Below are 53,210 nucleotides of genomic sequence, written 5' to 3' on the forward strand. Positions count from 1 at the left end.
CATCCCGTCGGTGGGGAGGGCGTCGGATCCAGCGCCCCGATGTCGGCGGGCTGTGGTCGAGCGATGAAGCCCGGGGGATGGATACTTCGGGGGTCCTTGCGGAGGTCGATGGATGGCCTGCGCCTGCTCGCCGCGCGCCGATGGAGCGGACTGCTGGCTAGGCCATGTCCCTCCCGCGTCCCGGGCAGCAATGTCCGCGACGGATGATCCGGTAAGGCCCGAAGCAAAGGCCGCCAGCCGGAGGGCGCGTGGAAAACGGCCGCGCGGGGCAGGTCAGGCTTCGTCGAAACGGTAACTCTACAACAGCACCGGGCGAGGCCCGGCCGCCCCGCACCCTCCCCGACCCGCCGCGAAAGCAGGCGGTGAAGAGTCATGCCCAATCGTTCTCCCTCCCCGAAGTGGGGAGGGAGAACACCCCGCCTTCACCCTCGCGCTCCGAAAGGCTATCCCCGCCCCATGACCCCCACCGACGACCTGACCCTCGACCAGAAGAAGTCCGAAGCCCGCGCCTGGTTCGAAACCCTGCGCGACCGCATCCACGCCGATTTCGAGGCGCTGGAGGACGCGGCCCCTGCCGACCTGTTCCCCGGCGAACCCGGCCGGTTCGTGCGCACGCCCTGGGCGCGGCCCGAGGGCGGCGGCGGGGTCATGGGGATGATGCACGGCCGGCTGTTCGAAAAGGTCGGGGTCCATGTCTCGACCGTCCACGGCACCTTCCCCGCCGACTATGCGAAGACCGTCCCGGGCGCCGCCGAGGACCCCCGCTTCTTCGCCACCGGCATCAGCCTGATCTGCCACCCGGTCAGCCCGCGCGTGCCGGCGGTCCATATGAACACCCGCTTCATCGCCACGACGAAGAGCTGGTTCGGCGGCGGTGGCGATCTGACCCCCGTGCTGGACGTCGACCGGCGGCAGGATCACCCTGACACCCTCGCCTTCCACGCCGCAATGAAGGCCGCCTGCGACGCCCACGACCCCGCCAAGGACGGAACCTGGCACGCCAAATTCAAGGCCTGGTGCGACGACTATTTCTTCCTGCCCCACCGCAATGAGCCGCGCGGCACGGGCGGTATCTTCTACGACCACCACGACAGCGGCGACTGGACCCGCGACTTCGCCTTCACCCGCGATGTCGGCACCCATTTCCTCGACGCCTATTCGGCCATCGTGCGCGGACGGATGGGCGAGCCCTGGACCGCAGAAGAACGCGAGGAACAGCTCGTCCGGCGCGGCCGCTATGTCGAGTTCAACCTTCTCTACGACCGCGGCACCATGTTCGGCCTCAAGACCGGCGGCAATGTCGAGTCCATCCTCAGCTCGATGCCGCCCGTGGTGAAGTGGCCCTAGGCCTTCCGCTTCAGGAATTTCAGGCCCGACCAATCGGCGCTGACCGCGCAGACCTTCACATCAACCCAGCCCGTCGGCAGCAGGATCTCGCGCAGGCCGTCCTCGGTCAGGTCGCGAAACAGGGGCGACGTCTTCTTGGGCCAGGACACCCACAGCATGCCGCCCGGCCTGACCGCCGCCAGCGCCTCTGCGGCACTGCGCTCCAGTCCGGCACGATTCGCGACGAACAGATGGACGAGGTCGGCCACGGCGGCGTCCGCATCGACCACCGCGCCCGCGGGCAGGGGCGCGATCCAGTCGGCGTAGCCGTCGGGTGCCCCGACCGGCTTGAGGACCTGGGTCTCCCTGAGACCCAGCTTCTGGATCAGCGGCTTGCCGGAATAACCGACGGGAGCGGGCATGGCGGGACTTCCTCAGGCGGTCAGGAATGCGCGGATCCATCCGCCGACGACGCCACGATCGTCCGCCGCCTTCAGACTGTCCACCGCCCGCGCCACCAGCGCCGGATCGATCCGGTCGTGCCGTCCCGCCGTCAGCTCGGTCGCGAAGGCCGGGGTGAACTCGGGATGGGGCTGCATCGAGATCGCGTCCTCGCCCCAGGCCAGTCCGGCGAACGGTGTGAAATCACTTCTCAGCAGGACCCGCGCATCCGACGGCTTCTCGACCACCTGATCCTGATGCGAGGCGGGGATGGCGACCGTCGCGGTCCCCGGTGTCATCCACGGCTCGGGCGAAAGCACCTCATACCGGTGCAGGCCGACCCCCCAGCCCCTGTCCGATTTCTCGACCCGCCCGCCCAGCGCCTGGGCCATGGCCTGGTGCCCGAAACAGACGCCGACCAGCTTCGTCCGCCCCTTCGCGGCGCGGATCCAGTCCAGCAGACCTGCGATCCAGCCCGCGCTCTCATAGACCCCTGCCGGAGAGCCGGTGATGATCGCGGCATCAAAGGCCGCAGGGTCGGGCAGCGCTCCCTCCTGAACGTCAAAGGTCTCGAAGACGAAGGCCTCGCCGAGCAGGTCCCGGAACATCGCCGGATAGTCACCGTGTGCCGCCTTCAGGGCAGGCGGCGGTGTGCCGGTCTCCAGAATCGCGATGCGGATCATTCAGGCCTCCTCGACCGGAACGGAATAGGCGTTCACGCAAGACGGCGGAAGGGCGATCGGCTATGGCCCCGCCATGACCGATACCGCCGCCGATCCCGTTGTCCTGATCAACGTCTACACCTGCAAACCCGAACAGCTGGACACGCTGATGGACCTGCTGGCCGTGATGGTCCGGACCCAGCGCGAAGCCGAGGGCTTCATCTCGGCCACCCTGCACCGCGGCCTGAACGGCAAGGGGGCGGCGGTCCATGCGGTCTGGCGCTCGGCAGCCGACTGGAAGGCCATGGCCCGCGGGTCGGCCGTCAATGCGGCGATGGAGCCGATCATGGCCATCGCCACCTTCGCCCCCCAACTCTACGAGGCCGGCGAGTTCATCGACTAACGGGTCAGCCCGTCATCCACACCTCGGACCGGGCTCCGTCGCCGCCCAGCCTGTCGGCCACCCAGCCACAGATCTCGATCGCAGCCGCCTCGGCCCCCGGCGGCGGATTCAGCACCACCACCGCGCAGCCGTTCATCTTCATCGGATCGATCAGCGGTCGGAGCCGCGCCTCGGCGACCAGCATCCGCTTGATGCCCGCCTGGTCCAGCCGACGCAGAAAGCCGTCGAAGGTCTCCATGTCTTTGAGGGGCGTCCAGATCGCCACCGTCGCGCGTGGATCGGCGCGGGCGATGGCGGCGGCCGTGTCGGCGGCGCGATGATAGTCGTCAGGCTGTTCGAACGGCGGATCGATCAGAACGAAAGGTCCGGTCGCCTCCGCTGCCCAGGTCCGCGCCTGGTCATAGCCGTCCCCGCCCTCGGCCATGGCTTGCGGAAAGCCCTCCAGCGCCCCGGCCAGCAGCTCCAGCACCGGCGGGTTGAGCTCGAAGCCGACATAGCGGTCGTCCTCGCCCAGCCGCTGCGCAATCAGCCGCGGCGAACCCGGATAGAAGGTCACGCGACCGTCGGGATTGAGCTGCGCCACCGCCGCGGCCAGCGCCTCGATCAGCGGCGGCCGGGCATCCGCAGCCATCAGCCTTGCGATTCCGGCCTCGGCCTCCCTGGACCGCGCCGCATCTCCGGTCAGATCGTACAGGCCGGCCCCGGCATGGGTGTCGATCACGCTGACCGCCCCCTGCGCCTGCCGCCGCTCCAGCAGCCAGAGCAGCAGGGCGTGTTTGACGATGTCCGCGAAATTCCCGGCGTGGAAGCTGTGGCGATAGTTCATGCCCCTGCCCTCGACCGGCCCGACGCCCGGGTCAAGTGGGGGGTGCCGCCCGATTCCTCAGGCGGTCGCCCAGTAACCCAGGCTGCGGGCGCTGATCGGAGCCCGCGTCTCCTGGACCCGTGCGAGGATCGCGTCGCGGAAGCAATCCGCCGCTTCGTCGCCCTGAAGCAGCCGCAGCGAGCGGATGATCCGGGTGATGCGGCGGTGATTGTGGTCGTTGGGCATCAACCAGTCATGGGTCGTCCGGTAAAAGGAGATCATGCGATCCCTCGCGCCGGCGAGGGCAATCGGCGCCAGTTCAGACGATCGAAGGGCCTGTATGTCGCCCGGTGTCAGGACCGGCGATTCCGGGACGGCCTTCGACGGCTCCGGCAGGGGAAACAGCCACTGGATGAAGTCGTGCGTCCGGTCCAGGGCGATGTCATCCATGGCCACGATCTCGAACACAGTCCGGCCGTGGGCATCCGTGCCCTCGCCCTCCAGAAACATCACTATGGGACTTGCTACCATCACGAGATCCTCAGGCTGCCTTGTCCCAGTCGAGCACAACCTTGCCCGACTGGCCCGAACGCATGGCCTCGAAGCCCTCCTGATACCGTTGGTAACTCATCTGGTGAGTGATCAGCGGGGTCAGGTCGAGGCCGGCCTTGAGCAGGCCCAGCATCTTGCGCCAGGTAGTGAACATCTCGCGGCCGTAGACGCCCTTGATGGTCAGGGCCTTGAGGATGATCGCGCCCCAGTCGGTTTCCATCGGCTTCGACGGAATGCCCAGCATGGCCAGGCCGCCGCCCATGATCAGGGTGTCAACACACTGTTTGAAGGCGATCGGCGACCCCGACATCTCGAGCGCGACGTCGAAGCCGACCTTGAGGCCGAGCTCGTGCATGACGTCCTTCAGGTCCTCACGGGTCGTATTCACCGTGCGGACGCCCGGCGCGACCTTCTGCGCCAGCTCAAGGCGGAAGTCGTTGATGTCGGTCAGGACCACGGTGCGGGCCCCGGCGTGACGCGCGACGGCGGCCGCCATCATGCCGATCGGCCCGGCGCCGGTAACCAGCACGTCCTCGCCCAGCAGATCGAACTGCTGCGCCGTGTGCACGGCATTGCCGAACGGATCGAGGATCGAGCCGATCTCATAGGGAACGTCGTCCGGCAGTTCGATGACGTTGAAGGCCGGGGCCACGACGAACTCGGCGAAGGCACCCTGGCGGTTCACGCCGATACCGCGGGTATCGGGGTCAAGATGGAAATGGCCGGCGCGGGCCGCTTCGGAATTCAGGTCGATCACATGCCCCTCGGCCGAGACGCGCTGGCCGATCCTGAGACGGCGATCGACGTCCTTGCCGATGGCGACGATCTCGCCGGCGAACTCGTGGCCGGTGATCATCGGGACCGGAACATTCTTCTGGCTCCACTCGTCCCAGTTCCAGATGTGGATATCGGTTCCGCAGACGGCGGTGCGCCTGACCCGAATCAGCACGTCCTCCGGTCCGGCGACCGGGATCGGCGCATCGATCAGCTCCAGACCCACCTCGGGCCGGGTCTTGGCCAGGGCCTTCATCGTGTCAGCCATCAGATAACTCCCAGTTCGCGGCCGGCCGTCGTGAACGCCGCGACCGCATGATCAATCTGTTCGAAGGTGTGCGCCGCCGACATCTGGGTGCGGATGCGGGCCTGGCCACGCGGCACGACGGGGAAGGAAAAGCCGATCACATAGACGCCGAGCTCAAGGGCCCGGGCGGCAAAATCCTGGGCCAGTTTCGCATCGCCCAGCATCACGGGGATGATCGGATGTTCACCGGGCAACAGGGTGAAACCGGCCTCGGTCATCGCACCGCGATAGCGGACGGCGTTGGCGAACAGCTGTTGACGCAGGACGTCGCCCTCGTCTCCGCCGGCGATGCGGATGGCCTCGAGGCTGGACCCACAAATGGCCGGGGCGAGGGCGTTGGAGAACAGATAGGGCCTGGCCCGCTGCTTCAGCAGGGCAACGACCTCAGACGTCGCGCAGATGAAGCCGCCCATGGCACCGCCCAGGGCCTTGCCGAAAGTGCCGGTCAGGAAATCGATCTCGACCCCGTGGTGGGCATATGAGCCTCGCCCCTGCGGGCCGAGGAAACCCGTGGCGTGGCAGTCGTCGACCATGATCAGGGCACCGTAGCGGTCGGCCAGCGCCCGGATATCCTTGAGCTTCGCGATGTAGCCATCCATCGAGAAAACGCCGTCCGTGGCGATCACGATCTCGCGCGCCCCGTCCGCCCGGGCCTGTTTCAGCTGGGTCTCAAGGTCGTCCATGTCCGAGTTGGCGAAGCGGTAACGCCCGGCCTTGCACAGCCGCACCCCGTCAATGATCGAGGCATGGTTCAGGCTGTCCGAGACGATGGCGTCCTCGGCGCCGAACAGTGGCTCGAAAATGCCGCCGTTGGCATCGAAAGCCGCGGCGAACAGGATGGTATCCTCAAAGCCAAGGTAGTCGGCGACGGCCCGCTCGAGCGCCTTGTGGATCTCCAGCGTCCCACAAATGAAACGAACCGAGGCTGTGCCTGCGCCCCATGTTTGCTGTGCCTCGATCCCTGCGCGGGTCACACGCTCGTCGCCCGCGAGGCCGAGATAGTTATTGGCGCAGAAATTCAGCACGTCCCGACCGCCGACCTGAATCACCGGTCCCTGCCGGGAGGTAATGACACGTTCGGGCTTGGTCAGGCCCTGGGCGCCGATATCGGCGAGTTCCGCGCGGATGCGTTCGTGAAAGCTGGCAGTCATGCTCGCTCAGCTACGCCGTTTCCCGCCGATATTGAACCCCCCGAAGCTGAGTTGTGGTCGCAGGAGAGGGCGGCGGAACCAGCTCGGCCAAGGGTCGTGAAGGGCTTGGCCTGCGCAGCTGGCCCCGGACGCCGCCCGGATGATGCACGCGCCACAGCTCTGTGGTTTTCCCGTCAGCAAGGCCGCGCTGAAAACGGATCGGCACAATGCCCGACCGGCCGCTCCCAAAGGCATGGCTCTCGCAAGCGATGCGGTTCAGGCGGTAAGGATACGGGGCAGTTTGAAGGTCACGGTTTCACGCTCGCCCGCGTCCTCGACCACCTCGGCGTCGAAACGCGCCCGCACCGCCTCGACGAGCTCTTCAATCAGCCGCTCCGGGGCCGAGGCACCCGCAGTGATCCCCAGGGTCGAGACCCCGTCCAGCCAGGACCAGTCGACCTGGCCGGCGTCATCCACCAACCGGGCGTCGCGGGCCCCGGCACGCATCGCCACCTCGACCAGCCGCACGGAGTTCGACGAGTTCTTCGACCCTACCACCAGCACCAGGTCACAGCCCTGGCCAAGCCGCTTGACCGCCTCCTGACGATTGGTTGTGGCGTAGCAGATGTCTTCCTTGTGCGGATCGGGCAGTTCGGGGAAGCGGCGCTTCAGGGTGGCAAGCACCTCGGCTGTGTCGTCGACCGAGAGCGTGGTCTGGGTGGCGTAGGCCAAAGGCGTATCGCCCGGCCGCTGGAAGGCTTCGGCATCCGCGACCGTCTCGATCAGGCTGATGGCCCCCGCAGACAACTGCCCCATGGTGCCGACGACTTCCGGATGACCGGCATGGCCGATCAGGATGATGTGGCGGCCGGCGGCATGGTGGCGCTCTGCCTCCACATGCACCTTGGAGACCAGCGGGCAGGTGGCGTCGAGAAACAACATCTCGCGCGCCCTTGCCGTCGCAGGCACCGACTTGGGCACCCCGTGGGCCGAAAAAACCACGGGTCGATCGTCGGGGCAGTCGTCCAGTTCCTTGACGAAGACAGCGCCCATGGCCTTCAGCCGTTCGACGACATGCCGGTTGTGGACGATCTCATGCCGCACATAGACGGGTGCGCCATATTTCTCGATGGCCCGCTCGACGATCTGGATCGCCCGGTCAACGCCGGCACAGAACCCCCGAGGGGTAGCGAGACGTACGGTCAGGGCGGGCTTTGCGGGCGGCCGGGAGGGCGCTTGAACGGTCATACTCCCAACCTAGTCGTAACGGGCCATCCTCGCCACCGGGCATTAACCGCGGACAGGTTTGCCGCGCCTCTGTTTAGCCGCTATCAGCAACCAGCGTGCGCCCCGCGTCGGGCTGTCGCCGCACCTCCTCGTTTCCGGAAGAACATTCGATGCGTCGCGTCCTCAAGGTTTCCCTGGCCTCGGCCCTTGCAGCCGCAGCCTTGACTGCCATGGTGCTGCCGACTGCCGCCAGCGCCCAGTATCCGCAGGGGCAGCAGAGCCGGCCGGGCCAGAGCCCCGGGCAACGGGAACAGGATGACGGCTCCACGTCGGACCGCCCGCGGGCACCTCGCATCGCGCCCCTGCGTCGCAGCGCCGCCGCCGGCCCGTGCCCCTATGTGAAGGTGCTGTACGACGCCGCGCGCTATGTCGAACTGGCCGGAGACCGGGTCTCCATGGCGAATGTCGGCTTCACCGGCGAGATCGACGGCCTTGTTTCGGACTGTGCCTACCAGTCAGACCAGCCGATCACGGTGCACACCCGGATCCAGTTCAACCTCGGCCGTGGACCACAGGCCCAGGGTGACGGGCGCACCTATCGCTACTGGATCGCCGTGACGGAACGGAACCGCGCCGTTCTCGCCAAGGAGTACTTCGACCTGCCCGTCAATTTCGACGGAGCCAGCACGGCGACCGTGACCCAGGATCAGACCATCGTGATACCGCGCGCCGAGGCGACCACCAGCGGCGACCATTTTGAAGTTCTGGTCGGCTTCGACGTCACGCCCGCGATGGCCGAGTTCAATCGCAACGGCAACCGTTTCCGCGCCAACGCCGGAACCGGCGCCGCCCAGCCGCCGGCGCAGTAAATGACCGATCTCAGGACTGTTCTGGGCGAAGCGGTCGGGGCCGCCTTCGCCACCGAAGGCGTGGACGCCGCGCTGGCCCGCGTCACGGCCTCCGACCGTCCCGACCTGGCGGACTTCCAGTCCAACGGGGCGCTGGCCGCCGCCAAGGCGCTGAAGGCCAATCCACGCGAGCTGGCGGCCCGTGTCGCTGAACGGCTGACGAACGATCCGCGTCTGGCTTCGGTCGAAGTCGCTGGCCCCGGCTTCATCAATCTGAAGCTGGCCGACAGCGCCCTGTCGATCCGCGCCGCCGAAGTCGCCGCGGACAGCGCCCACGCCGGGGCCTCGGTGGTCGACACCCCGCGCAAGGTGGTGATCGACTTCGCCGGCCCGAACGTGGCCAAGCCGATGCACGTCGGACACCTGCGCAGTTCGATCATCGGCGAGAGCCTGAAGCGCATTTTCCGTTTCCGGGGCGACACCGTCTGGGGCGACGCCCATTTCGGCGACTGGGGCTTCCAGATGGGCCTGCTGATCGTCGCCGTGGGTGACGAGGGCAAGGCTTCCGGCTTCCTGATCGAGGGCAACGGCCCTTTCCCGGCCGAGAGCCCGGTCTCGCTCGAAGACCTCGAGCGCCTCTATCCGGCCGCTGCGGCCATGGCCAAGGAGGACGCCGGCTTCCGGGACCGCGCCCGCAAGGCGACCGCTGAGCTGCAGGGCGGCCGTCCGGGCTACCGTGCCCTCTGGGCCCATTTTGTTGCGGTCAGCCGCACGGCACTGGAGCGCGAGTTCGGCGCGCTCGGCGTAACCTTCGACCTGTGGAACGGCGAGAGCGATGCCGACCCGGTGATGGCCGAGATGATCGCCCATCTGGAAGCGAAGGGCCTGCTGGTCGAGGATGACGGTGCCCGGGTGGTCCACGTCGCCCGCTCCGGCGAGACACGGAAGAAGAAGCTGGCCGATGGCTCGGTTATCGAGGCCCCCAGCCCGCCGCCGCTGCTGGTCATCTCGTCGGAAGGCTCGGCCATGTACGGCACGACCGACCTCGCCACGATCCTGGACCGCCGCAAGGCGATCGATCCCGACCTGATCCTATATGTCGTCGACGAGCGGCAGGCCGAGCATTTCGAACAGGTGTTCCGCGCGGCTTATCTGGCCGGCTACGCCGCCGAGGGCTCGCTGGACCACCTCGGCTTCGGCACCATGAACGGGCCGGACGGCAAGCCCTTCAAGACCCGCGCGGGTGGCGTCCTGAAGCTGCACGACCTGATCACCATGGCCGTCGACAAGGCCCGCGAGCGTCTGCATGAGGCGAAGCTCGGCGACGACCTGCCCGCGGCCGAGTTCGAGACCATCGCCCACAAGGTGGCGGTCGCCGCCCTGAAATTCGCAGATCTGTCGAACAGCCGGACCACCAGCTACGTCTTCGACCTCGACCGCTTCATGAGCTTCGAGGGCAAGACCGGGCCGTATCTGCTTTACCAGGCCGTCCGCATCAAATCCCTGCTGCGCAAGGGCGCGGACCAGGGCGTGACGGCGGGCCCGATCGTTATCGCCGAGCCGGCCGAACGCGATCTGGCCCTGACGCTGGACGCGTTCTCCCAGGCGGTGACCGAGGCCTATGAAAAGCGGATGCCGCACGTCATCGCCGAACACGCCTATCGACTGGCACAGGGCTTCTCGAAATTCTACGCCGCCTGCCCGGTGCTGATCGCCCCTGACGCGGCCACCCGTGACTCGAGACTGGCCCTGTCGAAAGCTGCGCTGGACCAGCTGGAAACCGCTCTGACCCTCCTCGGGATCGACACACCGGAGCGGATGTAGGCTAGATTGACGGCTCCAGGAGGGAGCCCGCCCATGTCGCTCGACGCCTATATCGCCGGCCTGCCGAAGGCGGAGCTTCACCTGCATATCGAGGGCAGTCTCGAGCCCGAACTGATGTTCGAACTGGCGCAGCGCAACGGCGTGGCCATTCCGTTCGACAGCGTCGAGGCCGTGCGCGCCGCCTATGATTTCTCCAACCTGCAGGACTTCCTCGACATCTATTACGCCGGGGCCAATGTGCTGCTGACGCGGCGGGACTTCGAGGATCTGGCCTTTGCCTATTTCCAGCGCGCCGCGGCCGACACTGTCCGGCACGCCGAGATCTTCTTCGACCCCCAGACCCATACGGACCGGGGCGTGCCCTTCGGCGTGGTGGTCGAAGGCCTTGTCGCGGGCATGGAACGGGCGAAGACCGAACTGGGCGTCACCTCTGGCCTGATCCTCAGCTTCCTGCGCCACCTCAGCGAGGCGGAGGCCTTCGCCACGCTGGAGGCCGCGAAGCCCTGGCTGCACCATTTTGTCGGGGTTGGTCTCGACTCGTCGGAGGTCGGCCACCCGCCGTCGAAATTCGAGCGCGTGTTCGCCGCCGCCGGCGCGCTGGGCCTCAAGCGCTGCGCCCATGCCGGCGAGGAAGGGCCGCCGGCCTATGTGCGCGAGGCGCTCGATCTGCTGCACATCGACCGCATGGACCATGGCAACCGGTCGATGGAGGACGAGGCGCTGATCCAGCGGCTGGCCGCGTCGCAGATGACGCTGACCGTCTGCCCGTTGTCGAACCTGAAGCTCTGTGTGGTGAAGGACCTCAAGGACCATCCCGTACCCGAGATGCTGCGTCGCGGCCTGCATGTGACTCTGAACTCGGACGACCCGGCCTATTTTGGCGGCTATGTGAACGAGAACTATCGCCAGCTGGCGCAGGCTGTCGGCCTGACCCGTGACCAACTCACCCTGCTGGCGCGCAACAGTTTCGAAGGGTCGTTCCTGGCAGAGACTGACAAGGCCGCGCGGATCGCCGAAGTCGAGGCGTGGGCCGCCCGTTCCGCTTGACTCGCGGCCAGAGTCGGGGCCTAGGTCCGTTTGCTCTCGCGGGAGAGATCGGAGCCCTTTAGGGGGGTCCGGAGCCGAAGGCGCAACCGCCCCGGAAACGCTCAGGCAAACGGACCGCGAGGACATACGGACGCTGGAAAGTCATCCTTCGGGATGCGCCGACGGAGCAAGCGGGCAACCGCGGAATCTCTCAGGCTTCAGGACAGCGGGGGCGCGAGGACGGCGGAGCTTTCCGCCCCGGTACGCGACTCTGAAGGCCGACATGACCGACGAATCTCTGAAGACCACGCCCCTCAACGCCGCGCATCGCGCCCTGGGTGCCCGCATGGTGGGTTTTGGCGGCTATGACATGCCGGTGCAGTACGAAGGCGTTCTGGCTGAACACCGCTGGACACGCGAACACGCCGGCCTGTTCGATGTCTCGCACATGGGCCAGTGCAAGATCACCGGCGAGGACGCCACGGCCCAGTTCGAGCGCTTCGTCCCCGGCGACTATGCGATCCTCAAGGCAGGCCGGCAGAAATACAGCCTGCTCCTGAACACCGAGGGCGGCATCATGGACGACCTGATGGCCGGTCGTCCCGATCATGACGGCCTCCATGTCGTCGTGAATGCGGGCAACAAGGACGCCGACTTCGCCTTCCTGGAGGCCAATCTGTCCGGCGACGCGAGACTGACGGTGCTTGCCGACCGCGCCCTGATCGCCATCCAGGGTCCCGAGGCCGCCGAGGTGATGGCCGCGCATGAGCCCGTCCTGGCCGAAATGGGCTTCATGGACTGCGCCCGCCTGATGCTGTTCGGCTGCGACTGCTTCATCTCCCGTTCCGGCTACACCGGTGAGGACGGCTACGAGATTTCCGTGCCGGCCGACCAGGCAGAGCGCATCTGGACCACGATCCTGAAAGATGCCCGCGTCAAGCCGATCGGCCTCGGTGCACGCGACAGCCTGCGCCTTGAGGCCGGCCTGCCCCTGCACGGCCACGACATCGACCCCTCGACCAGCCCGGTCGAGGGTGCCCTGACCTTCGCCCTGTCGAAATCGCGCAAGGAGCGCGCGGATTTCAACGGCGCCGCCCGCATCCTGAAGGAACTGGCCGACGGTCCATCGCGGGTCCGCGTCGGCCTGAGCGTCAAGGAAGGGGCTCCTGCCCGTGAGGGCGCAGAGATCGCTGACATGGACGGGAACGTCATTGGCAATGTCACTTCGGGCGGCCCCTCGCCGACGCTGGGGCGCAACATCGCCATGGGATATGTCCCGCCGGAATTCGCCGACCTGGGTACCGAGCTGAAGGTCATCGTGCGCGGCAAGCCTGCCGCTGCCGAGGTCGTCGCCATGCCCTTCGTCGCCCAACGCTACTATCGCAAACCGAAAGCCTGAGGATCGGACCGATGCATTTCTCCAAGGATCACGAGTGGGTTCGCCTTGACGGCGACGTCGCTACCGTCGGCATCACCCAATACGCCGCAGACGCCCTCGGCGATGTGGTGTTTGTGGAAACCCCCGATGCCGGGAAAGTCGTCACCAAGGGCGACGGGTTCGCCGTCGTCGAGAGCGTCAAGGCGGCTTCGGACGTCTATGCCCCGGTTTCGGGTGAGGTGATCGAAGGCAACGCGGCCCTTGCCTCGGCTCCGGAAACCGTCAACGCCGATCCTGAAGGCGAAGGCTGGTTCGCAAAGATCAAGGTGTCCGACACCTCGACCGACGGCCTGATGGACCGCGCCGCCTACGACGCCTTCCTCGCTTCCCTCTAAGCCCTTTCACGCACGGATCTCCCCGCCATGCGCTACCTGCCTCTGACGCCTGATGACCGCTCTGCCATGCTGGCGGCCATCGGGGCCAAATCGATCGATGACCTGTTCGTGGACGTGCCGGCAGCGGCGCGGCGCGCCGGTTTCGTCGACCTGCCACGCGTGGCGGGCGAGCTGGAGGTCGAGCGGGCGCTGGGAGCCATGGCGGCGAAGAATGCCTCGGCGGGGTCGGTGCCGTTTTTCTGTGGCGCAGGTGCCTACAAGCACCACGTCCCGGCGACGGTGGACCATGTGATCCAGAGGTCGGAGTTCCTGACCAGCTATACGCCCTACCAGCCTGAAATCGCTCAAGGCACGCTGCAGTATCTGTACGAGTTCCAGACCCAGGTCGCGAACCTGACCGGTATGCCCGTGGCCAATGCCAGCCTCTATGACGGTTCGACCGCCATGGCCGAGAGCGTGCTGATGGCCACCCGCGTGACGCGCCGCAACAAGGCCGTGATCTCGGGCGGGGTTCATCCGCACTATGTCCGGGCGACCGAGACCGTGGTTCATGCCGTCGGCGTCGGGACCCAGGTCCTGCCCGCCGCCGTCGACGCCGAGGCCGATGTCATTGCGCAGATCGGGCCCGACACGGCCTGTGTCGTCGTCCAGACACCGAACGTCTTCGGCACCGCCACCGACGTGTCGAAGATCGCCGAGGCGGCCCATGCCGCCGGAGCCCTGCTGATCGTGGTGGTCACCGAGGCCGTGTCGATGGGCTTGCTGAAGTCGCCCGGCGAAATGGGAGCCGACATCGTCGCCGCCGAGGGCCAGTCGATCGGCAACGCCCTGAACTATGGCGGTCCTTACGTCGGCCTGTTTGCGACACGCGACAAATTGGTGCGCCAGATGCCGGGTCGCCTGTGCGGTGAAACCGTGGACGCCGACGGCACGCGCGGCTTCGTCCTGACCCTGTCGACCCGCGAGCAGCACATCCGCCGCGACAAGGCGACGTCGAACATCTGCACCAACTCGGGCCTGTGCACCCTGGCCTTCACCATCCACATGAGCCTGCTCGGCGAGACGGGGCTGCGCAAGATGGCCCTGCTGAACCACGAGAAGGCGCTGGCGACCCGCGACGCCCTGGCCGCCATTCCCGGCGTCGAGGTGCTGACCCCGCGGTTCTTCAACGAGTTCGCGGTGCGCCTGCCCAAACCTGCCGCCGAGGTGGTCGAGGCCCTGGCCCAACATCGCATCCTGGCCGGCGTGCCCTATAGCCGCCTGGCCCCCGCAGCCGGCATGGACGATGTCCTGCTGGTCGCTGCGACCGAGACGACCATGGATGCTGACATCGAAATCCTGGCGAGCGCGCTCGCCAAGGCCTGCGCTTAAGGAGCCCGGATCATGAGCACCATGAACACCGTCGGCCGCCCGACCACGCCGAACCGCGTCGAGAGCAAGCCCGCTACCCTGACCGGCGGGCGCGGCCTGCTGCAGAACGAGCACCTGATCTTCGAGGGCGACGGCTGGGGCAAGACCGGCGTCGATCTGCCGGAACCGAAAACGGACGGCTCGGACCTCGGCGATCTTGTGCGCCGCGATCCGATCGGCCTGCCTGGTCTCTCGGAGCCCGAGACGATGCGCCACTATGTGCGTCTGTCGCAGAAGAACCACGCCATCGATCTGGCGATCTATCCGCTGGGATCGTGCACGATGAAGCACAACCCGCGCCTCAACGAGAAAATGGCCCGCCTGCCGGGCTTTTCGGACATCCACCCGCTGCAGCCGACCTCGACCGTACAGGGCGCATTGGAGGTGATGGACACCCTGTCGCATTGGCTCAAGACCCTGACCGGTATGCCCGCCGTGGCCCTGTCGCCCAAGGCGGGGGCGCATGGCGAGCTGTGCGGTCTGATGGCCATCCGTGCCGCCCATGAGGCGTCGGGCCAGCATGAGCAGCGCCGCAAGGTGCTGGTGCCGACCTCGGCCCATGGCACCAATCCGGCCACCGCTGCCTTTGTCGGCTACACCGTCGTGGAAGTGGCCCAGACCGACGACGGCCGCGTCGACGTGGCCGATCTCGCGTCCAAGCTGGGCGAAGACGTCGCCGCCATCATGGTGACCAACCCGAACACCTGTGGCCTGTTCGAGCGCGACATCCTCGAGATCAGCCGCCTGACCCACGAGGCCGGCGCGTATTTTTACTGTGACGGCGCGAACTTCAACGCCATCGTCGGCCGGGTCCGCCCGGGCGACCTGGGCGTCGATGCCATGCACATCAACCTGCACAAGACCTTTTCGACGCCGCACGGCGGCGGCGGTCCGGGCGCAGGCCCGGTGGTGCTTTCGGCAGCCCTGGCGCCCTTCGCCCCGGCGCCCTGGGTCGTGCATGACGCAGACGGCTATCGCCTGATCGAGCGCGAGGAGGACGAGGCGGCGCAGGCGTTCGGCCGCCTGTGCGCCTTCCAGGGCCAAATGGGCATGTACACCCGGGCCCTCAGCTACATGATGAGCCACGGCTCGGACGGCCTGCGTCAGGTCGCCGAGGATGCGGTGCTGAACGCCAACTACATCAAGGCCCGGCTGTCGGATGTGATGAGCGCCGCCTTCCCGGAAGGCCCCTGCATGCACGAGGCCCTGTTCGACGACGAATGGCTGAAGGGCACGGACATCACCACGCTCGACTTCGCCAAGGCGATGATCGACGAGGGCTTCCACCCGATGACCATGTATTTCCCGCTGGTCGTCCACGGTGCCATGCTGATCGAGCCGACTGAGACCGAGTCCAAGCAGGAGCTTGATCGCTTTATCCACGCCATGCGGGCGCTGGCCGAAGCGGCCAGGGCCGGCGACGTCGACCGGTTCAAGGGTGCCCCCTTCCATGCGCCGATGAAGCGACTGGACGAGACCCGCGCCGCCCGCTCACCGGTGCTGCGCTGGACCGCGCCGGAAGGCTCGAACATCGCTGCCGAATAGGCGGCACACCTTGCGCCGGACGGGTCGGGTGCCGACCTGTCCGGCATGACCTCTTTCATGATCAGCGACATCCCTGACCAGAGCGGCAAACTGGCCGTCGTCACCGGTGCAAACAGCGGCACCGGCTTCGAAACCGCGAAGGCTTTGGCCGCCAGGGGAGGCGAGGTCATCCTGGCCACCCGCAGCGCCGATCGCGCCGGGGCGGCGATCACCGCGATCCGACGCACCCTTCCGCAAGCCCGACTGCGCTTCGAACCGCTCGACCTGGCGTCCCAGGGCTCGGTTGCCGCATTCGCAGATCGTCTGCGGGCCGAAGGACGCCCCATCAACACCCTGGTCAACAATGCCGGCGTGATGGCCCTGCCGAAACGAACCGTCACCGAGAACGGATTCGAGACCCAGCTGGCGACCAATTATCTCGGCCATTTCGCCCTGACGGCGCGATTGCTGCCCCTGCTGAGGGGTGGTCGGGCCCGGGTGGTTCAGTTATCGAGCATCGTGCACCGGCACGGTCGGATCCAGCTCGACGACCTGCAGTTCGAGGCGGCCTACAAGCCATGGCCTGCCTATGCCCAGTCCAAGCTGGCCATGCTGATGTTTGCACTGGAGCTGGACCGCCGCAACCGCGCGAACGGCTGGGGTCTGACGAGTGTGGGCGCCCATCCGGGCTATGCCCGAACCGGCCTGATCGCCAGCGGGCCGATGAGCCGGTCCGCGGTCGCGAGGATGGTTCTGCGGTTCGTGTACCGACCGGTCCTTGAGCCGCTATTCAGCCACTCCGCCGCTGCGGGTGCCCTGCCAATCCTGATGGCGGCGACGGCTCCCGACGTGGCTGGGGGTACCTATTTCGGGCCCCGGGACATGCGGGAAATGAAGGGCCCGGCCGGCTTGGGCAAGATCGCAAACCGGGCACTCGACCCCGCGGTCGCGGCTGGCCTGTGGGAGGCGTCCGAGGCGCTGACGGGGGTCCGGTTCGACGCCTGACCGCGCGGCGTAAGGCGGGGACTAGTTCAGCCGCGAGCCGATCTGGGCGATGGCGGCGTCGAGCAGGGGGTCGGACTTCTGACCGGCCAGACGGGCGGCCAGGATCTGTTCGGCGGCACGGGCGGCGAGATCGGCGGCGGCGGTCTTCACCTCGGCCGTGGCCTGGGCCTCGGCCTGGGCGATGCGGCGCTCGGCGAGGGCCTGACGACGGGCCAGGGTCTCTTCGAGCTTGGCCTTGGCCTCGACCTCCATCAGACGGGCTTCGGCCTCGGCAGCCGCGAGCATTTTAGCGGCCTGGGCCTCGGCCTCGGCCTTTTCGGCGCGGATCTGGGCCAGCAGGGCTTCGGCCTCGGCGCGCAGACGCGCGGCCTCGTCGAGTTCGGACTGGATCCTGGCGGCCTTGGCGTCGAGCTGGCCGGCGACCAGTTTGGGCACGCCGACGAAGACGCAGATGCCGATGAACAGGAACAGGCCTGCGGCGACCCAGAGTTCCGGGTTGGCGAGGTCGTAGAGGTGCGGATTGAAGAATTCCATCAGGCGGCACCCTTCACGGCAGCAGCGGCTTCGGCGGCGGACGGCGCCTTGCCGGTGAATCGTTCGACGATGGCGGCGGCGGTTTCCGATGCGATCGTAGCGACATTGGTCATGGCGGCGTCACGGGTCTTGCCGATGGCGGTCTCGGCCTCGGCGATCCGGGCGTTGACGACGGCTTCTTCCTCGGCCGCACGGGCGTTGGCCGCATCGGTGACCCGGGCCTTGGCGGCGGTCGCCATAGCGCGGGACCCGGCGCGGGCGGCCTCGACCTCGGCCTTGGCGGCTTCGGCCTGACCGGCGGCCTCGGCCTGGACCTGACGGGCCGCGGAAACGGCATCGGCGATGGTGGCGGCCCGTTGATCGATGACGCCACGCAGGCGCGGCACGAAGACCTTGGCCATCAGCCAGTAGAGAATGGCGAACAGGAACAGCAGATAGACGATCTGACCGAACCAGTGCTGGAACTCGAACTGCGGCAAGCCGCCCCCGCCACCGCCGTGGGCGGCTTCGGTCGAGGCGTGCGTGTCACCGACGGCGACCGAATGGGGCGCGTCGTGATTCACTGCGGGTTGAGCGGATTCGGTCATCTGTCGCCTGATGTTTGAGCGGTCGATACGTCAGTCAGAAAACGAGGCGGCGACCCGGCCGGAACCGGGCCGCCCCATCGATCAGAAAGACGAAATCAGCTCGCCGAAGTCCAGAGCAGGATGCCGATGACGAACGACAGAATGCCGAGGGCTTCAGCCAGGGCCGCGCCGACGAACAGGTTGCCGATTTGCGAGCCGGCGGCCGACGGGTTGCGCAGGGCACCCGCCAGGAAGTTGCCGAAGATGTTGCCGACGCCGATGCCGGCACCGATCATGCCGGTCATGGCCAGGCCGGCGCCGATGGCGTTACCGGCCGAGACGATGGCGGCGGCGTTGGCGGCGGCGATTTGCGGATCAACCATGGTGTTCAGTCCTGTGAGAGTTGGTTGGTTGGAGAAGAACGGGTGGCTTAGTGATGGTCGCCGAGATTGACCACGTCATTCAGATAGACGCAGGTCAGGACGGCGAAGACGAAGGCCTGGAGGAAGGCCACGAGGAATTCGAGCGCGGTCAGGGCGGTGACCAGGCTGAGCGAGAGCGCCGCCCCCGGAAGGCCCAGAAGGCCCAGGCCGCCGGCGGCGGCCATGCCGCCCAGCGTCACAACGAAGCCGGCGAAGACCTTCAGGGCGACGTGGCCCCCCATCATGTTGCCGAAAAGACGAAGGGTCAGGGTCAGGGGGCGCAGCAGGAAGGAGAAGAACTCGATCAGGCCGACCACCGGGCGCATCAGGAGGGGCGCGCCGGTCGGCCAGAACAGGCCGAGGAATTTGAAGCCGTTCTTCATGATCCCGATCACCACGACGAGGGCGAAGGTGATCACACCGAAGGTGGCGGTCACGGCAAGCTGCGAGGTTGCCGTGAAGCTGAGGAACATGCCCAGCAGGTTCATGGAGAGGATGAAGGTGAAGACGGTGAAGACGAACGGGAAATACTTCTTGCCGTCATGACCGATGATGGAGTTGGCGATGTCGTCGATCATGCCGAACAACGTCTCGCCCGCAGCCTGGCCACGGCCCGGAACCACCTTGGCACCCGAAGTCACCAGCTGGAAAAAGCCGACGACCAGCAGGAAGGCGATGGTCATGGCGAGATGCGAATTGGTGAAGGCCAGGTGCACCGTGCCGACGACGGGCAGGGTCACTTCGCCGAAGTCGAGACCCGGCAGGGGGGTAACCTGGAACTGGTGTAGCGGATCGGCCATCGGGCGATCAGACTCCCTGGTCTTCGTCGTCGAAGGGAACCGACTCCGGCTCCCCATACTGTTTTGCCTCGGCCATCAGACGTTGCGCCGTGCGCCACGCCATCCACACCGAAACGGCGAAGCCCAGAAGGACACCGCCGATGATTCCCCAAGGCGTCGTACCGGCGAACCGGTCGATGCCGAACCCGATCGCCAGGCCGACGAAGACGCCGCCGAACAGATCGGCAAGAATCTTCCAAGCCTGCGACGCTGCCGCCTGACCCGCCGCCTCGTGAGAGATCTGCCGGGCGGTGCGCGCCTCCAGATCGGATGCGCTGGTGTGAAGGCGTTTGATCGCCTCTTCGCGCGATTCCGGTGGCAGGGACATAAGGGCCTCAGCGCCTCTCCGCTGACGTCGAAAGACGGGCGTCGAGGAGGGTCTGAATTCGGCGCGGAACCTATAGGCGGGACCCGGTTTGGTCAAGGCGGTCGCCAGACTCATTAGTCTTTTGATATCTCAAAGGATTGTTGCGTCCGTACCGGGGTGTGACGTTATGTTCGTTCGTCCAGATCAGGGGCAGGCCGATGGACGGGCGGCCGAGGGCGCGCTCGCGTTGGCGGACTTGCCACTTCTTCTTGATGAAGACCCGGCGAAGGCAGCTAATCCGGGCGTTTTCAGGCCCTGACCGCGCGCGTCGCTTCAACCCCGAGCGCCTGGAGCGCAGCGGCGGCGATGTGTTCGGCGTTGAGGCCGGCGGTGGCGTACATGGCGGCGGGATTGTCCTGGTCCTGGAAAACGTCAGGCAGGCACAGGGTGCGGATCTTCAGGCCCGAGTCGAGCGCGCCCTTGTCGGAGAGCAGCTGGAGCACAAAGGCGCCGAAGCCGCCCATGGCCCCCTCCTCTACCGTGATCAGGCATTCATGCTCGCGGGCGAGGCGCAGGATCAGATCGGCGTCCAGCGGCTTGGCGAAGCGGGCGTCGGCGACGGTGGCCGAGACACCGCGGGCGGCAAGGGCCTCGGCGGCCTTGAGCGATTCCTGCAGCCGGGTGCCGAGCGACAGGATGGCGACCGTCGTGCCTTCGCGGACGATGCGGCCCTTGCCGATCTCGAGCGGGGCGGCGAGTTCGGGGATTTCGACCCCGATGCCGTCGCCGCGCGGATAGCGGAAGGCTGAGGGGCGGTCGTCGATTTCGAGGCTGGTGGCGATCATGGCGGCGAGGTCGGCCTCGTCCGCGGCGGCCATCAGCACCATGCCCGGAAGCGCCCCCATGAAGCCGATGTCGAACGATCCGGCATGGGTGCAGCCGTCGGCCCCGACCAGACCGGCGCGGTCCATGGCGAAGCGCACCGGCAGGGACTGGATGGCGACGTCGTGGACCACCTGGTCGTAGCCGCGCTGGAGGAAGGTCGAATAGATGGCGCAGACCGGCTTCATCCCGTCGGCGGCGAGGCCGGCGGCGAAGGTGACCGCGTGCTGTTCGGCGATGCCGACATCATAAGTGCGGGCCGGATAGGCCTGGCCGAACAGGTCCAGCCCCGTGCCCGAGGGCATGGCAGCGGTGATGGCGACGATGGTGGGGTCCAGCGCCGCCCGCTTGATCAGCTCGGTCCCGAACACCTTCGTGTAGCTGGGGGCATTGGAGACGGATTTCGACTGCTGGCCCGAGACCACATCGAATTTGGCGACCGCATGCAGTTTGTCGGCGCTGGATTCGGCCGGGGCATAGCCCTTGCCCTTCTGGGTGACGACATGGACCACCACCGGGCGGTCGGTGATGGCGGCGGCATTCTTGAGAATGGGGACCAGGTTGTCCATGTCGTGCCCGTCGACCGGCCCGACATAGTAGAAGCCCAGTTCCTCGAAGAAGGTGCCGCCGACGATCATGCCGCGGGCGTATTCCTCGGCCTTGCGGGCGGCGTTGCGGAACGGGCGCGGCAGGTGTTCGGCGACCGATTTTCCGAAACGGCGAAAATTGCGATAGGCGCCGCCGGAGACCTGTTTGGCCAGATAGGCGCTCATGCCGCCCACCGGTGGAGCGATCGACATGTCGTTGTCGTTGAGGATGACCATCAGCTGGCCATTGGTCGTCTCGGCGGCGTTGTTCATGGCCTCATAGGCCATGCCGGCGGACATGGAGCCGTCACCGATCACGGCCACGACGCGGTTCTTTTCGCCTTTCTGGTCGCGGGCGGCGGCGAAGCCGAGGGCCGCGCTGATCGAGGTCGAGGCGTGGGCGGCACCGAAGGGGTCGTATTCGCTCTCGCTGCGTTTGGTGAAGCCACTGAGGCCGCCCGGCTGGCGCAAGGTGCGGATGCGGTCGCGGCGACCGGTCAGGATCTTGTGCGGATAGCACTGATGGCCGACGTCCCAGATCAGGATGTCCTTCGGCGTTTCGAAGACATGGTGCAGGGCGACGGTCAGCTCGACCACGCCGAGGCCGGCCCCGAGGTGGCCACCGGTGACGGAGACCGCATCTATGGTCTCGGCCCGCAGTTCGTCGGCCAGCTGGCGCAACTGCGAGATGTCAAAACCGCGCGTGTCGGCGGGAAGGTGGACCTGGTCGAGCAGGGGGGTATCGGGCATGAAAACTCTGGATCGGGTGCGGTCTCAGTGGGCTCGGACGACCGTGTCAATACAAGGGCGCGAAGCGGTCAAGACTGGCGCTTTAGCACGAAGTCGACACTGGCCTTGAGGATTTCGGCATCGGGGCCGAAAAGGTCGAGGTGGCCCCGGGCCTGATCGGCGAGATGCGCGACGCGATGCCGCGCCTGGTCGACGCCCAGCAGGGTGACGAAATTGGTCTTGCCGCGGGCGGCGTCCTTGTTGGCCGCCTTGCCCAGGATGTCCTCGTCGCCCTCAACGTCCAGCAGATCGTCGACGATCTGGTAGGCCAGGCCGATGTCGTGGGCGAAGCTGGTCAGGGCCTGACGGTGAACCTCGCGGGCCCCGGCGATGATCAGGGGAATCTCGAAGGCATAGGTGAACAGGGCCCCGGTCTTGAGCCGCTGCATCCGGGCCACGCCGCCGAGGTCGTCGCGGACGCCCAGCAGGTCGATCATCTGGCCACCGGCCATGCCGCGGGCGCCGCTGGCCAGCGACAGGCGGGCGGCCAGTTCGCAGCGCACGGCGGGGTCGTCGTGGGTGTCCTCGTGCAGCAGGATGTCGAAGGCGGCGGTCTGCAGGGCGTCGCCGGCGAGGACGGCGGTGGCCTCGTCATAGGCCCTGTGCACGGTCGGCCGTCCACGGCGGACGTCGTCGTCGTCCATACAGGGCAGGTCGTCGTGCACCAGGCTGTAGGCATGGACGCATTCGAGGGCACAGGCGGCGCGGAGCACCGGCCGCTCCTCGATGTCGAACAGATTGGCGGCCTCGAGGGCGAAGAAGGGACGTAACCGCTTGCCGGGGCCGAGGGCGGCATAGCGCATGGCCTCGGTCAGGCGCGATTCGGGGCCATCGGCGCGCGGCAGGAGTTCATCCAGGGCGACGGTGACCAGATCGGCGATCTCGGCCACCCGGTCGATCACGCCCTGCTCCGGCGAATTGGCGGCGAGGATCCGGTTCAGAACAGCCTCCCGCCGAGGGGGACCTCGCGGTCGACACCGACCAGGACCACCTCGCCCGCCGCATCGGGAAAGCCCAGGGTCAGGACCTCGGACATGAAGGGGCCGATCTGGCGCGGCGGAAAGTTGACGACGGCGGCGACCTTGCGGCCCAGCAGCTGGTCGCGGGTATAGTGGACGGTGATCTGGGCCGAGGACTTCTTCACGCCGATGTCGGGGCCGAAATCTATGGTGAGCTTCCACGCCGGCTTGCGCGCCTCGGGGAAAGGATCGACGGCGAGCACCTGACCCACGCGAACATCGACCTTCATGAAGTCATCGAAGGCGATCTGCGTGGCGGGGGCCGGCATCAGCTGAACCCGGCCGGTTCGACGCCCTTCGCCTGGCCGTCGGGGCCGACCACGATCTTCTCGACGCGCAGCTGGGCGGCCTTGAGACGGTTCTCGCAATGCGCCTTGAGCCGCGCACCCTCTTCATAGAGGGCGATGGACTCCTCAAGCGGGGCCTGGCCGGACTCGAGCTTGGACACGATGGCTTCGAGGCGCTGCAGGGCGTCCTCGAAGCTGAGGTCGGCGGGGATGGGGGCTGTTTCGGTCATCGCGAACGACCCTAGAGGGGGCGGAGCCGGGCCTCAAGCGGAGAGCGGGGTCCGGCGGGCGATTGGGGCTGGAAGGGTCCTTCGTGATGAACCCGCCCTCGTAGAGCAAGAGCAACGGCTCAGGGGACGGGCGCGCGGCGGGCGGTGATGATGCGGATGCGGGGGTCGAGCATCTGGCCGCGCATGAAGCCCTCGCCCTCGGTGGGGGATTTGGGGGCGGCGAGGATGGTGCGGACGACGTCCATGCCCTCAATGACACGACCGAAGACGGCGAAACCCGGATCGCCCGGCGCGGCCCGGCCGGCGTCGAAACCGGGCAGATTGCCGACGATGATGAAGAAGTCTCCGTCGGCCGTGCCCGGATCGAACCGCGCCATGGAGAGCGCCCCGTCGACATGGCGCAGGCCGGTCTGGCTGGTCGGCTCATGGGCGATCGGCGGCAGGATGCGGTCCGGCGCATTGGCGGTCCCGCCCTGGACCACGCCGGTCCCGGCACCCAGCGCCATGCCGCGGTAAAAGTCGGTCCCGTTGAACCGCCCCTCGTCGACATAGCGGAGGAAGTTGGCGGCGGTGGCGGGCGCGCGGGGATCGGTCTCGACGAGGATGGATCCGGCGGAGGTTTCGAGAATCACGCGGACGGCAACCGCCGGGTCCGGCGATGCATCCTGGGCGGCGGCCGGAGCCGACAGGGCGGCGGTGAGGCAGAGGGCGAGCAGGGACCGTCGAATCATCGCCCTCTCCCGCCCGTCAGCGTTTCTCGAACCGCCGCTGGGACCAGTATTTGAAGCCCTGGTTGTGGACCAGGGTCCAGCCGCCCGCGCGCAGCCGGCGGCCGACCATGTGGTTGAAATAGCCGTGGGCGAGGACCAGCACGTCCTGACCGCTTTCGGCGCGGGCGATCAGGGCCTGCGCAGCCTTTTCGGCGCGGCACTCGGCCTCGCGCCGGCTCTCCTGACCCTCGTGGTGATTGAAGACATGCCACCAGAAGCGCGCGACCGCGCCCCAGTATTTGGGCGGCAGTTTGAACCAGTCGGGGAAATGCGGCGGCGGCAGGGGGGCCTCGATGAACAGGGCGTCCGACATGACCTCACGACCGGCGGCGATGGCGGCGGCGGTCTCCTGGGCGCGGGGGCGGGTCGAGGCGTAGATGGCGCCCGCGCCCTCGGCCGTGGCCAGCAGTTCAGGGGGCGGGGTCTGGCCGGCGCGCAGGCCGCCGACCTCGTACCGGGCCCACCAGTCGCGGTACTGGTCGGAGGTCAGGTAGCATTTGCGTGACAGGGCCGGCTCGCCATGGCGGGCCAGGACGATGGCACCCGGACGCACCGAGACCAGGGCGGCGCGCGGCAGCACGGGCTCTGTCTTCGACGGCGCAAGGGCGTCGGCCATCAGTGAGTCTCTGGCGGGGGCGGGCATGATGTCTGGAGGCAAGCGATTGGCGAACCGTCCTTTATTCCTCCCCCAGGGCCTGAACGTGGGCGACAGCGGAACGGCCCAGACCCTCTAGGTCGTAACCGCCCTCGAGCGAGGACACAACCTTGCCGCCGCAGCGCGAGCGCGCGACCTCGAGGACGGCGCGGGTGGCCCAGGCGAAATCCTCGGCCTCCAGGGACTGATGGGCCAGCGGATCGCGGCGGTGGGCGTCGAAACCGGCGGAGATCAGGATCAGGTCGGGGCGGAAGGCCTCGAGCGCCGGCATCAGCCCGCCGGCGAAGGCTCCGCGCCAGGCCTCGCGGGCCGCATGGGGCGGGACCGGGACGTTGACGATGTTGCCGACGCCGGTCTCGGACGCCGCGCCTGTTCCGGGATAGAGTGGCGACTGGTGGATGGAGCCGAGAAACAGGCTGTCGTCTGATTCGAATGCGGCCTGGGTGCCGTTGCCGTGGTGGACGTCGAAATCGATCACGGCGACCCGGGCCATGCCCTCGGACTGGGCCACGCGGGCGGCGACGGCGACGTTGGAGAACAGGCAGAAGCCCATGCTCTGGCCGGGTTCCGCATGGTGGCCGGGCGGGCGGACAGCGGCAAAGGCGCGGGCGGTCTCGCTGCGGGCGACGGCGCGGACGGCATCGATCACGGCACCGGCGGCGAGGCGGGCAGCGCGGACGCTGCCCGGCGAAAGGACAGTGTCGGCGTCCAGCTGGCGCAGGCCGCTGTCGGGCCCAGCGGCGAGCAGGCGGGCGACATGGTCGGCGGGATGCAGGCGTTCGAGGTCGGCGACCGCAGCCTCGGTCGCGGCATGGCGGTCGAGGCCGAGGTCCGCGGCGTCGAGGGCGTCCAGAACGGCCTGCAGCCGCTCCGGGCTCTCGGGATGGCCGACGCCGGGGCGGTGGGCCAGCATGTCGGGGTGGGTGAAGAGGGCGACGCTCATCGGGCCTATTCTAGCGCTTAATGTGACAAACATCATGCGCTCATCCCGGCGACCCGACGGGTAGAAGAAATGGGTTGAGCCGGACGGGAGATCGGGTGAAAGCGGGGCCATGACCGAGCCGCTGATCCGCCCCGCCGTAGACGCCGACGCCGCCGCCCTGGGCGTGCTGGGACGGCAGACCTTCCTCGACACCTTTGTGGAGGGGTTCGGCATCCCCTATCCGGCCGGGGATCTGGCGCGTTTCCTCGACGCCAGTTTTCGCCCCGAAGCGATCCGGGCGAAGCTGCAGGAGCCCGGCGCGGCCTGGTGGGTAGCGGAGCGGGACGGCGCACTGCTGGCCTTTGCCAATACCGGACCGAACACCCTGCCCCATCCGGATGCACGGCCCAGCCATGCCGAGCTGCGGCGGCTGTATGTGTCAAAGGCGGCGCAGGGTCTTGGGCTGGGGACGAGGCTGCTGACAGTGGCGCTGGAGTGGATGGAGGCGAACACCGACGGGCCGCTGTGGATCGGCGTCTGGAGCGGCAATGCGAAGGCGCAGAAGCTGTATGCGGCCTACGGGTTCGAGGTGGCGGGCGAGTATCAGTATCCGGTCGGGGCCTGGATGGATGACGAGTTCATACTCAGACGGGGATAGACGGTGGCCCGCAACCGTGGCTTGATCCTGTCTTGAGTATGGGATGACGACATGATCGGACGACTGGTTTTCATAGCGGCCATGCTGGCGTCGTCGATGGCCTGGGCGCAGGAGGCGGACGCCCCGGCTACGGTCGAGGAGATCGCCGCCGCTAAGGCGCATGCCGACGCGGTCATGGACAGGAACGACGCCCGCCCGTTCTTCATCAACGTCACCCGCGGGGAGGTTCCGCTGGTGCGCCACGTGGCCAGCGGCTGACCTGTGCGTTCAATGTCGGCGACCCGCGCGACGCCATCACGTTTTATACCCAGGGCGACGACCCTCTCGCGAGGGGCGAGGACGTGAGTTGCGCGTCGTGGCGGGATACGACCTATGTCAGCCTGTTCGCCACCCGCTATCCGGAGGCCTATTCGGCCGAGCAGCTGTTCGCCGCAGCCGTGCAGGACATTCGCCGAAGTTGGCAGAACGTCGCTGCGGTCGAAGGGGATTTTTCGATCGCCACGATAGGCGACCAGGACGTCCCGCTCGCCGCCGTCTTTACGGCGGAACGCAACGACCTCAAGCGACAGACGATGGTTGTCCTGCGCAACATCGGTGCCTGGAGCTTCAAGGCCCGAGCGACGGGCGAGCCTGGCGATGCGGAGTTGCCCAAGGTGGGATCGTTGATCTTCGCATTGGCTTTGCCGGGCGGATGGGAAGCGGCACAGCCATAGTCGTGCCGCGTCCCAAGGTGGGCGGGTATCACTATCCGGTCGGGGCGTGGATGGATGACGAGTTCATCCTGCGGCGCGGATAGACTATATGGGTCGAATGACCCGCGATGAATTGCTGATCAAGCTGCGCGAACTGAAGCCCTGGCTGGAAGAGCAGGGCATCGTCAATGTGCGCCTGTTCGGGAGTTATGCGCGGGACGAGGCGGGACCGGACAGCGATGTGGACCTGCTGGTGGATTTGGCGAAACCGATGGGTTTCCGCTTCTTCGGCATCGAGGAAGACCTTACCGAACAGGTCGGTACCAAGGTCGAGATGGTTACAAACGCCGCCTTGCGGAACCCCTATATCCGCAGAACTGCCGAGCGTGACGCCCTTGTGGTCTGAACGTGATGCTGGCCTCGTTGGCGAGATGATCGAGGCCATCGCGCTGATCGAAAAAATCGTCGATGGGGAGGTGCGCGAAGCGTTTCTCGGCGACAAGGCCAAGCCTCACGCCCTGGCGATGTTCTTCGTCATGATGGGCGAGGCAGCCAACAAGGTCGGCGCGGGTGTAAGAATGGCCCATCCCGACGTACCCTGGCAGCGCATCGCCAAACTCAGGCATATCATTGCCCATGAGTATCGGCGCATCGATCATGGGGAGCTTTGGGAGATCGCCATCAATGACATTCCGAGACTGGCAATCGACTTGCCAGCTCCGCCGCCACCAGAAGATTTCGACTGATGCTCCTCCCCTTCTTCACCGCCCTGCGCGACGCCAAGGTTCCCGTGTCTATGAAGGAATGGCTCCATCTGATGGAGGCCATGGACAAGGACGTGGCCGGGCGGAAGGTCGATGACTTCTACCATCTGTCGCGGGCGGTGCTGGTCAAGGACGAGAAACACTACGACCGTTTCGACCAGGTGTTCGGCAAGGTGTTCGCCGGAATTGAAAGTGTCGGCGCCGGCGAGGAGCCGTCGCTGGACGTGCCCGAGGACTGGCTGAAGCTGCTCAATGAGAAATTCCTCACCGATGAGGAGAAGGCCGAGATCGAGGCCCTCGGCGGGTTCGACAAGCTGATGGAGACGCTGAAACAGCGTCTGGAAGAGCAGAAGGGCCGGCACGAGGGCGGCAACAAATGGGTCGGCACCGGCGGCACCAGCCCGTTCGGCCACGGCGGCTACAATCCCGAGGGCGTGCGTATCGGTGGGCCAGGCAAGCACGGGCGGGCGGTCAAGGTCTGGGAGAAGCGCGAGTACCGGAATCTGGACGACCAGGTCGAACTGGGCACCCGCAACATCAAGGTGGCCCTGCGCCGCCTGCGCCGGTTCGCCCGGCAGGGGGCGCTGGACGAGCTGGACATGGATGCCACCATCGACGGCACGGCGCGTCAGGGCTGGCTGGACATCCATATGCGGCCCGAGCGGCGCAATACGATCAAGGTGCTGCTGTTCCTCGACATCGGCGGCTCGATGGATGCCCATGTGAAGATGTGCGAGGAACTGTTCTCGGCCGCCAAGACCGAGTTCAAACATCTGGAATTCTTCTACTTCCACAACTGCCTCTACGAGGGGGTGTGGAAGGACAACCGGCGCCGGCACAGCGAGAAGATCCCGACCTGGGACGTGCTGAACAAATACCCCGCCGACTGGCGTGCCATCTTCGTCGGCGATGCCACCATGAGTCCGTATGAGGTGACCATGCCCGGCGGTTCGGTCGAGCACTGGAACGAGGAAGCGGGCACCGTCTGGATGAAGCGGGCGACGCAGCAGTGGGACAAGGTGGCCTGGCTGAACCCTTCACCCGAGCGCTACTGGAACTATTCCGCCTCGGTCGGGATGCTGCGCGAGCTGGTCGATGAGCGAATGTATCCGCTGACGCTGGACGGGCTGGAGAAGGCGATGCGGGCGCTGGCCAAATAGGTTAGGGTTCGCCGGTCGTCCGAGGAGTGCCCCCATGCTCGCCGCCGTCTTCGCCGTCATTCTGCAACAAGCCGCCCCCCTCCCCGCCGCAGCGGGTCAGGTGGTGTGGGAGACCCCGGTGCCCGTCGAGGCCGCCCAGCCCGTCCCGGCAGCCGAACTCCCGCCCATTCCCGACTCCGCCCGCGCCGATCCCTGGGGCTATGAGCGGGCGGAGTGCAGCCCGCTGATCCGGTCCAGTCAGGAAACCCTCGAGGCCTGTCAGGCGCGGGTGCGGGTGACGCTGGCCGCCCATCTGGGAGCCGACCTGCCCGCCGGCCTGGCCCCCGCGGGGGCGGTCGATGAATGCCGTCAGGCAGCGGCGGGCGACCGCTATGCCCTGCAATGCGGCGCGCCCTCCCGGCCGCAGCGGCCGGCGAGGGTGCTGGAGGAGCGGTCCTGTGAGACCCGCCCGCGCGTCCAGGCGCAGGGTGGCGTGGCCTGGACGGAGGAATGCCGTCCCGCCAGCGGCGTCGACCGGGACGAGGGCGGCCTGAGGATCCGGCTGGGCGGCAAGGACTAGAAGCGGCCCCGCAGCCAGACCGCCACGGCCCAGGCATGGGCCTCGTGCCGCAGCCGGGCCAGGGCCTCATGGGGGTCAAGCCAGACCAGGTCGTGGTCGGTCTCGACCTTGGCGGCGGGGTCCAGGGACAGCTGTTCGGCGATCCAGAAGCCGCCCGTGTTGTTGAGGGGCCTGCCGTCGGTCTTGCGGAAATACTGGGACGCCTCGGCAATGCGGGTCAGGGGCCGGACCGTCATGCCGGTTTCCTCAAGGAACTCGCGGACCAGGGCCTGTTCTTCGGTTTCGTTGCCGTCCACGGCACCGCCGGGCAGGTCCAGATAGCTGCCCTCGCCCCGATCAATGCGGACGCAGGCCAGATTTCCCTCATGGGTCACAAGGCCGAAGGCGGTGGCACGGGGTTGGTAGTCCAGGCCGGGGTCGGCAGTGCCGAACTGGAGGTGGGTGGCGGAGAGCCCCGGGCGAGACGGGCCCGGCTGGGAGCGGGGAACGGATTTCATCGGGCGCGAGCATTAGCGGGGCCTCGGGGCCTGTCCAGTCGCGCGAGGGGAGAAACCGTCTCTGTTCTGAGGATTTGGGGTAATGATCAGTTCCTGTCGGGATCGGGAAGAGTGTTGCTATGGTGTGGTGGTGGTGGATCGCTCCGACGGTCGTTGGCCTGATCGGTACGGGACTGCTGATCAGCGGCCTGCTGTCGGTGTTCAAGGGACGGGTGTTCAGCGGCCTGCTGGCCGGGGCCGGCGGCGCGGGCCTGATGGCGGTCGGCGCGATCGCTGCCCTGCTGGCGCTGGACGTCCAGACCTACGGTCGGTTGACCTATGAGCGGCCGGTCGCAACGGTTCAGACCCGGCAGCTGGGACCCCAGTATTTCGAAGCCACGGTGATGCAGCCCGGCATGGGCGAGAGCGCGCCGGGGGTCAGCAACCTGTTTCCGCTGCATGGCGATGAATGGCGCATCGAGGCGCAGGTGCTGAAATGGAAGCCCTGGGCCAATGTACTGGGGCTGGACACCCAGTACAGGCTGGACCGCCTGTCCGGCCGCTATCAGTCGGTCGAGCAGGAGATCCATGCGACCCGCAGCGTGCATCCCCTCGCGGGCGGAGACGCCGGGCCGGGGTGGTTGCCATGGCGGATCAGTGCCTGGGATACGGCGCGGAAATACCGGAAATATGTCGACGCGGTCGACACCCTGTACGGCGGCGGTGCCTATATGCCGATGGCCGACGGGGCCCAGTATGAGGTCTGGATCACCCAGTCCGGACTGGTGGCCCGGCCCGTGAACGACGCAGCGCGGAATGCGTCCGCCGGGGGTTGGACGGAAGTGGAGTAGGCATCCTTCTCCCCTTGCGGGAGAAGGATGCCTAGACCGTTCCGATCGTCCGCAGGCGGGCCCTCGGGTGGACCTCGTTCTGGCTCATGACCACGGTCTGGCCGCGGAAGCGTTCGATGATCGAGCGGACATAGGGGCGGATCTGCGGGCCGGTCAGCAGGACGGCCGTCTCGCCGGCCATGGCGGCCCGTTCGAACACGTCGCGGACGGCGCGAATGAAGTCCTGCAGCCGTGAGGGAGCCATGGCCAGCTGGCGGTCCTCGCCCTGGCCGATCAGGGCCTCGGCGAAGGCGGCTTCCCAGTCCGGCGACAGGGTGACGATGGGCAGGGCCCCGTCGTCGCCCTTGTGCTGCCAGCACAGCTGGCGTGCCAAACGGCCGCGAACGTGTTCGACCAGGGTGGTGACCGAGCTGGTATGCGGCGCGGCCTCGGCCAGGCCCTCGAGAATGGCACCCAGATCGCGGATCGAGACCTTCTCGCGCAGCAGGCTCTGAAGGACGCGCTGCAGGGTGGTGACGGTGACGACGGACGGGATCAGTTCCTCGACCAGCTTCTTCTCTTCGGTCCCCAGTTCCCTGAGCAGCTTCTGCACCTCGGCATAGGTCAGCAGGTCCGCCATATTCTCCTTGAGGATTTCGGTCAGGTGGGTGGTCAGCACTGTGGACGGGTCGACGATCGTATAGCCGCGGAAGGTGGCCTCCTCGCGCAGGCTTTCGTCGATCCAGGTGGCGGGCAGGCCAAAGGCCGGCTCCTTGGTGTGTTCGCCCGGCAGCTCGACCTGACGGCCGGCCGGGTCCATGGCCATCAGCGAGCCGAGACGGACCTCGCCGGTGCCCGCCTCCATCTCCTTGATGCGGATGGCGTAGGCCTGGGTGCCGAGCCGCATGTTGTCGAGGATGCGCACCGACGGCATGACGAAGCCATACTCCTGGGCCAGGGATCGGCGCAGGGCTCGGACCTGGTCGGTCAGGCGGCGGCCCTCGAGATCGTTGATCAGGGACAACAGGGAATAGCCCAGCTCGATCTTGACCTCATCGATGGCCAGGGCGGTGCCGATGGGCTCCTCGACATCATCCTTCGGTCCGGCAGCGTCGGCCAGCTCGCCCTCGGTCGGCAGGGGTTTGAGCCTGTTACGGCCCAGTCGCCAGGCCATGAAGCCTGCGCCGAGGGCCAGGGCTGCGAACGGCAGCAGGGGCATGCCGGGGATCAGGCCGATCAGGCCGGAGGCGGCGGAAACCACGCCGAGACTGACGGGGTTGGTGGCCAGCTGGGCGACGAGGGCCTTGTCGGCTGTGCCCTCGACACCGGCCTTCGAGACCAGGAAGCCGGCGGCGATCGAGATGATGATGGCCGGAACCTGGGTCACCAGGCCGTCACCGACGGTCAGGGCGACATAGGAGTTGGCCGCGTCGCCGATGCTCATGCCGTGCTGGAGCGTGCCGATCAGAATGCCGCCGATGGCATTGATGAAGACGATGATCAGGCCGGCGACGGCGTCGCCGCGGACGAATTTCGAGGCACCGTCCATGGCCCCGAAGAAGGTCGATTCCTGCTCCAGTTCCTTGCGGCGACGCTTGGCGGTGTCCTCATCGATCAGGCCGGACGACAGGTCGGCGTCGATGGCCATCTGCTTGCCCGGCATGGAGTCCAGGGTGAAGCGGGCCGAGACCTCGGCGATACGGGTCGAGCCCTTGGTGATGACGACGAAATTCACCACCAGGATGATGGCGAAGATGATGATGCCGATGATGAAACTGCCGCCCATCATCAGGGCACCGAAGGCCTCGATGACCTGACCGGCACCGCCCGGACCCTCGTGGCCGTGGCTCAGGACGAGGCGGGTCGAGGCCAGGTTGAGGCCCAGCCGGAACAGGGTCGAGACCAGCAGGACCGTCGGGAAGATGGCGAAGTCCAGCGGCTTCTTCATCATCACCGCGGTCATCAGGATCAGCACGCTGGAGACGAGCGAAACCGCCAGCAGCACATCCATCAGGAAGACCGGGATCGGCAGGATCAGCAGCAGGATGACGCCGATGACGCCGATGGCCATGCCCACCTCGCCGCGCGCGACCCAGCCCATGATGTCGCGACCGGTCGGACGGGCCATGCCGTCGCGCATCATGGTCGAGGCGGGGATGTCGGTCATGCGTAGCCGAGGGCGGAGAGGGTCAGGCGTGTGGCGTCAGCGATGACGGCCTCATTCTCTGAGTCCGAGGAGGCGCGGACGCCGTGGTAATAGATGGCGAGTGTGATCGGGGCGCCCGTTGGCGGATAGAGCAGACCGATGTCGTTCGTGGGGCCGTAGCCGCCTGTGCCCGTCTTGTGCGCGACGCGCCATCCGACCGGAACGCCAGCCTTGATCCGGCCCGGTCCGGTCGGGGTCTCGAACATCCAGCGCAGAAGCCGCTCCTTCGACCCGGTCGAGAGAGGCGTGTCGCGGCTCACGAACAGTCGCCGCAGGTTCACGGCAGACCGGGCGGGGGTGATCGTGTCCTTGTCGCCGTCCAGTCGGTTCATTTCGGGCTCCAGGCGGTCAACCCGCGTGCTCTGGTCGCCGATGCCTCGGTAGAAGCCGCGCATAGCTTCCAGTCCACCCAGTTCGCGGATGAGGATATTGGCGGCCGGGTTGTCGCTAAGACCAACCGTCGCTTCCATCAACTGCTCGACGGTCAGGGTTCCGCCCACCGCGGCCTCGGTGACCGGTGCATGGTTGATCATGTCGGCAGCGGTCACCGGGATGAGACGATCAAGGCGCTCTTCGCCTGCCTGAACCCGGAGCAGGGTCGCCGCCGCCAGATAAGCCTTGAAGGTCGAGCAATACACGAAGCGCTCTTCGTCCCGCCAACCCGCTACGCGAGTGGCGCTCCAGGCGCTTACTCCCAACCGCCCGCCGTGCCGCGCCTCGAGCGCGCTCAGGTCAAGCCTGACGCGCGGAACGATCATCACAGGCTCTCTCTGTTGCGCCTGATCGCAGCCCATCAGCCCCAGCGCGCCGAGGCCGGTCAGGACGCTTCTGCGATCCGCACCCGTGGTCACGCTCAGGCGGCCGCGTAGCCGGGGGCGGCGACGCCGGACTGGGGGGCGATGATCTGGGTGCCTTCGTCGGCGTATTCGTTCAGCTTGTTGCGAAGGGTGCGGATCGAGATACCGAGGATGTTGGCCGCATGGGTGCGGTTGCCGAGGCAGTGCGACAGGGTGTCGAGGATCAGCGCCTTCTCCATCTGCGCCACCGTCTGGCCGACGTGGGCGCGGGTGACGGCGTCAGCGGTCTGGGCGGCACGGGCGGCGGGGCTGTCATAGCCAGCGGCACCGTGGGAGCCGGCGCTGAGCGGCTGGCCGTCGGGCAGGCGGATGGCCTCGACGTCGATCTCGGGGCCGACCGCCAGCAGAACGGCGCGGTGCATGGCGTTTTCCAGCTCGCGGACGTTGCCGTTCCAGCGATGCGAGACCAGGGCGCGGCGGGCATCGAGCGAGATCGGCCGCACCGGCACGCCGTTGGCGGCCGCGTATTTCCTGACGAAATGGTCGGCCAGGACGGAGATGTCGCCGGGCCGCTCGCGCAGGGCCGGAAGGCGCAGGTTAACGACGTTGAGGCGGTAAAGCAGGTCCTCGCGGAAGGTTCCCTCGGCCACCGACTTGGCGAGATCGCGGTTCGAGGTGGCGATGATGCGGATGTTGACCGGCACCGGCTTGGTCCCGCCGACGCGGTCGATGACCCGCTCCTGGATGGCGCGCAGCAGCTTGGCCTGCAGACGGACGTCCATCTCGGAGATCTCGTCGAGCAGCAGGGTGCCGCCGTCGGCCTCCTCGAACTTGCCGATGCGGCGGGCCATGGCACCGGTGAAGGCCCCCTTCTCATGGCCGAACAGCTCGGATTCCAGCAGATTGTCGGGAATGGCGGCGCAGTTGACGCTGATGAACGGGCGTTCGGCGCGCTTCGAACCATTGTGCAGGTAACGGGCCATCACCTCCTTGCCGACGCCGCTTTCGCCGGTGATCAGGATCGAGGCCTCGGAGCGGGCGACCTGGTCGGCCAGCATGATGACCGCCTTCATCGACGGGTCGGCGGAAATCAGCGGGCGATCGTCATCCGCGACGGCGGACAGGACCGCGGCGATGAGATCGGCCTCGGGCGGCAGGGGGATGAACTCCTTGGCCCCGGCGCGAATGGCGTTGGCCGCATCCGTGGCGTCGGCGTCGACGCCGCAGGCCACCACGGTGACGTGGATTCGCTCGGCCTCATTGGCCGCAATCAGGGCCGCGATGTCGATGCGATAGTCGACCATCAGCAGGTCGGCCCCCTGCCCTCGACGGAGCTGCTCCGTCGCCTGATCGCCGCGCTCGACATGGCTGACCTTGGCGCCGTGCGCCATGGCCATCTTCACCGCCGTCGCCAGCTGTCCGCTGAGCCTGCCCACTACCAGAAGCCGCATCGGTCTTCTCCTCTATTCTTTACGCACGAACCGGCCGCCGATCAGGCGGCGGAGTCCTCGGTCTTGATGATTTCCGTCATGGTCACGCCCAGCCGGTCCTCGACGACGACGACCTCGCCGCGGGCAACCAGCCGGTTGTTGACGAAGATGTCGATGGCCTCGCCGACCTTGCGGTCGAGCTCCAGCACACTGCCGCGGTTCAGCTTGAGAAGCTGGGCCACAGACATATGGGCCTTGCCCAGCACCGCCGAGATGTTGACCGGCACGTCGAAGACAGGCGCGAGATCCTGGGCTGTCTTGTCCGACGGCTCATCGATCACCGCGAGTGCATCGGAGTCCGGAAACTCCTCCAGGGCCATGGTGTCAGATTCCATTACGGCCTCCCTTCGGTCGAGGTTTCGGGGGATAGATTTTCGGCATGTCCGGCCTCGGCGGCCAGGGCGGAGCTCAAGGCTTCACTCATGCGGGTGAAGGCATCTTCCGGATCGAAGGCGGCGCGGCCGTCGGCCCATTCAAGCTGGAAGGCGGCCGGTGCCATGGCGGGCTCGGTGCGGAAGGCGACAATGCCCGAGAAGCCGGCGTCGGCGCACAGCTGCTGAATCCGCGCATGGGTCGCTTCGGTGAGATCGCCGGTACGGATGACCAGCCGCGGCGAGGCGTCGATCTCCTGGCCCAACGCTTCGAGCGCGGCTTGCAGAGGGGCCTCGGGGTGGCGGTCGAGCGCGGAAGCGGACACGACGCGGGCCGCCGTGAGGGCCAGCTCGGCGGCCTGCTGACGATGCAGCTGGGCCACCTGGGCGAGAGCCGGGGCGGCAGCGGCCAGCGCCTGGCCGATGGTCGACAGGGCCATGGCCTGGATGCTCTCGACCTCGGCGAGGGCCGCATTGCGGGCCTCCAGGCGGGCCTGGGCGACGAGGGCGTCCACCTCGGCCGGACCATAGGCACGCTTGATCGGACGGAAGACCGCGGCGCGAATGACCTCACCCGAGGCGTCGAACTCGGTGTCAAAGGCGAAGGGGGTGCTGAGGGGCTGAGGGGTCATGTCAATAGATCAACTCGTCGTCGCCGCCCTGGCCCACCAGCATGATGTCGCCCTTGGCGGCGAGATCCTTGGCGACCTGGACCATGGCCATCTGAGCCTGATCGACGTCCTTGAGGCGAACCGGCCCCATCGACTCCATGTCCTCGCGCAGAATCTTGGCGGCGCGCTCGGACATGTTGGAGAAGAACAGCTCGCGCAGGGATTCCGAGGCCCCCTTCATGGCAAGGCCGAGGGAGTCCTTCTCGACCCCGCGCAACAGGGTCTGCACACCGCCGGGATCCAGCTTGGCGAGGTCCTCGAACACGAACATCAGGGCGCGGATGCGTTCGGCAGACTCGCGGTTGCGCTCTTCCAGCGCGCCGATGAAGCGGGCCTCGGTCTGACGGTCAAAGCTGTTGAAGATGTCGGCCATCATCTCGTGGCTGTCGCGCTTCGAAGTGCGCGCCAGGTTCGACATGAATTCATTGCGCAGGGTCTGTTCGATCTTGTCGAGGATCTCGCGCTGGACAGGCTCCATCCGCAGCATGCGCTGCACGCATTCGAGAGCGAAATCCTCGGGCAGGCTGGTCAGGACCCGGGCAGCATGCTCCGGCTTGATCTTCGAGAGCACCACAGCGACGGTCTGCGGATATTCATTCTTCAGATAGTTGGCGAGGACAGCCTCGTTCACATTGCCGAGCTTGTCCCACATGGTGCGACCAGCGGGGCCCCGGATCTCCTCCATCATGCCTTCGACGCGGTCCTTCGGCATGAAGGCCGCCAGCAGGCGCTGGGTCTGATCGAAACTGCCCATGACGGCGCCGGAGCCGCTCATGCCCGAGACAAACTCGATCAGCAGATCCTCGACGACCTGGCTGCTGACCGTGCCGAGCGACGACATGGCCTGGGAGACCTCCTTGATCTCCTCCTCGTCCAGGGCTTGCCACAGACGGGTATGGTCCTCCCCGAGAGCGAGCAGGACGACGGCAGCCTTCTCCGGCCCTGTCAGCTTCTTGGCGTCATCAACCGCCTTTTTGCCAATCGAGCGCGCCATCAGCCTTCATGGATCCAGCTGCGCAGGATAGCGGCCGATTCGTCAGGATGCTTCTCGACGAACTCTGCGACCTTCTTGACCGAAGAGGCCTTCACCTGGCCCTCGATCCGGGCGATGTCGAGCCGCTGGTCCATCTCGGACGGCCCGCCCAGTTGGGCCATGGCACCGTCAGCGCCCCCCACGAGGGCGGTCTGCAGCGAGGTCACGCCGCCGCCCGCGCCGGCAAGCTGCAGCTGACCGGCTCCGCCCGCTGCGACCCCGCTCGCTGTTTTCAGCAGAGGACGCAGGACGAAGAAGATCAGGAGCAGGCCGGTGATCAGGAGCACCAGCAGCTCCACGCCGCGCATGATGTCGTCCTTGGTGAAGTTGAACAGGGACGACGTGGCCTCCTCACCACCGACGACAGCAAGGTCGCGGTTGAACCGGGCGTTGAGCACCTCGATCTTGTCACCCCGGGCCTCATCAATACCCACGGCGGCGGCAACCAGGGTCTTGATCTGGGCGATCTCCGCGGGCGTGCGCGGGGCATAGGTCGGGGCACCGCCATTGGCGGCGGGCGTCCAACGGCCGTCCACCGCGACCGAAACGGCCAGTCGCTTGATCTCGCCGGCCTCCTTCACGGTGGTCGTGGTCGTGTTGGAGATCTCGTAGTTGGTGGTCTCGGTATTGGCCGTGTCGCGTGACCCGGCCATGGCGGCCTCCGGTGGCGCACCGCCCGGGATGTTGTTCGTCGCGGTGGCACCGCCTTCCGCGGCAGGCTCCGTCTCGGTGGACTCGCTGCCGTTGGTCGCGGTGGAGCGCACCACCTGGCCGTCCGGATCGTAGCGCTGCTCCTGGGTCGTGGAGCGGCTGTGGTCGATATCTGCCGTGACCTGGACCCGCGCGCCGCCGACGCCGACGACGCCCTCGACAATGTCCATGATCCGCGCCTGCAAGCGGGCCTCGGTCGTTTGCTGTGCGTCCTGGGCCGAGGCGGCGCTGAAACCCTCGGCGTCCGAGCCGGCCGCCAGGGTCCGGTTGGACGTATCGGTCACGGTGACCTTTTCAGGCTTCAGATTGGGGACCGAGGAGGCAACGACATTGCGGATGGCCTGGACCTGGGCGCCGGTCAGCTGGCCGCCGGTGACGCCCACAACCACCGAGGCGGTCGGTTCGGCCGCATCGGACTGGAACAGTTCGCGGCGCGGCAGGGCGATCATGACGCGAGCGGAGTTAATCCCTCGCCAGGTCAGAATGTTGCGGGCCAGTTCGCCTTCGAGGGCGCGCTTTTCGTTGAGGTTCTGCTGAAATTCGGTCTGGCCGAGCACCGACTGGTTGTCGAAAACTTCGTAGCCGACCGAACCGGAGGTCACCAGACCCTTGCCGGCGACCAGCATGCGCGCCTCGCCCACCTCATCGCGACTGACGAAGATGGTCGAACCGTCTCCCTTCGAGGAATATTTGATCCCGGCGGCGTCGAGAGCGGTCGTGACCTCGGACGCTTCCTGGAGGTCGAGGTTGGAGTAAAGCAGGGCGTCAGGCGCCTGGCCGATGCGCAGCATGACGGCGACCAGCACGGCCGCGACGCCGGCGGCAACGCCCAGCACCACGGTCAGCCGACCGATTCCGAATCTCTGCAACGCCGCCGTGAAGCCGCCCACGCGTCCCGCCCCGAATACTCACGGGTCTTTACAGACGCCCGCCAGGCAGAAAATGCCGGGCGCGTGGTAAATGCGGGGTTAAGACCCTTGGTCAATCACCGCTTTTTGCGCTTCTGCATGACGAAGCCGATGATTTTTGCGGCCGCTTCGAAATGCTCGCGCGGGATGGTTTCATCGATGTCGACGGCGGCGTAGAGGGCACGCGCTAGGGGCACGTTCTCGACGATCGGGACATTGTGCTCCCGCGCCACTTCACGAATCCGCAGGGCGAGGGCGTCGACACCCTTGGCCACGCAGATGGGTGCGGGATCACCCTCGCCGGGCTCGTAGCGCAGGGCGACGGAATAGTGGGTCGGGTTGGTGACGATGACCGTGGCTCCGGGCACGTTCTGCATCATCCGCTGTCGACTGCGCTGGTGCCGGATCTGGCGCAGCTTGGCCTTGATGTGCGGGTCACCCTCGGACTGTTTGTAGTCTTCCTTGGTCTCTTCCTTGGTCATCTTCATCCGCTCGGCGAAGCGGAATCGCTGCCAGAGGAAGTCCGCGCCCGCGGTAAAGGCCAGGAAGATGATCGTCGCCATCATCAGGGCCACGGCCAGGTCACGCGCCGCCGGCAGGATCAGGGCCGGCGGCATGGCCGCCATATTCTCCAGCTCACGCACATGGGGCTTCAGCACCAGCCAGCAGATCAGGCCGACCGCCAGCAGTTTGAGAAAGGTCTTGAGGAACTGGACAAGGCCGTCCGGCCCGAAGATCCGGTGGAAACCCTTGAGCGGGTTCACCTTCGACCAGTCGGGTTTCAGCTTGTCGGCCGTGAACAGCAGGCCGGACTGGGCGACATTGCCGCCGACGCCGCCGATGATCGTGGCCAGCATGACCGTTCCGAGAAAAGGCACCATGGCCCAGACGGCCATGATGCCGATCTCGACGCCCGCTCCGGCCTCGAGACCTCCCAGCATGGTGTGCGGAGCCGCGATGAAGGGCCGAAGCTGTTGAGCCATGGAGCTGGCGAACCAGCCGCCGGACATCAATACGACAGCGGCCGCCCCGGCCAGGGAGAGGGCCGCGGCGACGTCGGGAGACTTGGCGACATCCCCCTTCTTGCGGGCCTCCTCAAGTTTTCGTGGGGAGGCCTCTTCTGTCTTCGAGTCGGGATCCGGCGTATCAGCCACCGGCGTCTCCGACGAAGACATTGGCCAGGGCGCGGTAGCGGTCGATGAAGACCGTTCCGACGACGCCGAGGCTGAGGGCGAAGACCGACAGGCCCAGCAGGATGCTGAGCGGGGCGGCGGCGAAGAAGACCTGGAATGACGGCATCACCCGGCCGACGAGACCCGAGGCGAGGTTGAAGATCAGGGCGAAGACCAGCAGGGGGGCGGACAACTGAACCCCCAGCATGAAGGCGTCGCCTAGGGTGCGGATCGCGAGGGTGGCGAAGTCCCCCGTGAGCAGGGGCCCGGCCAGGGGGATCAGGTCATAGGATCCGACCAGCCCGGCAATGAACAGATGGTGGGTGTTGGTCGCAAAGATCATGGCCGTGCCCAGCAGCATCAGGAAGGCCCCGATGGTCGAGCCGGGCTGGGCCTGCATCGGGCTGGCGGTCTGGGCGAAGGCGAGGGTCGTCTGAAGGGCGACAATCTCGCCCGCCGTGGCCAGGGCGGTCAGGAAAGACCGCAGAAGCGCGCCGATCATGAGGCCGACGATCACCTCGCGGATGACCCATCCCGCCATGCCGCTCACGGTCGCGGGCAAGGCCGGAAGGCCGCCGACGATCACCGGCCACAGGACCAGGGTGACAGCGAGGGCCAGGGACAGGCGGATGCGCGGCGAGACATAGCTTTCACCGATGCCGGGCAGCATCAGCAGGACGGCGCCGATCCGGGAAAAGATCAGTGCACCCTGCCAAACCTGCTCCGATGTCGCCCAGGGTTCCACCTACAGGTGTCCCATGACGATCACATGCCGGCGATGCGTGCCGCGATCGTCCGCATGAAGCCGCCCAGAAGCGCTCCCATCAGCGGCAGGAACAGCAGCAGGCTGACGAAGATGGCGATGATCTTGGGCGCATAGATCAGGGTCTGTTCCTGGATCTGGGTCAGAGCCTGGAACAGGCCGATCACCACGCCGACGACCAGGCCGACCAGCAGGACGGGCGCGCACAGCTGGATCGTCAGCCAGAGGGCGTCGCGCCCTACATCCATCACTTCCGTGCCGCTCATTGAAATCAAACTCCGGGGATACCGGGCAGAAAATGCCGGGAGCGTGGTTAATGGCGCGTTAGCAAGAAGTGGTTGACGGGTGACCGTCGGTGCCGCGCGGCCGGACCGGGTGCCCACAGGCGAGTGTCAGGGCGGTTGCCCCCCCCCGGTTCGACGCTCGACCCTCGACCCTCGACCCCCTATGTCTGGTCGGATGAGAAAATCGTCCGCTCCCCGATCCGCCGTCACCCAGTCTGATGCCGAAGCCGCCGTGCGCACCCTGATCGAATGGGCGGGTGACACCCCCGACCGGGAAGGGCTGCTGGACACCCCCGCGCGGGTGGCGCGCAGCTATCGCGAGCTTTTCGCCGGCTATGAGGTGGACCCGCGGGCCTATCTTGAGCGGACCTTCGAGGAGGTCGGCGGCTATGATCAGCTGGTCGTGCTGAAGAACATCCGCTTCGTCAGCTTCTGCGAACATCACATGCTGCCGGTCGTAGGCTTTGCCCATGTCGGCTATCTGCCGACCGACCGGGTGGTCGGCATCTCCAAACTGGCGCGGGTGGTCCGGGGCTATGCCCGCCGCCTGCAGATCCAGGAGAAGATGACCTCCGAGATCGCCAATGCCATCGAGGAGGTGCTCCGGCCGCAGGGGGTCGGCGTGGTCATTCAAGCCGAGCACAGCTGCATGACCCTGCGCGGAGTCGACGCACCGGGCACGAGCCTGACCACCAGCGCCCTGCGCGGCGTGGTCAGGGACGACGCGCGGACCCGGGAAGAGTTCCTGCGGCTGGTGCCGGGGTGACGGTCCGGGTAACCGCCGGCCGGGGAGCGTGCGCGGCATGGGCCGGCTGATCGAGGAACTGGACTATCGTGCGACCGCCATGGGGCCGCTGATCCTGCGGCGGCGCTGGGTGGCAGCGATCGACGCCGATGTGATCGAGGTCATACTCGGCGAAGAGCATCTGATGTCCAGCCTGTTCACGGTGGGCGAGACCGAACTGGCCGTCCGGGGCCTGGCGGCAGCGAAGAGCGGGCCATTACGGGTCCTGGTGGGCGGTCTGGGCCTGGGCTACACGGCCCGCACAGCGCTGGCCGACACCCGGGTCACGTCAGTCGATGTCGTCGACGCCCTCGCCCCGGTGATCGAATGGCACGAGGCCGGACTGGTGCCCCTGGGTGAGAGTCTCGGACAGGAGCCGCGCTGCCATCTCAGGCTCGGCGACTTCTTCGGCTGGTTCGACACGCCGCGCGCCCCGGGGGATCGCCATGACGTCGTACTCCTCGACATCGACCATTCACCCCGCGCCCTGCTCCACCCCGAACACGCGCGCTTCTACACCGAGCCCGGACTGCGAAGGCTGAGGGAGGGCATCGCCGCCGGCGGGGTGTTCGCCATGTGGTCGGACGAGGGACCCGACGCGGCCTTCATCGCCCTGCTGGAAGCCGTGTTCGTCGAGGTCCGGGCCGAGGTCGTCGCCTTCGACAATCCCCTGACCGGCAGCGCCTCGACCTGCACGATCTACGTTTGCAACCGGGCTTGAGCGGCGCAGGCTGACGCGGCCCGGTCCTTGCGGAATTCGCCTCAGAAGAGGTGTCTTCCATGGCCTGGACCGCGATTTCGACCCGAAACGAGACACTGCCGATAGCGCGCGGCGGCTGGCTGGACGCGCTGCGCTTCATTGTGGCCGGCCTGATCATCCTGCACCATTTCCAGGACTCGGGTCCGATCCCCCTGGCCGAGGGCCTGCACCCGGTCTTCGAGCGCGGCGGGTTCCTGCTCACCAACTTCTTCCTCATCGACAGCGGCTATGTGCTGATGCGGGTCTATGGCGGCTCGGTCGCCGGGGGCCGGATGTCCGCCGGCGACTTCTTCGCCAAGCGGTTCCTGCGGGTCTGGCCCGCGCACATCATCATGGGGCTGAGTCTGGTCGCCCTCGTCGTCGGGGGGACGGCCATCGGGGTCGGGCCGCGGGCACCGGAATGGTTCGCCTGGGACCAGCTGCCGGCCCAGCTTGGGCTGGTGCAGGCGTTCGGGATTCCGGGCGGCTACGGCTGGAACTCACCCAGCTGGTCGGTCTCGGCCCTGATCGGCTGCTATCTGGCCTTCCCGTGGATCCTGAGGGGTCTGGCCCGGCTGGGGCCCTGGAGCGTGCTGGCCCTGGGCCTGGGCGGGTATCTGATCGCCAACCAGCTGACCTGGAGCCTGCTTGGCTATCCCGTCTACCAGATGCCGATGGGCTTCGGCTTCTTCCGCGCCCTGCCGCTGTTCTTCCTCGGTATGGCCCTGGCATGGTTCGCCGAAAAGGTCTGGATCGCGCCGAAGCTGGCGGGCTGGGCCGGGATCGGCGCAGCCCTGATGCTGGCCTTCGTCCAGTATTTCGACAAACACGCCCTGATTTCGCTGGCCTGTATCGCGACCATCATCCTGGCTGCCGGTGCCGTGCCCACGCCGCGACCCTCGAAATGGGTGGAGAGGGCGGCGCAGGTCTCGTTCTCGATGTTCATCACCAATGAGGTCGTGCGGATCGCCTGGTTCGGGGTGGTCAATGTGATGATCGCGAAATTCGCCCTGCCCGTCGCCGTCCAGTGGGGGTTGTGGGGCTTGGGTATCCTCGCGGCCTTTGCCTTCGCCTTCCTGTTCCATGCGCTGGTCGATACGCCGATCCAGGACCGGATCCGCGCCTGGCGGACGCATCGGTCACGGCTGCGGTCGCGGCTGATGGCCGTAGCCGGGCCGGGTGTGCCGCTGAAAGGCTGAGACAGCAAACGGCGGACGCGGGTCGCGCCGGGCCGGAATTGGGATAGAAGAGTGCTGTGAGCATGCCGGACCCACATGATCCCCTCGCCCTCGCTGCGGCGGCTGACACCGGAGACGCCGCTGCCGCGCACCGGCTGGCGGTGCTGACGGCGATCGGGCTGGGGTTGCCGAAGGACTGGCCCGGAGCTCTGGGCCGGCTGGAGCAGGCGGCGAGGCTGGGACACCCGACGGCCGGGCAGCAACTGGCCCTGCTGTCGGGTCCTGCCGGAATCGATCTGACCGCCTGGCTGACCGCGCCTGCGCCACGAAGCCTGAGCCCGGGACCGGCCATCTTCGCCATTGAGGGGTTTCTGCCGGATGGCGTCTGCGACTGGTTGAGGAACAGGGCCGCGGCCATGACGGAGCCGGCGCTGGTCTATGATCCGGAGACGGGCGGCGGAAGGCGCGAGGGCGCGCGGACCAATGCGGCGGCGCAGTTCACCCTCGAGCACATGGATGTGGTGCTGGCGGTCGTGCGCGAGCGGATCGCGCGGGCGGCCGGCCTGCCGGTCCCCGGCCTGGAATGGACCCAGGTGCTGCACTATGCCGTTGGCCAGTCGTTCGACTGGCACGTCGACTGGCTGGATCCCGCCCTGCCCGGCTACGCCGCCGACCTCGCCGGGCGTGGGCAGAGGATCGCGACCTGCCTGGTGTTTCTCAATGACGATTTCGAGGGTGGGGAGACGGCGTTCGAAGCCGGCGACCTGAGGCATCGGGGGCGCAAGGGCGACGCCCTGCTCTGGGCCAATACCCTGCCGGACGGCTCCATCGACCGGCGCACGCGCCATGCGGGTCTGCCGCCGGTTTCCGGCGAGAAATGGGTGCTGTCGCAATGGCTGCGCGGGCGGGCGCCCAACGGCTGAGCGCCGTCAGATCGGCATCCGCATGATTTCCTGATAGGCTTGGATGACCTGGTCCCGGACCGCCATGACCGTCTCAAGCGAAGCCTCCGCCGAGGAGATGGCGGTGACCACGTCGATCAGATTGCCCTGCCCCTGAACCACCGCCGTCATCTGGGACTCCGCGGCGCGCGAGGACTGGGTCATGTCGCCCATGACGCTGGTCAGCATTTCGGCGAAGCCGGACGGCTGCGCCGCGCCGGTGGGGGCGGTGGGCATATCCGAGCCCTGGATCGCCGAATAGGCGCGCGCTGCGGCCAAGGGGTTCATCGGTCAGTCCCTATTTCTTGAGCAGGTCGAGGGTGCGGGCATCCATCGACCGCGCGGTCTCGATGATATTGAGGTTCGCCTCATAGGCCCGCTGGGCCTCGCGCATGTCCATGGCCTCGACCAGGGTGTCGACATTGGGCCGCAGCACATAGCCTTCGGCATTGGCCGCCGGATGGGTTGGATCGTATTCGGTCTTGAAGTCGCCCATGTCCGGCCGGACCTCGGCCAGGGAGACGCCGGTCACGCCGTTGATCTCGCGCGCCTGGAAGACGGGAACCTGGCGACGATAGGGCTGGCCGCCGGCGACCTGGGCGGTCGACTGCGCATTGGCGATGTTCTCGGCGATGATCCGCATGCGTGACTGCTGGGCCTGCAGCGCGCTTGCGGCCACGGCCATGGCCGAATTGCGGGGTGGGATCGGGTCGGGCATAGGCTATTCCTCGATCAGCGGCCGGGGGGACGGGCGGCCATGCGCAGCATCTGCATGGATTTCTGGTAGAAACCGATCGCCGCATCATAGGCCATTCGGCTCTCGGCCATTTTGAGCATCTGCTCCTCGACGACGACGGAGTTCCCGTCGAGCGTGGTTTCCGAATCAGGCGCGTTCCGACTCTCGAACCGCGCCGTCGGGCCGGGCGGGGCGATGTGCATGGCGCTGGTTCGGACCATCCGGAGCCCGCCGCCGGTGGCGAGGGCACGGGCGAAATCCGTCGGCTGCTGCAGGTCACGACTGACATAGCCGGGGGTGTCGGAATTGGCGACGTTCTGGGCGATGACGCGCTGTCGCTCGTCCAGCCAGGTCAGGCGGCCCTTGATCTGGCTGAGCAGTGGCAGGTCGGTGAAGCCCACGGGCGACTCCCAATCCCGGCGCGAGAGACGCGGATCGCCTCTCCGGGATGGGCAGAAACTGCCGCCTGCATGGTTAACACGGGGTTATCTCAATGGGGCGTTAACCATGATCGCCGAAATCTGGGGCATGAATTTTTTCCTCGACCTCGCCAGGGGGATTTTTGCCCTCGCCTTCACCCTCGGCATTATCGGCTTCGTCGCCTGGGCGTCGCGGCGTTATCTGCCGCAGCTTCTGGCCCGGATCAGCGCCGAACGCGGCCAGCGACGGATGAGCGTGGTCGAGACCCTGGTGCTGGATCCGGCCCGCCGGCTGGTGCTGGTCAGGATCGACAATGAGGAGCGGCTGCTGATCCTCGGCGAAGGTCGCGAGCTGATCGAACCGCGCGGGCCGGAGTCAGACCAGTGAAGGGCACCGGCTTTTGCCCTCCCCCGGCGGGGCAGGATGGTCGGCGCAGGTCGACGACGGGGGGAAGGGAGAAGATCTTCGCGCTCCCCACCCGCGCAGAGCTGAAGCGCGCGGCGATCCTGTCGCTGATCACTACCGGCTTCTGTCTGCTGTGGCCGCTGGCGGCCCTGGCCCAGGACCTGGCGGCGGGCGGAGGGGCCGGAGCCGCCATCAATGTGAACCTCGGTACCGGTTCGGGTCTGACCGAACGGGTGGTGCAGCTGATCGGTTTGATGACCGTCCTTTCGCTGGCCCCGTCGATCGTGATCATGACGACCAGCTTCGTCCGGATCATCGTGGTGCTGTCCCTGCTGCGCACGGCCCTGGGCATGCAGCAGTCACCGCCGAACGCCGTGCTGGTTTCCCTGGCCCTGTTCCTGAGCGCCATCGTCATGGCTCCGACCTGGCAGGACGCCTATGATTCGGGCATCCGCCCGCTGCTGGATCAGCAGATGGAGCTGCCCCAGGCCTTCGATGCGGCGTCAGAACCTGTGAAGACTTTCATGCTGGCACAGGTGGACCGGGACGACCTCGCGCTGTTCGTCAGGCTGTCCAATCTGGAGGCCCCGACAGCCGCCGCGGATCTCCCGCTTCGCGTGGTCACTCCGGCCTTCATGATCAGTGAGTTGAAGCGGGCCTTCGAAATCGGATTTCTTCTTTTTGTTCCGTTTCTTGTGATCGATCTGGTGGTCTCCAGCGTGCTCATGTCCATGGGTATGATGATGCTGCCACCGGTGGTCATTTCCCTGCCGTTCAAACTGATCTTTTTCGTGCTCGTGGACGGCTGGCGACTGGTCGCCGGAAGCCTGGTCGAGAGCTTCCAGAGAGCGTCAGGAAGCGGATAGAATCCCACCCCGTGGGGGTTACAGCGCCGAAGTCGCTTGCCAAGGGAGGCAAAAGCGGCGTCAATCCATCCGTCATCGTCCCTGAATCGGGACGAGCTTTCATCGGGAAACGACCCATATGACTACCCAAGCAGAACTCATTGCCGCCGTCGCCAAGGACGCTGGTGTCAGCCAGGCCGATGCCGGCCGCGTGCTCGACGCCCTCGTCAAGAACATCCACAAGTCGCTGATCGGCGGCGGCGATGTCCGCATCTCGAACCTCGGCGTGTTTGACACGGCCGCCCGTGCGGCCCGTGAAGGCCGCAACCCGGCCACCGGTGCGACCATCAAGATCGCCGCATCGAAGGCCGTGCGCTTCCGCGTGTCGAAGCCGCTCAAGGATGCCGTGAACAAGTAGGATCCTTCCCCGGTTCGCCGGGGAATCCTTATGCAGGACGGGCGGGTGCCGCGGGTCGGTTCCCGCCCGTTTTCGTTCTGAGTTCTGCCTTCACGGCCGCGACCCAGCCGGCGAAGGTGTCAGCCGAGGCGGCGAGGCTGGTGAAGTCCCCCGGCAAGGCACCCCCGTCCGCGTCGTTGTCGAGGGCGATGGTCAGGGCGGTCTTCGCCCGCGCACCGGCCACGAACGGCTGATAGTTGCGCGACAGTCGGGCCAGGGCGGCGGGGTCATCGCTCAGGGAATAGCCGACCCCCGCGCGGATCAGGCGGGCCTCCTCGCCGGCGCTAAGGGCGGCGGGATTGCGGAAGCGGTCGCCCAGCAGCCCCTCATAGATGGCGGCGGCCGGTGCCCAGTTCCGCTGTTTCCAGAACACTTCGGCGCGGACTTCACGGGCCTCGGGTGATGCGTCGTCGCCCAGCACCTCAAGTGCATGATCGAACCGGCCCAGATCCATCAGGGCGCGGGCCTCCAGCGCCCGGCGCTCCGCGTTCAGGGGGGCCGGCAGGATGGTCGTGCGTGAGGCCCAGATCGCCTGCAGGGCCGGTTCGGGCTGGCGATCCATCAGATAGATCGCGGCGAGATCGGTCGCCACCTGGGCCTTGGCCACACCCTCGAGCCGGTTCTCGACCTGGTATTTGAGCAGCTCCGACGCCTGATCCAGCAGGTCGACGTCGACCAGACGGCGGGACAGCCGGCGCACCATTTCGTCGCCGTCGGCACCGATGGGCGTCAGTTCGCGGAAGTCGTAGAACAGGCCGAGGGCCTGCACGGGTTGAAGGCCGTCGGCCCCGCCCTCCAGGAAAAGCATGCGGAAGGCGGCACCGAGATCCGCCTGGATTTCGGCGGCCCCCTCAAGCCGGTTCAGATTGGGGCCGGCGCCTTTCAGGGCGGTCAAGGCTTCGCGGTAAAGGCCCTGCGACAGATAGAGCTGACCCAACTGTCGAATGACAGCCAGTTCCGTGGCGTCGCCGCGCCAGCGCCAGCGGAGCCCCTCCAGCTCGCGGGCCGCGGCATCAGCCTTCATCGTTCCCTTGGCCAGGGACAGGCGGACGATCCCAAGCTTGGCAGGAACCGAGACCGCGTCCAGGGGTGCGCGGCTGATGGCGGTGTATACGGCCAGGGCCCGCTCCGGCTGGCCGACCAATTCGAACAGCCGGGCCTGAATCAGACGGGCCGTGAGCTGGTCCGCCGCGGGGGCGTTCTGGCTGAAGCTGTAGGCCAGCAGGGCCCGGGCACCGTCGAGGTCACCCAGCTCCAGCGCCGCCATGGCGTGGGCGGCACCAAAACGGGCGCGCCATTCGGCGGGAAACTCGTCCACCGCCGTAGCCCCGGCGTCGAAGGCCTGCCGGGCTGACTCCCAGTCGCCCTGGGTCGATGCGATATAGCCGCGCCAGACCGCCGAGGCCGGGTCGGCGGCGACGGCGGCGGAGGCGAAATCGCCCTGGGCTTCTTCCATCCGGCCGATCAGGGCGCGTGCGGCACCGCGCAGGCCGCGCAACTCCGGTTCACCCACCATGCTGGGGGCCTGGGCGACGATACTGTTCAGGACACCGATCGCCTCATAGCCGAGGCCGGAGCCCACCAGGAATCGGGCCAGGGCGAAGCGCGCCTCGGCGGGTGCCCGGGGATCGTCGCCGGCGGCCATGGATTCCTTGACCGCCGCATCCTGGAGACGGCGGTGGCGGGCGGTGAAGCCTTCTTCACCGACCTCGGCCCACTCGGCCAGGATCAGGGCGGGATGTTTCGCCCGACGAGGCGCGTCGCCCCCGGCAGCCGCCGCCTCGAGGGCAGCCGACGGCGGTGACAGGGTCAGGCCGCCCGGCCGACTGAGGGTGACCAGATCGCCATCGGCCTGGATGGCGAGATCGCTGGCCGGGGTCTCGACGGCCAGGCCGTGGGCTGTCGGCAGCAGGGACAGGTCTATGGTCCGGCGACGGTCCGCAAAGCCCTTGCCGGGTGCGAGGGCCGTGACGGCGGCGAAGCGGTCGCCCACAAGCGGATCGGTCAGCCAGACGGCGCGGGTGGCACCGGCCATGCGGGCGACAAGGACCGGCTCCCCGTCATCGTCCCGATCGACAGAGACGCCTTCAACGGCGGGGGGCTGGCCGCCGATGGTCACGGTCCAGGTCGAGCCCTGCGCCGCCGCGGAAACGGCAAGGCCTTCAGGGGCGGCAATGCGGAGGGCAATATGGTCGGGCCCGGCGGTCCAGCGGGCATCGGTAACTGGGCCGAGCTGTCCGGCAACCGGCATGTCGAGGCGGGCATTCTTGTCGAACACCACCCAGACGGCCTCTCCGCGCCGGAAGACGGCGGCTCCGACCGGCGTGGGCCAGGCAAACGACAGGCTGACCTGGGCAGGGGTCGCCACGGCCGTGACCGGCACGGTTCCGGCCGCCGCGGTCTGCGTCTCGGCCGGACCGGCAGCGGGGGCCGTCTCATACAGGTTCAGCCAGACCGCGCCGTCTGCCGAGCCGGAGCGGGCGTCCGCCCCCTCGGCCAGGGTGAGGACCAGTTCGGTGCCGCCCCGGACGGCCCGGGTCTCAACCTTGTCCACGCCGCGCGGCGGATCGACCTTGAGCCGCGATACGTCAGGCGCAGCGGTCGAGCCGATGCGGACGATGACGTTGCGGCCGTCCCGCCGAACCTGCGACCGGGCACCGATGACACCCGCGAACTCGATCCGGGTGAATTCGGCGTTGGAGCCGATGCGGATCGCGATCGGATCCAGCGGGGCGGAGGACTCCTGGGCCAGCGGTGTCAGGGGCGCGAACAGCACCGCACCCGCCGCGGCGGCGGCCACGGAGGTCTTGAGCATGCGTTTTCTGGCGGCGGCCCCGGACATACGCGCGCATACTCGCGCGAGGGGCCTTTCAGGGCGGTTAACGGATCATGACCGATTGACGGCGTCCGGGCCGCTGCGCAAGGCGTAGCTGTGGCCCCGAACCGGAGATGTTCATGTCCCTGCTGCCCCTGCTCGCCGCCGCGCTGTTTCAGCTCTCAGGGCCGACGCCCGATGCCATGAACGGGGCCTGGGCCGTCGACCTTTCCGCGGATCCGGCCGAGCCCTATGTGAAGGCCATGCACCTGACCTTGGCCGCCGACGGAACGGTCAGCGGCGACTTCTACGACAGCACGATCGAGGCCGGGCGCTGGAAGGCCCAGAACGGCCGGGTCTGCGTCGCCTTCCGCACCACCGACGGGGCCGGCCCCTATCACTCAGCCGCCTGTCTCGACGGCGACCGGATCGAAGGCCAGACCTGGGCGGAGCATCGGGACTTCGTCTTCGTCTGGAATGCCGCCCGGGGCGAGCCCGCGACCTGAGCGGGCCTGCCCGCGACACCGCGGTCGGTTGCGGTGCGACAGCCGCGAGCCGACATGAGACCCGGCCTTCCTGTCAGGAACCGAACGTGACCGAGCCCCAGTACCCCCGCCTGAACACCCTTTCGACCGGCCTGCGCTGCCGCTGTCCGCGCTGCGGCGAGGGGCCCTTGCTGACGGGGTTTCTGACCATCCGTGACGCCTGCCCGGCCTGCGGCCTCGACTACAGTTTCGCCGAACCGGCGGACGGCCCGGCCTTCTTCGGCATGACTGCGGTCGGGATCATCGGCATGGCCCTGTTCATGTGGTTCGAGTTCACGGTGCATCCGCCGATCTGGGTGCATATGGTCGTGACCATGCCCCTGCTGGTCCTCGGCTGTCTGGCCGTGCTGCGCCCGCTCAAGGGCTGGCTGGTGTCGGAGCAATTCATCCACAAGGCCGCGCCGCCGGTGTTCGAGAGCAACGGCAAGCACGGCGAGGGCTCGAAATGGCGCTGAACAGCGCCGTTTGACTTCCGCGCCGATGACGCGCCCCTTGCGCCCGTCCCGGGGAGGGGCGTGGCCATGGCTATCGAACGCATTCTGTCGTGGCTGCTGATCCTGGTGCCGGCGGTCATCCTGGTGATGGCCACCGTGATGATCATCCAGCGCAAGCGGTGAGTGGCGACCCCGGAGGGACTCGAACCCCCGACCTCTGCTTTAGGAAAGCCTTGCTCTATCCGGCTGAGCTACGGGGCCACGCAGGCTGAACTAGCGGCTGGCGACGCGGCGGGGAAGCGTCTGCGCGCGCCCTGCGTTCTGATTTTCTGTTCCGGCCCGGCGAAGGCTGGAACATCAGGAATTCCGATTGTGGTTAATCCGTCTTTAGATACAATATGTTGGGGTGAACAAATGCCGAATCGGCCGGTGTCGGTGATTCGGTCCTGATTCGTTTCGCCCCTGTTCCGTCAGGACGCCCCGCCCCATTAAGCCGGCCCTGCGGCCGTCGCTTCGGCAACAGGTCGATGTCCGGGGCCGTCCGCGTTGACGACTTAGTTTTGATATGAAACGGTCTCGCGAACCCGGGGGAAGCCTCATGTCGCTGAAGCCATCTTGCCTGATCGTCGGCGCCGGGGACGGCGTCGGCTCGGCCATAGCCCGCGCCTTTGCCCGGGAAGGCCTGGCGGTCTGTATCACCCGCCGCGCCCGCAATCTCGAGGCGCTGGAGGCGGTCGCCGCCGCCATTCGGGCCGAGGGCGGCGAGGCCCATGCCTTCGGTGTCGATGCGCGCAATGAGGCGGAAATGATCGCCCTGGTCGGCCGGATCGAGGCCGACATCGGGCCGCTGCAGGTCGTGGTCTTCAACATCGGGGCGAATGTGCGCTTCCCGGTCGTGGAGACGACGGCCCAGGTCTATTCCAAGGTCTGGGAGATGGCCGCGCTGGCCGGCTTCTTCACCGGACGCGAGGCGGCGCGGGTCATGACGCCGCGCGGCAAGGGGACGATCCTGTTCACCGGCGCCACCGCCTCCACTCGGGGCGGCGCGGGCTTTTCCGCCTTCGCGGGGGCCAAGGCGGCGCTGCGCCAGCTGGCCCAGAGCCTGGCCCGGGAGATGGGACCGAAGGGGATCCATGTCGCCCATGTCGTCGTCGACGGCATGATAGACGGCACCTTTGCCCGCGCCATCGCACCGGACATCCAGTCACTGCTGGACGAGGATGCGATCCTGAAACCCGACGAGATCGCCCGGAACTATGTCTGGCTGCACAAGCAGCAACGCAGCGCCTGGACGTTCGAGCTGGACCTGCGCCCATGGAAGGAAAACTGGTGATGACCCGTGCCATCGACTTCATCTTCGATTTCGCCAGCCCTAACGGCTATTTCGCGCACCATGGGCTGAAGGGGGTCGCGGAACGGACCGGTGCCTCCGTCAACCTGATCCCCTGCCTCTTGGGCGGGATCTTCAAGGCGACGGGCAACCAGGCCCCCTTCGTCGCCTTCGGCGGCGTCAAGGGGAA

General features: G+C 67.2%; 63 protein-coding genes, 1 tRNA gene and 1 riboswitch (1 of these 65 running past the window's edge). Of the genes, 29 read left to right on the forward strand and 35 right to left on the reverse strand.

Annotated features, from left to right (window positions below):
* The first annotated feature begins 456 nt into the window (after positions 1-456).
* Positions 457-1,347, forward strand: coding sequence for an oxygen-dependent coproporphyrinogen oxidase (gene hemF, locus Q0053_RS08325; protein WP_298098668.1), 891 nt, complete (start codon positions 457-459; stop codon positions 1,345-1,347).
* Here the strand turns inward: hemF and Q0053_RS08330 are convergent.
* Positions 1,344-1,748, reverse strand: a complete 405-nt coding sequence (locus tag Q0053_RS08330) for a DUF3052 domain-containing protein (RefSeq protein WP_298098671.1) — start codon at positions 1,746-1,748, stop codon at positions 1,344-1,346. The two genes, hemF and Q0053_RS08330, sit on opposite strands and share 4 nt — an antisense overlap.
* Positions 1,749-1,760: 12 nt before the next feature.
* On the reverse strand, positions 1,761-2,450 hold the full coding sequence (locus Q0053_RS08335) for a type 1 glutamine amidotransferase (RefSeq protein WP_298098673.1): 690 nt from the start codon (positions 2,448-2,450) through the stop codon (positions 1,761-1,763).
* 73 nt (positions 2,451-2,523) lie between these two features.
* Here Q0053_RS08335 and Q0053_RS08340 point away from each other — a divergent pair, with 73 nt between their 5' ends.
* Positions 2,524-2,832 carry an antibiotic biosynthesis monooxygenase gene (locus Q0053_RS08340; RefSeq protein ID WP_298098676.1) on the forward strand — a complete coding sequence of 103 codons (309 nt, stop codon included), beginning with the start codon at positions 2,524-2,526 and terminating at the stop codon, positions 2,830-2,832.
* Between the two features lie 4 nt (positions 2,833-2,836).
* On the opposite strand, the gene rlmJ is transcribed toward Q0053_RS08340, so the two are convergent.
* The 5 genes from rlmJ to ispH all read right to left on the reverse strand — a co-directional run bounded on the left by rlmJ (position 2,837) and on the right by ispH (position 7,648).
* Positions 2,837-3,658 (reverse strand): 23S rRNA (adenine(2030)-N(6))-methyltransferase RlmJ, encoded by an 822-nt coding sequence (gene rlmJ, locus Q0053_RS08345; RefSeq protein ID WP_298098680.1) that lies wholly within the window; start codon positions 3,656-3,658, stop codon positions 2,837-2,839.
* 57 nt (positions 3,659-3,715) lie between these two features.
* On the reverse strand, positions 3,716-4,168 hold the full coding sequence (locus Q0053_RS08350; protein ID WP_298098685.1) for an opioid growth factor receptor-related protein: 453 nt from the start codon (positions 4,166-4,168) through the stop codon (positions 3,716-3,718).
* Between the two features lie 10 nt (positions 4,169-4,178).
* Positions 4,179-5,219 carry an L-threonine 3-dehydrogenase gene (gene tdh / locus Q0053_RS08355; RefSeq protein WP_367276681.1) on the reverse strand — a complete coding sequence of 347 codons (1,041 nt, stop codon included), beginning with the start codon at positions 5,217-5,219 and terminating at the stop codon, positions 4,179-4,181.
* An 11-nt stretch (positions 5,220-5,230) separates the two neighbouring features.
* On the reverse strand, positions 5,231-6,421 hold the full coding sequence (locus tag Q0053_RS08360; protein WP_298098690.1) for a glycine C-acetyltransferase: 1,191 nt from the start codon (positions 6,419-6,421) through the stop codon (positions 5,231-5,233).
* Positions 6,422-6,676: 255 nt separating this feature from the next.
* Positions 6,677-7,648, reverse strand: a complete 972-nt coding sequence (gene ispH, locus Q0053_RS08365; protein WP_298098692.1) for a 4-hydroxy-3-methylbut-2-enyl diphosphate reductase — start codon at positions 7,646-7,648, stop codon at positions 6,677-6,679.
* Between the two features lie 149 nt (positions 7,649-7,797).
* Here ispH and Q0053_RS08370 point away from each other — a divergent pair, with 149 nt between their 5' ends.
* The 8 genes from Q0053_RS08370 to Q0053_RS08405 all read left to right on the forward strand — a co-directional run bounded on the left by Q0053_RS08370 (position 7,798) and on the right by Q0053_RS08405 (position 17,037).
* Positions 7,798-8,496 (forward strand): Tat pathway signal sequence domain protein, encoded by a 699-nt coding sequence (locus Q0053_RS08370; RefSeq protein WP_298098695.1) that lies wholly within the window; start codon positions 7,798-7,800, stop codon positions 8,494-8,496.
* On the forward strand, positions 8,497-10,299 hold the full coding sequence (gene argS / locus Q0053_RS08375; RefSeq protein ID WP_298098698.1) for an arginine--tRNA ligase: 1,803 nt from the start codon (positions 8,497-8,499) through the stop codon (positions 10,297-10,299).
* 33 nt (positions 10,300-10,332) lie between these two features.
* Positions 10,333-11,346, forward strand: coding sequence for an adenosine deaminase (locus tag Q0053_RS08380; protein WP_298098701.1), 1,014 nt, complete (start codon positions 10,333-10,335; stop codon positions 11,344-11,346).
* A gap of 29 nt (positions 11,347-11,375) precedes the next feature.
* A riboswitch (glycine riboswitch) is annotated at positions 11,376-11,473 on the forward strand.
* A 135-nt stretch (positions 11,474-11,608) separates the two neighbouring features.
* Entirely contained in the window at positions 11,609-12,724 is a 1,116-nt protein-coding gene (gene gcvT / locus Q0053_RS08385; protein WP_298098704.1) for a glycine cleavage system aminomethyltransferase GcvT, read from the forward strand.
* 11 nt (positions 12,725-12,735) lie between these two features.
* Positions 12,736-13,098 (forward strand): glycine cleavage system protein GcvH, encoded by a 363-nt coding sequence (gene gcvH, locus Q0053_RS08390; protein ID WP_298098707.1) that lies wholly within the window; start codon positions 12,736-12,738, stop codon positions 13,096-13,098.
* Positions 13,099-13,125: 27 nt separating this feature from the next.
* On the forward strand, positions 13,126-14,469 hold the full coding sequence (gene gcvPA, locus Q0053_RS08395) for an aminomethyl-transferring glycine dehydrogenase subunit GcvPA (protein WP_298098710.1): 1,344 nt from the start codon (positions 13,126-13,128) through the stop codon (positions 14,467-14,469).
* A 12-nt stretch (positions 14,470-14,481) separates the two neighbouring features.
* Positions 14,482-16,053, forward strand: a complete 1,572-nt coding sequence (gcvPB, locus tag Q0053_RS08400) for an aminomethyl-transferring glycine dehydrogenase subunit GcvPB (protein ID WP_298098713.1) — start codon at positions 14,482-14,484, stop codon at positions 16,051-16,053.
* A gap of 57 nt (positions 16,054-16,110) precedes the next feature.
* The gene (locus Q0053_RS08405; RefSeq protein WP_298098715.1) at positions 16,111-17,037 is read left to right on the forward strand and encodes an SDR family oxidoreductase; all 927 of its coding nucleotides are present in this window, start codon (positions 16,111-16,113) and stop codon (positions 17,035-17,037) included.
* A 21-nt stretch (positions 17,038-17,058) separates the two neighbouring features.
* Here the strand turns inward: Q0053_RS08405 and Q0053_RS08410 are convergent, their stop codons facing one another.
* The 12 genes from Q0053_RS08410 to Q0053_RS08465 form a co-directional block, all read right to left on the reverse strand.
* Complete coding sequence (locus tag Q0053_RS08410) at positions 17,059-17,571, reverse strand: F0F1 ATP synthase subunit B (protein WP_298098718.1); 513 nt, start codon at positions 17,569-17,571, stop codon at positions 17,059-17,061.
* A complete protein-coding gene (locus Q0053_RS08415) occupies positions 17,571-18,158 on the reverse strand; it encodes a hypothetical protein (protein ID WP_298098721.1) in 588 nt (195 codons plus the stop codon). Before Q0053_RS08415 ends, Q0053_RS08410 begins: the two co-directional genes overlap by 1 nt.
* Before the next feature lie 95 nt (positions 18,159-18,253).
* Positions 18,254-18,520, reverse strand: a complete 267-nt coding sequence (locus Q0053_RS08420) for a F0F1 ATP synthase subunit C (protein ID WP_298098723.1) — start codon at positions 18,518-18,520, stop codon at positions 18,254-18,256.
* A gap of 47 nt (positions 18,521-18,567) precedes the next feature.
* On the reverse strand, positions 18,568-19,359 hold the full coding sequence (locus Q0053_RS08425) for a F0F1 ATP synthase subunit A (RefSeq protein ID WP_298098725.1): 792 nt from the start codon (positions 19,357-19,359) through the stop codon (positions 18,568-18,570).
* 7 nt (positions 19,360-19,366) lie between these two features.
* Positions 19,367-19,726 (reverse strand): AtpZ/AtpI family protein, encoded by a 360-nt coding sequence (locus tag Q0053_RS08430; protein ID WP_298098728.1) that lies wholly within the window; start codon positions 19,724-19,726, stop codon positions 19,367-19,369.
* A gap of 287 nt (positions 19,727-20,013) precedes the next feature.
* Positions 20,014-21,924, reverse strand: a complete 1,911-nt coding sequence (gene dxs, locus Q0053_RS08435; RefSeq protein ID WP_298098730.1) for a 1-deoxy-D-xylulose-5-phosphate synthase — start codon at positions 21,922-21,924, stop codon at positions 20,014-20,016.
* A gap of 68 nt (positions 21,925-21,992) precedes the next feature.
* Positions 21,993-22,865 carry a polyprenyl synthetase family protein gene (locus Q0053_RS08440; protein WP_298098733.1) on the reverse strand — a complete coding sequence of 291 codons (873 nt, stop codon included), beginning with the start codon at positions 22,863-22,865 and terminating at the stop codon, positions 21,993-21,995.
* A gap of 35 nt (positions 22,866-22,900) precedes the next feature.
* Entirely contained in the window at positions 22,901-23,251 is a 351-nt protein-coding gene (locus Q0053_RS08445) for a tRNA-binding protein (protein WP_298098736.1), read from the reverse strand.
* Complete coding sequence (locus tag Q0053_RS08450; protein WP_298098739.1) at positions 23,251-23,499, reverse strand: exodeoxyribonuclease VII small subunit; 249 nt, start codon at positions 23,497-23,499, stop codon at positions 23,251-23,253. Before Q0053_RS08450 ends, Q0053_RS08445 begins: the two co-directional genes overlap by 1 nt.
* 119 nt (positions 23,500-23,618) lie before the next feature.
* On the reverse strand, positions 23,619-24,230 hold the full coding sequence (locus Q0053_RS08455) for a peptidylprolyl isomerase (RefSeq protein ID WP_298098742.1): 612 nt from the start codon (positions 24,228-24,230) through the stop codon (positions 23,619-23,621).
* A 16-nt stretch (positions 24,231-24,246) separates the two neighbouring features.
* Positions 24,247-24,885, reverse strand: coding sequence for a histidine phosphatase family protein (locus Q0053_RS08460; RefSeq protein ID WP_298098744.1), 639 nt, complete (start codon positions 24,883-24,885; stop codon positions 24,247-24,249).
* A gap of 61 nt (positions 24,886-24,946) precedes the next feature.
* A complete protein-coding gene (locus Q0053_RS08465) occupies positions 24,947-25,867 on the reverse strand; it encodes a histone deacetylase family protein (RefSeq protein ID WP_298098747.1) in 921 nt (306 codons plus the stop codon).
* Positions 25,868-25,976: 109 nt separating this feature from the next.
* On the opposite strand from Q0053_RS08465, the gene Q0053_RS08470 reads away from it, so the two are divergent.
* The 7 genes from Q0053_RS08470 (at position 25,977) to Q0053_RS08500 (ending at position 29,679) form a co-directional block, all read left to right on the forward strand.
* Positions 25,977-26,504, forward strand: coding sequence for a GNAT family N-acetyltransferase (locus Q0053_RS08470; RefSeq protein ID WP_298098750.1), 528 nt, complete (start codon positions 25,977-25,979; stop codon positions 26,502-26,504).
* A 51-nt stretch (positions 26,505-26,555) separates the two neighbouring features.
* Positions 26,556-26,762: a hypothetical protein gene (locus Q0053_RS08475; RefSeq protein WP_298098753.1), complete on the forward strand. Its 207-nt coding sequence runs from the start codon at positions 26,556-26,558 to the stop codon at positions 26,760-26,762.
* Positions 26,763-26,845: 83 nt separating this feature from the next.
* Positions 26,846-27,217, forward strand: a complete 372-nt coding sequence (locus Q0053_RS08480; RefSeq protein WP_298098756.1) for a hypothetical protein — start codon at positions 26,846-26,848, stop codon at positions 27,215-27,217.
* 88 nt (positions 27,218-27,305) lie between these two features.
* Positions 27,306-27,602 carry a nucleotidyltransferase family protein gene (locus Q0053_RS08485; RefSeq protein WP_298098760.1) on the forward strand — a complete coding sequence of 99 codons (297 nt, stop codon included), beginning with the start codon at positions 27,306-27,308 and terminating at the stop codon, positions 27,600-27,602.
* A 25-nt stretch (positions 27,603-27,627) separates the two neighbouring features.
* A complete protein-coding gene (locus Q0053_RS08490) occupies positions 27,628-27,942 on the forward strand; it encodes a DUF86 domain-containing protein (protein ID WP_298098763.1) in 315 nt (104 codons plus the stop codon).
* The gene (locus tag Q0053_RS08495) at positions 27,942-29,120 is read left to right on the forward strand and encodes a VWA domain-containing protein (RefSeq protein WP_298098766.1); all 1,179 of its coding nucleotides are present in this window, start codon (positions 27,942-27,944) and stop codon (positions 29,118-29,120) included. Before Q0053_RS08490 ends, Q0053_RS08495 begins: the two co-directional genes overlap by 1 nt.
* A 34-nt stretch (positions 29,121-29,154) precedes the next feature.
* Positions 29,155-29,679: a hypothetical protein gene (locus tag Q0053_RS08500; protein WP_298098769.1), complete on the forward strand. Its 525-nt coding sequence runs from the start codon at positions 29,155-29,157 to the stop codon at positions 29,677-29,679.
* Here Q0053_RS08500 and Q0053_RS08505 read toward each other — a convergent pair.
* Positions 29,676-30,176 (reverse strand): NUDIX domain-containing protein, encoded by a 501-nt coding sequence (locus tag Q0053_RS08505; protein WP_298098772.1) that lies wholly within the window; start codon positions 30,174-30,176, stop codon positions 29,676-29,678. The genes Q0053_RS08500 and Q0053_RS08505 overlap by 4 nt on opposite strands.
* A gap of 119 nt (positions 30,177-30,295) precedes the next feature.
* On the opposite strand from Q0053_RS08505, the gene Q0053_RS08510 reads away from it, so the two are divergent.
* On the forward strand, positions 30,296-31,006 hold the full coding sequence (locus Q0053_RS08510) for a hypothetical protein (protein ID WP_298098775.1): 711 nt from the start codon (positions 30,296-30,298) through the stop codon (positions 31,004-31,006).
* Positions 31,007-31,037: 31 nt separating this feature from the next.
* Here Q0053_RS08510 and flhA read toward each other — a convergent pair whose 3' ends face one another.
* The 10 genes from flhA to fliQ all read right to left on the reverse strand — a co-directional run bounded on the left by flhA (position 31,038) and on the right by fliQ (position 41,373).
* Entirely contained in the window at positions 31,038-33,128 is a 2,091-nt protein-coding gene (flhA, locus tag Q0053_RS08515) for a flagellar biosynthesis protein FlhA (protein ID WP_298098938.1), read from the reverse strand.
* A gap of 20 nt (positions 33,129-33,148) precedes the next feature.
* Positions 33,149-33,949: a class A beta-lactamase gene (bla, locus tag Q0053_RS08520; RefSeq protein ID WP_298098778.1), complete on the reverse strand. Its 801-nt coding sequence runs from the start codon at positions 33,947-33,949 to the stop codon at positions 33,149-33,151.
* 95 nt (positions 33,950-34,044) lie between these two features.
* Positions 34,045-35,439, reverse strand: coding sequence for a sigma-54-dependent Fis family transcriptional regulator (locus Q0053_RS08525; RefSeq protein ID WP_298098781.1), 1,395 nt, complete (start codon positions 35,437-35,439; stop codon positions 34,045-34,047).
* A gap of 41 nt (positions 35,440-35,480) precedes the next feature.
* A complete protein-coding gene (gene fliN, locus Q0053_RS08530) occupies positions 35,481-35,813 on the reverse strand; it encodes a flagellar motor switch protein FliN (RefSeq protein WP_298098784.1) in 333 nt (110 codons plus the stop codon).
* On the reverse strand, positions 35,813-36,481 hold the full coding sequence (locus Q0053_RS08535) for a flagellar assembly protein FlbE (protein WP_298098787.1): 669 nt from the start codon (positions 36,479-36,481) through the stop codon (positions 35,813-35,815). Before Q0053_RS08535 ends, fliN begins: the two co-directional genes overlap by 1 nt.
* A 1-nt stretch (position 36,482) precedes the next feature.
* Positions 36,483-37,514 (reverse strand): flagellar motor switch protein FliG, encoded by a 1,032-nt coding sequence (gene fliG / locus Q0053_RS08540; RefSeq protein WP_298098790.1) that lies wholly within the window; start codon positions 37,512-37,514, stop codon positions 36,483-36,485.
* Complete coding sequence (fliF, locus tag Q0053_RS08545; protein WP_298098793.1) at positions 37,514-39,154, reverse strand: flagellar basal-body MS-ring/collar protein FliF; 1,641 nt, start codon at positions 39,152-39,154, stop codon at positions 37,514-37,516. Before fliF ends, fliG begins: the two co-directional genes overlap by 1 nt.
* Before the next feature lie 95 nt (positions 39,155-39,249).
* Positions 39,250-40,326 (reverse strand): flagellar biosynthesis protein FlhB, encoded by a 1,077-nt coding sequence (gene flhB / locus Q0053_RS08550; protein WP_298098796.1) that lies wholly within the window; start codon positions 40,324-40,326, stop codon positions 39,250-39,252.
* Entirely contained in the window at positions 40,319-41,089 is a 771-nt protein-coding gene (gene fliR, locus Q0053_RS08555; protein WP_298098799.1) for a flagellar biosynthetic protein FliR, read from the reverse strand. Before fliR ends, flhB begins: the two co-directional genes overlap by 8 nt.
* A gap of 20 nt (positions 41,090-41,109) precedes the next feature.
* Complete coding sequence (gene fliQ, locus Q0053_RS08560) at positions 41,110-41,373, reverse strand: flagellar biosynthesis protein FliQ (RefSeq protein WP_298098802.1); 264 nt, start codon at positions 41,371-41,373, stop codon at positions 41,110-41,112.
* Between the two features lie 193 nt (positions 41,374-41,566).
* On the opposite strand from fliQ, the gene folE reads away from it, so the two are divergent.
* From folE to Q0053_RS08580, 4 genes are all read left to right on the forward strand, one after another.
* Positions 41,567-42,157 (forward strand): GTP cyclohydrolase I FolE, encoded by a 591-nt coding sequence (folE, locus tag Q0053_RS08565; protein WP_298098805.1) that lies wholly within the window; start codon positions 41,567-41,569, stop codon positions 42,155-42,157.
* A gap of 37 nt (positions 42,158-42,194) precedes the next feature.
* Positions 42,195-42,896: a hypothetical protein gene (locus tag Q0053_RS08570; RefSeq protein WP_298098808.1), complete on the forward strand. Its 702-nt coding sequence runs from the start codon at positions 42,195-42,197 to the stop codon at positions 42,894-42,896.
* 59 nt (positions 42,897-42,955) lie between these two features.
* Positions 42,956-44,113, forward strand: a complete 1,158-nt coding sequence (locus Q0053_RS08575; RefSeq protein ID WP_298098810.1) for an acyltransferase — start codon at positions 42,956-42,958, stop codon at positions 44,111-44,113.
* A 62-nt stretch (positions 44,114-44,175) separates the two neighbouring features.
* Positions 44,176-45,015 carry a 2OG-Fe(II) oxygenase gene (locus Q0053_RS08580; RefSeq protein ID WP_298098812.1) on the forward strand — a complete coding sequence of 280 codons (840 nt, stop codon included), beginning with the start codon at positions 44,176-44,178 and terminating at the stop codon, positions 45,013-45,015.
* 6 nt (positions 45,016-45,021) lie between these two features.
* On the opposite strand, the gene fliE is transcribed toward Q0053_RS08580, so the two are convergent.
* From fliE to flgB, 3 genes are read right to left on the reverse strand one after another with little or no spacing between them, the layout of a single operon-like run.
* Positions 45,022-45,321: a flagellar hook-basal body complex protein FliE gene (gene fliE, locus Q0053_RS08585; protein WP_298098814.1), complete on the reverse strand. Its 300-nt coding sequence runs from the start codon at positions 45,319-45,321 to the stop codon at positions 45,022-45,024.
* Positions 45,322-45,331: 10 nt separating this feature from the next.
* Positions 45,332-45,751 carry a flagellar basal body rod protein FlgC gene (gene flgC / locus Q0053_RS08590; RefSeq protein WP_298098817.1) on the reverse strand — a complete coding sequence of 140 codons (420 nt, stop codon included), beginning with the start codon at positions 45,749-45,751 and terminating at the stop codon, positions 45,332-45,334.
* A gap of 14 nt (positions 45,752-45,765) precedes the next feature.
* Positions 45,766-46,170, reverse strand: coding sequence for a flagellar basal body rod protein FlgB (gene flgB, locus Q0053_RS08595; RefSeq protein ID WP_298098820.1), 405 nt, complete (start codon positions 46,168-46,170; stop codon positions 45,766-45,768).
* Positions 46,171-46,297: 127 nt separating this feature from the next.
* On the opposite strand from flgB, the gene Q0053_RS08600 reads away from it, so the two are divergent.
* The 3 genes from Q0053_RS08600 to Q0053_RS08610 all read left to right on the forward strand — a co-directional run bounded on the left by Q0053_RS08600 (position 46,298) and on the right by Q0053_RS08610 (position 47,857).
* On the forward strand, positions 46,298-46,576 hold the full coding sequence (locus tag Q0053_RS08600; RefSeq protein WP_298098941.1) for a flagellar biosynthetic protein FliO: 279 nt from the start codon (positions 46,298-46,300) through the stop codon (positions 46,574-46,576).
* Between the two features lie 74 nt (positions 46,577-46,650).
* Positions 46,651-47,460, forward strand: a complete 810-nt coding sequence (fliP, locus tag Q0053_RS08605; RefSeq protein ID WP_298098943.1) for a flagellar type III secretion system pore protein FliP — start codon at positions 46,651-46,653, stop codon at positions 47,458-47,460.
* Positions 47,461-47,578: 118 nt separating this feature from the next.
* A complete protein-coding gene (locus tag Q0053_RS08610) occupies positions 47,579-47,857 on the forward strand; it encodes an HU family DNA-binding protein (protein ID WP_298098823.1) in 279 nt (92 codons plus the stop codon).
* 28 nt (positions 47,858-47,885) lie between these two features.
* Here Q0053_RS08610 and Q0053_RS08615 read toward each other — a convergent pair whose 3' ends face one another.
* Positions 47,886-50,711: a hypothetical protein gene (locus Q0053_RS08615; protein ID WP_298098826.1), complete on the reverse strand. Its 2,826-nt coding sequence runs from the start codon at positions 50,709-50,711 to the stop codon at positions 47,886-47,888.
* Between the two features lie 140 nt (positions 50,712-50,851).
* Here Q0053_RS08615 and Q0053_RS08620 point away from each other — a divergent pair, with 140 nt between their 5' ends.
* The gene (locus Q0053_RS08620; protein WP_298098829.1) at positions 50,852-51,217 is read left to right on the forward strand and encodes a hypothetical protein; all 366 of its coding nucleotides are present in this window, start codon (positions 50,852-50,854) and stop codon (positions 51,215-51,217) included.
* Between the two features lie 86 nt (positions 51,218-51,303).
* Entirely contained in the window at positions 51,304-51,711 is a 408-nt protein-coding gene (locus Q0053_RS08625) for a DUF983 domain-containing protein (protein ID WP_298098832.1), read from the forward strand.
* A gap of 163 nt (positions 51,712-51,874) precedes the next feature.
* Here the strand turns inward: Q0053_RS08625 and Q0053_RS08630 are convergent.
* Positions 51,875-51,951, reverse strand: a tRNA-Arg gene (locus Q0053_RS08630).
* A gap of 337 nt (positions 51,952-52,288) precedes the next feature.
* Between Q0053_RS08630 and Q0053_RS08635 the strand changes: the two genes are divergently transcribed.
* Complete coding sequence (locus tag Q0053_RS08635) at positions 52,289-53,023, forward strand: SDR family NAD(P)-dependent oxidoreductase (protein WP_298098835.1); 735 nt, start codon at positions 52,289-52,291, stop codon at positions 53,021-53,023.
* Positions 53,023-53,210, forward strand: partial view of a 2-hydroxychromene-2-carboxylate isomerase gene (locus tag Q0053_RS08640; protein WP_298098838.1) — the start only. The gene runs 418 nt beyond the window's last position; only the first 188 of its 606 coding nucleotides appear in the window; the start codon lies at positions 53,023-53,025; its stop codon lies beyond the right edge, outside the window. The genes Q0053_RS08635 and Q0053_RS08640 overlap by 1 nt, the downstream gene beginning before the upstream one ends.

The organism is Brevundimonas sp., from assembly GCF_027487935.1.
Taxonomy (GTDB): Bacteria; Pseudomonadota; Alphaproteobacteria; order Caulobacterales; family Caulobacteraceae; genus Brevundimonas.

Coding starts and splice junctions, on each gene's coding strand:
- gcvT (WP_298098704.1), top strand. CDS start 11,609: ATGACCGACGAATCTCTGAAGACCACGCCCCTCAACGCCGCGCATCGC.
- Q0053_RS08485 (WP_298098760.1), top strand. CDS start 27,306: ATGGGTCGAATGACCCGCGATGAATTGCTGATCAAGCTGCGCGAACTG.
- gcvH (WP_298098707.1), top strand. CDS start 12,736: ATGCATTTCTCCAAGGATCACGAGTGGGTTCGCCTTGACGGCGACGTC.
- flhA (WP_298098938.1), bottom strand. CDS start 33,128: ATGATGCGCGACGGCATGGCCCGTCCGACCGGTCGCGACATCATGGGC.
- Q0053_RS08350 (WP_298098685.1), bottom strand. CDS start 4,168: ATGGTAGCAAGTCCCATAGTGATGTTTCTGGAGGGCGAGGGCACGGAT.
- rlmJ (WP_298098680.1), bottom strand. CDS start 3,658: ATGAACTATCGCCACAGCTTCCACGCCGGGAATTTCGCGGACATCGTC.
- Q0053_RS08465 (WP_298098747.1), bottom strand. CDS start 25,867: ATGAGCGTCGCCCTCTTCACCCACCCCGACATGCTGGCCCACCGCCCC.
- flgC (WP_298098817.1), bottom strand. CDS start 45,751: ATGCCCGACCCGATCCCACCCCGCAATTCGGCCATGGCCGTGGCCGCA.
- Q0053_RS08505 (WP_298098772.1), bottom strand. CDS start 30,176: ATGAAATCCGTTCCCCGCTCCCAGCCGGGCCCGTCTCGCCCGGGGCTC.
- Q0053_RS08415 (WP_298098721.1), bottom strand. CDS start 18,158: ATGACCGAATCCGCTCAACCCGCAGTGAATCACGACGCGCCCCATTCG.
- dxs (WP_298098730.1), bottom strand. CDS start 21,924: ATGCCCGATACCCCCCTGCTCGACCAGGTCCACCTTCCCGCCGACACG.
- folE (WP_298098805.1), top strand. CDS start 41,567: ATGAGAAAATCGTCCGCTCCCCGATCCGCCGTCACCCAGTCTGATGCC.
- ispH (WP_298098692.1), bottom strand. CDS start 7,648: ATGACCGTTCAAGCGCCCTCCCGGCCGCCCGCAAAGCCCGCCCTGACC.
- Q0053_RS08425 (WP_298098725.1), bottom strand. CDS start 19,359: ATGGCCGATCCGCTACACCAGTTCCAGGTTACCCCCCTGCCGGGTCTC.
- Q0053_RS08620 (WP_298098829.1), top strand. CDS start 50,852: ATGTCCCTGCTGCCCCTGCTCGCCGCCGCGCTGTTTCAGCTCTCAGGG.
- tdh (WP_367276681.1), bottom strand. CDS start 5,219: ATGAAGGCCCTGGCCAAGACCCGGCCCGAGGTGGGTCTGGAGCTGATC.
- Q0053_RS08450 (WP_298098739.1), bottom strand. CDS start 23,499: ATGACCGAAACAGCCCCCATCCCCGCCGACCTCAGCTTCGAGGACGCC.
- Q0053_RS08635 (WP_298098835.1), top strand. CDS start 52,289: ATGTCGCTGAAGCCATCTTGCCTGATCGTCGGCGCCGGGGACGGCGTC.
- gcvPB (WP_298098713.1), top strand. CDS start 14,482: ATGAGCACCATGAACACCGTCGGCCGCCCGACCACGCCGAACCGCGTC.
- Q0053_RS08615 (WP_298098826.1), bottom strand. CDS start 50,711: ATGCTCAAGACCTCCGTGGCCGCCGCCGCGGCGGGTGCGGTGCTGTTC.
- bla (WP_298098778.1), bottom strand. CDS start 33,949: ATGATCGTTCCGCGCGTCAGGCTTGACCTGAGCGCGCTCGAGGCGCGG.
- Q0053_RS08370 (WP_298098695.1), top strand. CDS start 7,798: ATGCGTCGCGTCCTCAAGGTTTCCCTGGCCTCGGCCCTTGCAGCCGCA.
- Q0053_RS08405 (WP_298098715.1), top strand. CDS start 16,111: ATGATCAGCGACATCCCTGACCAGAGCGGCAAACTGGCCGTCGTCACC.
- Q0053_RS08610 (WP_298098823.1), top strand. CDS start 47,579: ATGACTACCCAAGCAGAACTCATTGCCGCCGTCGCCAAGGACGCTGGT.
- Q0053_RS08495 (WP_298098766.1), top strand. CDS start 27,942: ATGCTCCTCCCCTTCTTCACCGCCCTGCGCGACGCCAAGGTTCCCGTG.
- Q0053_RS08335 (WP_298098673.1), bottom strand. CDS start 2,450: ATGATCCGCATCGCGATTCTGGAGACCGGCACACCGCCGCCTGCCCTG.
- Q0053_RS08455 (WP_298098742.1), bottom strand. CDS start 24,230: ATGATTCGACGGTCCCTGCTCGCCCTCTGCCTCACCGCCGCCCTGTCG.
- Q0053_RS08410 (WP_298098718.1), bottom strand. CDS start 17,571: ATGGAATTCTTCAATCCGCACCTCTACGACCTCGCCAACCCGGAACTC.
- Q0053_RS08575 (WP_298098810.1), top strand. CDS start 42,956: ATGGCCTGGACCGCGATTTCGACCCGAAACGAGACACTGCCGATAGCG.
- fliN (WP_298098784.1), bottom strand. CDS start 35,813: ATGGAATCTGACACCATGGCCCTGGAGGAGTTTCCGGACTCCGATGCA.
- Q0053_RS08600 (WP_298098941.1), top strand. CDS start 46,298: ATGAATTTTTTCCTCGACCTCGCCAGGGGGATTTTTGCCCTCGCCTTC.
- Q0053_RS08510 (WP_298098775.1), top strand. CDS start 30,296: ATGGTGTGGTGGTGGTGGATCGCTCCGACGGTCGTTGGCCTGATCGGT.
- fliE (WP_298098814.1), bottom strand. CDS start 45,321: ATGAACCCCTTGGCCGCAGCGCGCGCCTATTCGGCGATCCAGGGCTCG.
- Q0053_RS08535 (WP_298098787.1), bottom strand. CDS start 36,481: ATGACCCCTCAGCCCCTCAGCACCCCCTTCGCCTTTGACACCGAGTTC.
- Q0053_RS08330 (WP_298098671.1), bottom strand. CDS start 1,748: ATGCCCGCTCCCGTCGGTTATTCCGGCAAGCCGCTGATCCAGAAGCTG.
- Q0053_RS08340 (WP_298098676.1), top strand. CDS start 2,524: ATGACCGATACCGCCGCCGATCCCGTTGTCCTGATCAACGTCTACACC.
- Q0053_RS08430 (WP_298098728.1), bottom strand. CDS start 19,726: ATGTCCCTGCCACCGGAATCGCGCGAAGAGGCGATCAAACGCCTTCAC.
- Q0053_RS08490 (WP_298098763.1), top strand. CDS start 27,628: ATGATCGAGGCCATCGCGCTGATCGAAAAAATCGTCGATGGGGAGGTG.
- fliQ (WP_298098802.1), bottom strand. CDS start 41,373: ATGAGCGGCACGGAAGTGATGGATGTAGGGCGCGACGCCCTCTGGCTG.
- Q0053_RS08460 (WP_298098744.1), bottom strand. CDS start 24,885: ATGGCCGACGCCCTTGCGCCGTCGAAGACAGAGCCCGTGCTGCCGCGC.
- gcvPA (WP_298098710.1), top strand. CDS start 13,126: ATGCGCTACCTGCCTCTGACGCCTGATGACCGCTCTGCCATGCTGGCG.
- Q0053_RS08360 (WP_298098690.1), bottom strand. CDS start 6,421: ATGACTGCCAGCTTTCACGAACGCATCCGCGCGGAACTCGCCGATATC.
- Q0053_RS08445 (WP_298098736.1), bottom strand. CDS start 23,251: ATGCCGGCCCCCGCCACGCAGATCGCCTTCGATGACTTCATGAAGGTC.
- hemF (WP_298098668.1), top strand. CDS start 457: ATGACCCCCACCGACGACCTGACCCTCGACCAGAAGAAGTCCGAAGCC.
- Q0053_RS08380 (WP_298098701.1), top strand. CDS start 10,333: ATGTCGCTCGACGCCTATATCGCCGGCCTGCCGAAGGCGGAGCTTCAC.
- Q0053_RS08420 (WP_298098723.1), bottom strand. CDS start 18,520: ATGGTTGATCCGCAAATCGCCGCCGCCAACGCCGCCGCCATCGTCTCG.
- Q0053_RS08500 (WP_298098769.1), top strand. CDS start 29,155: ATGCTCGCCGCCGTCTTCGCCGTCATTCTGCAACAAGCCGCCCCCCTC.
- Q0053_RS08570 (WP_298098808.1), top strand. CDS start 42,195: ATGGGCCGGCTGATCGAGGAACTGGACTATCGTGCGACCGCCATGGGG.
- Q0053_RS08525 (WP_298098781.1), bottom strand. CDS start 35,439: ATGCGGCTTCTGGTAGTGGGCAGGCTCAGCGGACAGCTGGCGACGGCG.
- fliG (WP_298098790.1), bottom strand. CDS start 37,514: ATGGCGCGCTCGATTGGCAAAAAGGCGGTTGATGACGCCAAGAAGCTG.
- Q0053_RS08475 (WP_298098753.1), top strand. CDS start 26,556: ATGATCGGACGACTGGTTTTCATAGCGGCCATGCTGGCGTCGTCGATG.
- Q0053_RS08580 (WP_298098812.1), top strand. CDS start 44,176: ATGCCGGACCCACATGATCCCCTCGCCCTCGCTGCGGCGGCTGACACC.
- argS (WP_298098698.1), top strand. CDS start 8,497: ATGACCGATCTCAGGACTGTTCTGGGCGAAGCGGTCGGGGCCGCCTTC.
- Q0053_RS08470 (WP_298098750.1), top strand. CDS start 25,977: ATGACCGAGCCGCTGATCCGCCCCGCCGTAGACGCCGACGCCGCCGCC.